The sequence below is a fragment of the Pseudomonas allokribbensis genome, from assembly GCF_014863605.1.
In the GTDB taxonomy this organism is placed as follows: Bacteria; Pseudomonadota; Gammaproteobacteria; order Pseudomonadales; family Pseudomonadaceae; genus Aquipseudomonas; species Aquipseudomonas allokribbensis.
The window spans coordinates 169,042-226,712 of sequence record NZ_CP062252.1; the positions used below are offsets into that span (position 1 = coordinate 169,042).

The 57,671-nt window shown below is 62.3% G+C and carries 47 protein-coding genes and 1 tRNA gene (2 of these 48 only partly in view); 36 read left to right on the forward strand and 12 right to left on the reverse strand.

Translation table 11 applies throughout. The features are described from left to right. The 7 genes from IF199_RS00725 to IF199_RS00755 all read left to right on the forward strand — a co-directional run. A protein-coding gene (locus IF199_RS00725; RefSeq protein WP_096823032.1) for an MFS transporter crosses the window boundary here: on the forward strand, window positions 1–218 show its 3' end. 1,318 nt of this gene lie to the left of the window's left edge; the window shows 218 of its 1,536 coding nt (coding positions 1,319–1,536); its start codon lies off the left edge, out of view; its stop codon occupies window positions 216–218. 18 nt (window positions 219–236) lie between these two features. Next, window positions 237–1,307 carry an HlyD family secretion protein gene (locus tag IF199_RS00730; protein ID WP_192559439.1) on the forward strand — a complete coding sequence of 357 codons (1,071 nt, stop codon included), beginning with the start codon at window positions 237–239 and terminating at the stop codon, window positions 1,305–1,307. Further along, a complete protein-coding gene (locus IF199_RS00735; RefSeq protein ID WP_192559440.1) occupies window positions 1,304–2,755 on the forward strand; it encodes an efflux transporter outer membrane subunit in 1,452 nt (483 codons plus the stop codon). The genes IF199_RS00730 and IF199_RS00735 overlap by 4 nt, the downstream gene beginning before the upstream one ends. Before the next feature lie 83 nt (window positions 2,756–2,838). Continuing rightward, a complete protein-coding gene (locus IF199_RS00740; protein ID WP_096823029.1) occupies window positions 2,839–3,618 on the forward strand; it encodes an efflux RND transporter periplasmic adaptor subunit in 780 nt (259 codons plus the stop codon). Then, window positions 3,615–4,934 carry an efflux RND transporter periplasmic adaptor subunit gene (locus tag IF199_RS00745; RefSeq protein WP_192559441.1) on the forward strand — a complete coding sequence of 440 codons (1,320 nt, stop codon included), beginning with the start codon at window positions 3,615–3,617 and terminating at the stop codon, window positions 4,932–4,934. Before IF199_RS00740 ends, IF199_RS00745 begins: the two co-directional genes overlap by 4 nt. Further along, complete coding sequence (locus tag IF199_RS00750; RefSeq protein ID WP_192559442.1) at window positions 4,935–7,031, forward strand: site-2 protease family protein; 2,097 nt, start codon at window positions 4,935–4,937, stop codon at window positions 7,029–7,031. It begins immediately after the preceding gene. An 11-nt stretch (window positions 7,032–7,042) separates the two neighbouring features. Then, a complete protein-coding gene (locus tag IF199_RS00755; RefSeq protein ID WP_096823026.1) occupies window positions 7,043–7,540 on the forward strand; it encodes a GNAT family N-acetyltransferase in 498 nt (165 codons plus the stop codon). Window position 7,541: 1 nt separating this feature from the next. On the opposite strand, the gene IF199_RS00760 is transcribed toward IF199_RS00755, so the two are convergent. From IF199_RS00760 to IF199_RS00785, 6 genes are all read right to left on the reverse strand, one after another. After that, complete coding sequence (locus tag IF199_RS00760; RefSeq protein ID WP_192559443.1) at window positions 7,542–9,725, reverse strand: lipase family protein; 2,184 nt, start codon at window positions 9,723–9,725, stop codon at window positions 7,542–7,544. Further along, window positions 9,722–10,510: a hypothetical protein gene (locus tag IF199_RS00765; RefSeq protein WP_192559444.1), complete on the reverse strand. Its 789-nt coding sequence runs from the start codon at window positions 10,508–10,510 to the stop codon at window positions 9,722–9,724. Before IF199_RS00765 ends, IF199_RS00760 begins: the two co-directional genes overlap by 4 nt. Next, a complete protein-coding gene (locus tag IF199_RS00770; RefSeq protein WP_192559445.1) occupies window positions 10,507–11,355 on the reverse strand; it encodes a DUF4123 domain-containing protein in 849 nt (282 codons plus the stop codon). Before IF199_RS00770 ends, IF199_RS00765 begins: the two co-directional genes overlap by 4 nt. Beyond that, a complete protein-coding gene (locus tag IF199_RS00775; protein WP_192559446.1) occupies window positions 11,352–13,421 on the reverse strand; it encodes a type VI secretion system Vgr family protein in 2,070 nt (689 codons plus the stop codon). Before IF199_RS00775 ends, IF199_RS00770 begins: the two co-directional genes overlap by 4 nt. A 178-nt stretch (window positions 13,422–13,599) precedes the next feature. Beyond that, complete coding sequence (locus IF199_RS00780; protein WP_096823021.1) at window positions 13,600–13,911, reverse strand: DUF6916 family protein; 312 nt, start codon at window positions 13,909–13,911, stop codon at window positions 13,600–13,602. 56 nt (window positions 13,912–13,967) lie between these two features. Further along, window positions 13,968–14,555, reverse strand: coding sequence for a phage tail protein (locus IF199_RS00785; protein WP_192559447.1), 588 nt, complete (start codon window positions 14,553–14,555; stop codon window positions 13,968–13,970). Between the two features lie 241 nt (window positions 14,556–14,796). On the opposite strand from IF199_RS00785, the gene IF199_RS00790 reads away from it, so the two are divergent. The 7 genes from IF199_RS00790 (at window position 14,797) to IF199_RS00820 (ending at window position 28,620) form a co-directional block, all read left to right on the forward strand. Then, window positions 14,797–16,392, forward strand: coding sequence for a glycosyltransferase family 39 protein (locus tag IF199_RS00790; protein WP_192559448.1), 1,596 nt, complete (start codon window positions 14,797–14,799; stop codon window positions 16,390–16,392). 145 nt (window positions 16,393–16,537) lie between these two features. Continuing rightward, complete coding sequence (locus tag IF199_RS00795; RefSeq protein WP_192559449.1) at window positions 16,538–17,374, forward strand: sulfotransferase family protein; 837 nt, start codon at window positions 16,538–16,540, stop codon at window positions 17,372–17,374. A gap of 52 nt (window positions 17,375–17,426) precedes the next feature. Further along, window positions 17,427–24,725, forward strand: a complete 7,299-nt coding sequence (locus IF199_RS00800; RefSeq protein WP_192559450.1) for an Ig-like domain-containing protein — start codon at window positions 17,427–17,429, stop codon at window positions 24,723–24,725. A 47-nt stretch (window positions 24,726–24,772) separates the two neighbouring features. Beyond that, the gene (locus IF199_RS00805; protein WP_096821835.1) at window positions 24,773–26,287 is read left to right on the forward strand and encodes a TolC family protein; all 1,515 of its coding nucleotides are present in this window, start codon (window positions 24,773–24,775) and stop codon (window positions 26,285–26,287) included. Beyond that, the gene (gene cysC, locus IF199_RS00810; RefSeq protein WP_192559451.1) at window positions 26,271–26,876 is read left to right on the forward strand and encodes an adenylyl-sulfate kinase; all 606 of its coding nucleotides are present in this window, start codon (window positions 26,271–26,273) and stop codon (window positions 26,874–26,876) included. Before IF199_RS00805 ends, cysC begins: the two co-directional genes overlap by 17 nt. Beyond that, window positions 26,873–27,658, forward strand: a complete 786-nt coding sequence (locus IF199_RS00815; RefSeq protein ID WP_192559452.1) for an aspartyl/asparaginyl beta-hydroxylase domain-containing protein — start codon at window positions 26,873–26,875, stop codon at window positions 27,656–27,658. Before cysC ends, IF199_RS00815 begins: the two co-directional genes overlap by 4 nt. Continuing rightward, entirely contained in the window at window positions 27,646–28,620 is a 975-nt protein-coding gene (locus tag IF199_RS00820; RefSeq protein WP_192560897.1) for a sulfotransferase family protein, read from the forward strand. The genes IF199_RS00815 and IF199_RS00820 overlap by 13 nt, the downstream gene beginning before the upstream one ends. Here the strand turns inward: IF199_RS00820 and IF199_RS00825 are convergent. Both IF199_RS00825 and IF199_RS00830 read right to left on the reverse strand, forming a co-directional pair. Next, on the reverse strand, window positions 28,586–29,344 hold the full coding sequence (locus IF199_RS00825) for a slipin family protein (protein WP_007957673.1): 759 nt from the start codon (window positions 29,342–29,344) through the stop codon (window positions 28,586–28,588). The two genes, IF199_RS00820 and IF199_RS00825, sit on opposite strands and share 35 nt — an antisense overlap. Window positions 29,345–29,346: 2 nt before the next feature. After that, complete coding sequence (locus IF199_RS00830; protein WP_096821839.1) at window positions 29,347–29,877, reverse strand: NfeD family protein; 531 nt, start codon at window positions 29,875–29,877, stop codon at window positions 29,347–29,349. A 195-nt stretch (window positions 29,878–30,072) separates the two neighbouring features. On the opposite strand from IF199_RS00830, the gene IF199_RS00835 reads away from it, so the two are divergent. Further along, entirely contained in the window at window positions 30,073–30,534 is a 462-nt protein-coding gene (locus tag IF199_RS00835; protein WP_096821840.1) for an aminoacyl-tRNA deacylase, read from the forward strand. Window positions 30,535–30,664: 130 nt separating this feature from the next. Beyond that, on the forward strand, window positions 30,665–30,910 hold the full coding sequence (locus IF199_RS00840) for a DUF2789 domain-containing protein (protein ID WP_085712632.1): 246 nt from the start codon (window positions 30,665–30,667) through the stop codon (window positions 30,908–30,910). A gap of 9 nt (window positions 30,911–30,919) precedes the next feature. On the opposite strand, the gene IF199_RS00845 is transcribed toward IF199_RS00840, so the two are convergent. Continuing rightward, window positions 30,920–31,120, reverse strand: a complete 201-nt coding sequence (locus IF199_RS00845; RefSeq protein WP_192559453.1) for a hypothetical protein — start codon at window positions 31,118–31,120, stop codon at window positions 30,920–30,922. A 172-nt stretch (window positions 31,121–31,292) separates the two neighbouring features. Between IF199_RS00845 and IF199_RS00850 the strand changes: the two genes are divergently transcribed. The 16 genes from IF199_RS00850 (at window position 31,293) to IF199_RS00925 (ending at window position 49,340) form a co-directional block, all read left to right on the forward strand. Then, entirely contained in the window at window positions 31,293–31,721 is a 429-nt protein-coding gene (locus IF199_RS00850) for a MarR family winged helix-turn-helix transcriptional regulator (RefSeq protein ID WP_173861332.1), read from the forward strand. Beyond that, complete coding sequence (locus IF199_RS00855) at window positions 31,718–33,781, forward strand: FUSC family protein (RefSeq protein ID WP_192559454.1); 2,064 nt, start codon at window positions 31,718–31,720, stop codon at window positions 33,779–33,781. Before IF199_RS00850 ends, IF199_RS00855 begins: the two co-directional genes overlap by 4 nt. Continuing rightward, window positions 33,778–33,987, forward strand: coding sequence for a DUF1656 domain-containing protein (locus tag IF199_RS00860; RefSeq protein WP_007957657.1), 210 nt, complete (start codon window positions 33,778–33,780; stop codon window positions 33,985–33,987). Before IF199_RS00855 ends, IF199_RS00860 begins: the two co-directional genes overlap by 4 nt. Next, entirely contained in the window at window positions 33,984–34,871 is an 888-nt protein-coding gene (locus IF199_RS00865) for an efflux RND transporter periplasmic adaptor subunit (RefSeq protein WP_102620551.1), read from the forward strand. The genes IF199_RS00860 and IF199_RS00865 overlap by 4 nt, the downstream gene beginning before the upstream one ends. Then, entirely contained in the window at window positions 34,868–36,310 is a 1,443-nt protein-coding gene (locus IF199_RS00870) for an efflux transporter outer membrane subunit (RefSeq protein ID WP_096821846.1), read from the forward strand. Before IF199_RS00865 ends, IF199_RS00870 begins: the two co-directional genes overlap by 4 nt. A gap of 93 nt (window positions 36,311–36,403) precedes the next feature. Continuing rightward, window positions 36,404–37,039 carry an NADH:ubiquinone oxidoreductase subunit N gene (locus IF199_RS00875; protein WP_096821847.1) on the forward strand — a complete coding sequence of 212 codons (636 nt, stop codon included), beginning with the start codon at window positions 36,404–36,406 and terminating at the stop codon, window positions 37,037–37,039. 200 nt (window positions 37,040–37,239) lie between these two features. Further along, window positions 37,240–38,751 (forward strand): YdgA family protein, encoded by a 1,512-nt coding sequence (locus IF199_RS00880; RefSeq protein ID WP_192559455.1) that lies wholly within the window; start codon window positions 37,240–37,242, stop codon window positions 38,749–38,751. A 258-nt stretch (window positions 38,752–39,009) separates the two neighbouring features. Beyond that, window positions 39,010–41,493 carry a poly-beta-1,6 N-acetyl-D-glucosamine export porin PgaA gene (pgaA, locus tag IF199_RS00885; protein WP_192559456.1) on the forward strand — a complete coding sequence of 828 codons (2,484 nt, stop codon included), beginning with the start codon at window positions 39,010–39,012 and terminating at the stop codon, window positions 41,491–41,493. Window positions 41,494–41,505: 12 nt separating this feature from the next. After that, window positions 41,506–43,503 (forward strand): poly-beta-1,6-N-acetyl-D-glucosamine N-deacetylase PgaB, encoded by a 1,998-nt coding sequence (gene pgaB / locus IF199_RS00890; protein ID WP_192559457.1) that lies wholly within the window; start codon window positions 41,506–41,508, stop codon window positions 43,501–43,503. A gap of 1 nt (window position 43,504) precedes the next feature. Continuing rightward, window positions 43,505–44,860, forward strand: coding sequence for a poly-beta-1,6-N-acetyl-D-glucosamine synthase (gene pgaC / locus IF199_RS00895; RefSeq protein WP_192559458.1), 1,356 nt, complete (start codon window positions 43,505–43,507; stop codon window positions 44,858–44,860). Continuing rightward, window positions 44,857–45,387: a poly-beta-1,6-N-acetyl-D-glucosamine biosynthesis protein PgaD gene (gene pgaD / locus IF199_RS00900; protein ID WP_096821852.1), complete on the forward strand. Its 531-nt coding sequence runs from the start codon at window positions 44,857–44,859 to the stop codon at window positions 45,385–45,387. The genes pgaC and pgaD overlap by 4 nt, the downstream gene beginning before the upstream one ends. 103 nt (window positions 45,388–45,490) lie before the next feature. After that, entirely contained in the window at window positions 45,491–46,051 is a 561-nt protein-coding gene (locus tag IF199_RS00905) for a YbhB/YbcL family Raf kinase inhibitor-like protein (protein ID WP_192559459.1), read from the forward strand. An 88-nt stretch (window positions 46,052–46,139) separates the two neighbouring features. After that, window positions 46,140–47,831 (forward strand): vWA domain-containing protein, encoded by a 1,692-nt coding sequence (locus IF199_RS00910; RefSeq protein ID WP_192559460.1) that lies wholly within the window; start codon window positions 46,140–46,142, stop codon window positions 47,829–47,831. 29 nt (window positions 47,832–47,860) lie between these two features. After that, entirely contained in the window at window positions 47,861–48,442 is a 582-nt protein-coding gene (locus IF199_RS00915) for an RNA polymerase sigma factor (protein WP_244142474.1), read from the forward strand. After that, entirely contained in the window at window positions 48,439–49,050 is a 612-nt protein-coding gene (locus IF199_RS00920) for a hypothetical protein (RefSeq protein WP_192559462.1), read from the forward strand. The genes IF199_RS00915 and IF199_RS00920 overlap by 4 nt, the downstream gene beginning before the upstream one ends. 20 nt (window positions 49,051–49,070) lie before the next feature. Further along, on the forward strand, window positions 49,071–49,340 hold the full coding sequence (locus IF199_RS00925; RefSeq protein ID WP_219737388.1) for a hypothetical protein: 270 nt from the start codon (window positions 49,071–49,073) through the stop codon (window positions 49,338–49,340). Between the two features lie 66 nt (window positions 49,341–49,406). On the opposite strand, the gene IF199_RS00930 is transcribed toward IF199_RS00925, so the two are convergent. Beyond that, window positions 49,407–49,483, reverse strand: a tRNA-Arg gene (locus tag IF199_RS00930). Between the two features lie 445 nt (window positions 49,484–49,928). Here IF199_RS00930 and gabD point away from each other — a divergent pair. The 3 genes from gabD (at window position 49,929) to IF199_RS00945 (ending at window position 54,187) form a co-directional block, all read left to right on the forward strand. After that, window positions 49,929–51,371, forward strand: coding sequence for an NADP-dependent succinate-semialdehyde dehydrogenase (gene gabD / locus IF199_RS00935; RefSeq protein WP_085712649.1), 1,443 nt, complete (start codon window positions 49,929–49,931; stop codon window positions 51,369–51,371). 185 nt (window positions 51,372–51,556) lie between these two features. Then, on the forward strand, window positions 51,557–52,834 hold the full coding sequence (gabT, locus tag IF199_RS00940; protein WP_192559463.1) for a 4-aminobutyrate--2-oxoglutarate transaminase: 1,278 nt from the start codon (window positions 51,557–51,559) through the stop codon (window positions 52,832–52,834). 141 nt (window positions 52,835–52,975) lie between these two features. Continuing rightward, window positions 52,976–54,187 (forward strand): response regulator, encoded by a 1,212-nt coding sequence (locus tag IF199_RS00945; RefSeq protein WP_096821856.1) that lies wholly within the window; start codon window positions 52,976–52,978, stop codon window positions 54,185–54,187. 25 nt (window positions 54,188–54,212) lie between these two features. On the opposite strand, the gene IF199_RS00950 is transcribed toward IF199_RS00945, so the two are convergent. Together IF199_RS00950 and desA are read right to left on the reverse strand one after the other, a co-directional pair. Next, window positions 54,213–55,202, reverse strand: coding sequence for a GGDEF domain-containing protein (locus IF199_RS00950; RefSeq protein WP_096821857.1), 990 nt, complete (start codon window positions 55,200–55,202; stop codon window positions 54,213–54,215). Between the two features lie 145 nt (window positions 55,203–55,347). Further along, window positions 55,348–56,532, reverse strand: a complete 1,185-nt coding sequence (gene desA / locus IF199_RS00955; RefSeq protein ID WP_096821858.1) for a delta-9 fatty acid desaturase DesA — start codon at window positions 56,530–56,532, stop codon at window positions 55,348–55,350. A gap of 146 nt (window positions 56,533–56,678) precedes the next feature. Here desA and dibA point away from each other — a divergent pair, with 146 nt between their 5' ends. Then, window positions 56,679–57,671, forward strand: the 5' portion of a protein-coding gene (gene dibA, locus IF199_RS00960) for a phosphodiesterase DibA (protein ID WP_192559464.1). The gene runs 927 nt beyond the window's last position; only the first 993 of its 1,920 coding nucleotides appear in the window; the start codon lies at window positions 56,679–56,681; its stop codon lies beyond the right edge, outside the window.

The window sequence follows — 57,671 nt, forward strand, 5'->3', positions numbered from 1 at the left end:
CGCGCCTGCATTTTCACTCGACGATGCTGGTGGATCGCCTCGGCAACTCGCCGCTGGCCGCGAGCAACGACCCGGGCCTCGCCCATCGCCTGCACGAACAGGCCGTGGTGCTGACTTCTTCGGATCTTTATCTGTGCATGGCTGGCGTCGCAGTGACGCTGATCCTGCTGATTTTCTGGCTGCCGACGCGGATCTTTCCGCCGCGCGCGCCGACTTGACTGGAACAGAAGGTTTTTATGACGACTCAAGCAAAGCAAAAACTCGCGGTGGCCGTGGCCGCCGCTCTGGCGGTCGGTGTGCTGGTGTATCTGGCGATGCCCGGCCTGTTCGGCAAGCGCACCCAGCAGAGCACCAACGACGCGTTCGTTTCTGCCGACTTCACCCTGGTGGTGCCGCGTGTAGCGGGGTTCATCAAGGAAGTGCTGGTGGAAGACAACCAGCAGGTCAAGGCCGGGCAGTTGCTGGCGCTGATCGATGACCGCGACCTGCGCGCCGCCGCCGAAGCCGCCGATGCGCACACCGTGGTCGCCCGCGCTCAATTGCAAAACGCCAAGGCCACGCTGGAGCGGCAGACGTCGGTGATCGCTCAGGCGCAGGCGTCGGTGGTCTCGGCCAAGGCTGAAATGGCCTTCGCCCAGCAGGAATTGAACCGCTACAACCACTTGGCCGGCGTAGGTGCCGGCACCGTGCAGAACGCGCAGCAGGCGCGCACCCGGATCGATCAGGCTTCTGCGCGGCTGGACACCGCCACGGCAAAACTGGCCGCGGAACGCAAACAGGTCGAGATTCTGACGGCGCAGCGCGATGCCGCCGAAGGCAGTCTGAAACAGGCGCAGGCGGCACTGGAAATCGCCAGCTTCGAGCTGTCCTACACGCGCATCACTGCGCCCCAGGACGGCATGATCGGCGAGCGCGCCGTACGGGTCGGCGCCTATGTGACGCCGGGCAGCAAACTGCTGGCGGTGGTGCCGTTAAAGCAGGCTTATGTGGTCGCCAACTTCCAGGAAACCCAGCTCACCGACGTGCAGCCGGGGCAGGACGTGCAAGTGCGGGTCGACAGTCTCGGCGGCGAAGCCCTGAGCGGTCGCGTCGAAAGCATCGCCCCGGCCACCGGCGTGACCTTCGCCGCTGTCAAACCGGACAACGCCACCGGCAACTTCACCAAAGTCGTGCAGCGGATTCCGGTGAAGATCCTGCTGGAGCCGGGCCAGCCATTGGCCGAGCGCCTGCGCGTGGGGATGTCGGTGGAGGCGAGCATTGATACCAAAAGCTCGGCGACGTCGGTGCGTGAGGTGACGCAGCGATGAAGCGCTTTCAATCTCTGACGGTTGTTCTCAGTCTGTCGGCTCTGGCGGCGTGCACCGTCGGCCCGGACTTTCAGAAGCCCGAAGCCACGCAGATTGCCGACTGGGCAAGACCGTCCAGGTCCGCCCCCAGCCAGGCCGTCAGCGAACCCCTGAACGAGCGTTGGTGGGAGGTTTTTCACGACGCGCAACTCTCAGCCCTGACCCAGCGCGCCGTGAGCAGCAACCTCGACCTGCAACTGGCCAGCAGTCGCCTGCAACAGAGCCGAGCTGCTCGCCAAGTCGTCACCGCCGACCGCTATCCGACCACCGCTGCCACTGGCAGTTATGCTCGCAAACGCAACAGCGGCGAAGGCTTGAACGACCCATCCGGACACAACGGCGATTCCGCCTTCAATCTGTGGGATGCCGGTTTCTCCGCCTCCTGGGAACTGGACTTCTGGGGTCGTGTGCGCCGGGAGACCGAAGCCGCCGATGCCAACCTCGAAGTCGCGGAAAACGACCGTCGCGGCGTGCTGCTGGCGGTACTCGCGGACACCGCGCAGAACTACATTCAGTTGCGCGGCGTGCAGAACACCCGCGCCGTCACCGAGCAGAACCTCGATGTCGCGCGGCACAGCCTGAAACTCTCGCAACTGCGCCTCAACGACGGCGTGGCCACCGATCTAGACGTGGCCGAAGCGGCCGCGCAAGTGGCGGCCATCGAATCGCGGCTGCCGGCGCTGGAGCAACGTCAGGCGCAACTGATCAACGCCATCAGCCTGTTGATGGGCGAACCACCGCAAGCCCTGAGTAAAGAGTTATCCACAGACGCGCCGGTGCCGCAGTCACCACCGCAAGTCGCCATCGGCCTGCCGTCGCAACTCGCCGAGCGCCGACCGGACATCCGCCAGGCCGAAGCCCGGTTGCATGCCGCCACCGCCAATATCGGCGTGGCCAAGGGGGATTTCTATCCGCGCATCACCCTGTCCGGCAATCTCGGCTCGCAGGCCATGCAACTCAGCGATTTCGGCTCCTGGGGCTCACGGGCCTTCGGCATCGGTCCGCAATTCAGCTTGCCGCTGTTCGACGGCGGCCGCTTGCGCGGCGTGCTGCAACTGCGCGAAGCCCAGCAGCAGGAAGCCGCCATCGGTTATCAACAGACCGTTCTGCGCGCCTGGCACGAAATCGACGACCAGTTGACCGCCTACAACGCCAGCCAGCGCCGCCGCGACAGCCTCGCCGAAGCCGTGCGCCAGAACCAGATCGCCCTGCGCACCGCACAACAGCAATACGTCGAAGGCGTGGTCGACTTCGTCAACGTCCTGACCGTGCAAGGCGCACTGCTCGCGACCCAGGAACAATGGGTGGAAAGCTCCACCGGTGTTTCACTGGCGATGGTCGGGTTGTACCGGGCGTTGGGCGGGGGATGGGAGTCGGTGTATCCGGTGGGGGAGATGGCGCAGCGTTGATTCTCGCACTTGAATGATGGCCTTTCGCTTGACGCTAACCCCCGCTGTCGTAGACTCCGAGCATCCGTCAGGGAGTAACGGTTATGCGGCGTTTTCGTGGTTGGGTTGTCGGATTGACCTTAGTAACGTGTGCAGTTCAGGCTCAAACGCCCGCGCCAGACGATCCGCTGCAGGATAGTGGCGGGGCGGCCAATGCGTCGGCCAGCAGCGAAGCACGGGGTGTTTTGCGGGCTCGGGATCAGGCGACGCTCGCCAGTGAGTTGTCCGGGCGGATTGTCGAGTTGCCGTTCAGCGAGGGCGAGTCGTTCAAGAAGGGCGATACCCTGGCGCGGTTCGACTGTTCGGCCTATCAGGCCCAGTTGAATGCCGCGCAAGCCGCCAGCCGTGGCGCCGGTGAAGAACTGGCGCACAACCGGCAACTGGCGGCGCTCAATTCCGTCGGGCGTTTCGAGGTGGCCCGGGCCGAGGCCAAGGTCAGCGAGACCCAGGCGCAATCTCAGGTTTATCAAGTCCAGGTCAAACGCTGCAGCGTGGTGGCGCCATTCGACGGGCAAGTGGTCGAGCGCAAGGTGCAACGCTACGAAAGCGTGTCGGCCGGAGCTCCGCTGCTCGATGTGGTCGACAACCGCACGCTGGAAATCCATCTGCTGGTGCCCTCGCGCTGGATGGCCAGGCTAAAGCCCGGCCAGACGTTCAGCTTCGTCCCCGATGAGACCGGCCAGCCAATCGACGCCACGGTCAAACGCCTTGGCGCGCGGATCGATGAAGGCAGTCAGACCCTGTTGCTGGTCGCCACACTTCCCGAAGCCAAAGGCCTGCTCGCCGGCATGAGCGGCACCGCGCGTTTTCCGGAGCTTAAGTGAACGCCCCGGTGAGCGGAGCCGCCGAGCAGGTGTTCGCGCGGTTTCTCGATCTCGAACGGCAGACCCGCGCCGCCCGCGATGCGTCGCAACTGGCCTACAGCCTGGTCAATGACGGGCAGTCGCTGTTCGGTTATCGCCATGCGGCATTGCTGATCGCCGGCAAGGTACAGGCCGTGACCGGCGTCAGCGCGGTGGAGCCGAACGCGCCGTTCGTGGCGTTCGTCGAGCAGGCGGTGGCGCAGTTGTTCAAGCAGGATGTGTTGAAGGTTGCGCGGGTGATTGCGCCTGAGCTTGTGGGCGAATCGATCCAGGCCGACTGGCGCAGCCTGTCCGCCGCTCAGGTGTTCTGGCTGCCGTTGATCGACCGCGAGGGCGAGGTGTTCGGCGGTTTGTGGCTGGCCCGCGACGTGCCGTGGAACCCTTCCGAACAAGTGTTGCTGTCGCAACTGGGCGACACCTACAGCCACGCCTGGCTGGCGCTGCAACCGCGCAAGCCGTGGCGGCTGCGCTGGACCCGCAAACGCCAGGTGGCGCTGGTCGCGGTGTTGTTGCTTGGCTTGTTGATCCCGGTACGCCAGTCGGTGCTGGCCCCGGCCGAAGTGGTGCCACAGGGCGGTCGTGTGGTCGCGGCGCCGGTGGACGGGGTGATCGCCGAGTTTCTGGTCAAACCCAATCAAACCGTGAAAAGCGGCGATCTGTTGCTGCGCTTCGAAAGCACCACCCTCAAGGCCCAGGCCGATGTCGCGGAACGCGCGCTCGGGGTGGCCGAAGCCGAATTGAAAGCCAACTCCCAACGTTCGTTCGCCGACGCCGAATCCAGTTCACGGGTGGATCTGCTGGCCGCCCGCGTCGAACAGAAACGCGCCGAACGTGACTACGCCCGCGAACTGCTCAACCGCAGCGAAGTGCGTGCCGAGCGCGACGGTATTGCGGTGTTCGCCGACGCCGAGCGCTGGACCGGCAAACCGGTGCAGACCGGCGAGCGCTTGATGGAAATCGCCGACCCGAACCAGGCCGAACTGCGCATCGAACTGGCGGTAGGCGACGCGATTTCGCTGGAGCCGGGCGCCGACATTGCGCTGTTCCTCGACAGCGATCCGCTGCAACGCCATGTCGCCAGACTTGAGCGTTCGGCTTATGAGGCGCAGCCCACCGCCGGCGGCCAACTGGCCTATCGGCTGGATGCGAATTTCACCGGCGCACCACCGCGTATCGGCCTGCGCGGCACGGCAAAGATATTCGGCGACCGCGCGCCGCTGGCGCTGTATCTGCTGCGCCGCCCGCTGGCCGGTCTACGCCAGAGCGTAGGCCTGTAAATGAACCTGCCGAGCCTGCGTGCCGACCTGCAACTGTCGCCCGCGGCGCCGGCACTGGACGGCTCGCCGCGCTGGACCCTGGCCGACCCGGTGCGCGGGCGCTATTTCAAACTCGGCACCGCGGCGATGCGCCTGTTGCGTCACTGGTCGCTGGGCGATCCCGAGCAAGTGCTGCGCGCCGCCAACCGCGAACCCGGCTTGCCGCTGGACGGCGTCGAGCTGGAGCAATTGCTGACGTTTCTGCGCGGGCATGACCTGATCAGCGCCCTCGACGATCAGCAACGCGCCAGTTACCAGCTCAAGGCCCTCGCGCAACGCCAGAGCCTGTGGAAAATCCTGCTGCATCAATACCTGTTTTTCCGCATTCCACTGTGGCGACCGGATGCGTTTCTCAATCGGGCGTGGCCGTGGCTGGAGCGCTTCGGGCCAAGGGTGCTGCGCTTCGGCTTGCCGGCGACGCTGGCGCTCGGGGTGTTTCTGGTCTCGCGGGACTGGCAGCGATTTGTCGGCACCTTTCCGCACCTGTTCAGCCTCGGCGGGGCGATTTCATTCGGTGTGGCGCTGTTCTTCGCCAAGCTCTGCCATGAGTTCGGCCACGCGTTCATGGCCAAGCGCGCCGGGTGTCGGGTGCAGAGCATGGGCGTGGCGTTCATGGTCTTGCTGCCGATGTTCTACACCGACGTCAGCGATGCCTGGCGGGTCAATGACCGACGTGCGCGGCTGCTGATCGGCGCTGGCGGGGTGATGGCGGAATTGCTGCTGGCGTGCATCGCGTTGCTGGTCTGGTCACTACTGCCCGACGGCCCGGCGCGCACGGCGGCGTTCATGCTCGCCAGTGCAACCTGGATCACCACGCTGGTGGTCAATCTCAACCCGTTCATGCGCTTCGATGGCTACTTTCTGCTCAGCGATTTGTGGGAGGTCGACAACCTTCAGGGCCGGGCCTTTGCCTTTTGCCGCTGGCGTCTGCGTGAATTCTTGTTCGGCTATGGCGCACCGGCGCCGGAGCCTTGGTCGCCGGCGATGCAACGGCGTTTGCTGATCTGGGGGTATGGCTCATGGTTATGGCGTGCGGCGTTGTTTTTCGGGATCGCTCTGGCGGTCTATCACCTGTTCTTCAAGGTGTTGGGGATCTTCCTGATGCTGGTGGAACTGGTGTGGTTCATCTTTCTGCCGATCATGAGTGAGTGGCGCCAGTGGTGGAGCCGCCGCGAACAGGCTCATGGCCCCCGTGTGCTGCTCAGCAGCCTGGCGGTGCTGGGTCTGCTGCTGGTGCTGATCGTGCCGTGGCGCAGCGCGGTCGAACTGCCGACGATGCTTGAGGGCGGTCGAGCCAGTGCGTTGCACGCGCCGGTGGCGGCGCGGGTCAAAGCGGTGAAGGTCACGGACGGCCAGAAGATCGCTCAGGGCGACGTGCTGATCGAACTGGAGTCACCGGATCTTGATTCGCGGCAGGCCATCGTCCGCCGGGAAATCCAGATTCAACAGTTGCTGATGCGCCGTCAGGCCGGTCGCAGCGAAACGGCTGCCGACGCCGGCATCGTCGAGCAACGCCTCGCCGAAGCCGTGGCGGAATACCGTGGCCTGTCTGCCCGCCGAGAACGCCTGCTGCTGCGTGCGCCCCATGCCGGCACCGTGCGTGACTTGTTGCCGAACCTGACGCCGGGTCGCTGGCTGTCGAGCAAGGATGCGCTGGCGCGGGTGGTCGAGGACGGTTCACGCCTGCGTGGTTATGTCGCCGAAGCTGAACTGTGGCGGGTCAAACCGGGCGCAACCGGGCGCTTTATCGCCGATGATCCGATGCACCCGGCGATCACAGTGAAACTCGATGAAATCGATACCAATGGCGTGGCCTATGTCGATCAGGAAGCGCTGACGTCCGATCACCACGGGCCGATTGCCGTGCGCCGCGATCAACAGCAACGGGCGGAACCGGTGCAGGCGCAATATGGCGCGCGATTGACTACGCTGGATCAGCCACCGACGCCGGTGCAACCGTTGCGCGGCGTGGTGGTGCTGCAGGGCAGCGGCGAGTCGGTGCTCGGCGTGGCCTGGCGTCGGTTGGCGGCGCTGGGGGTCAGGGAAAGCGGTTTCTAGGGAGCGTGAACATGGCGGACAACGCAGCAGTGTCGGCAGACGGATTGGTGGTGCGGCCTTCACGAGCCACCGACGGACCGTTTTTGCAAAGCCTCTATCAGTCGGCGCGCCCGGATCTGCAATGGATCGACGGCGAGCAGGAAGTGGTGCAGCACGTGGTCGCGCAGCAATTTCAGGTGCAGGAGCAGGGTGTGGGTGAAAACCATCCCAATGCCATGCACTACGTCGTGGAAAAGCTCGGCACGGCTATCGGCGCGTTGAGCACTGACTTCGGCCCCAACGAAATCCGCGTGTTGTACATCGCCTTCATCCCCCAGGCCCGGGGCAAGGGTTATGGCCGCGCGGTGTTGCAAGGCGTGCAAAAGGCCGCGCAGCAAGTTCGCTGCCCGGTGACGACGGTGGTCTGGGCCAACAATCCTCATGCGCGCCAGCATTACCTGGCGCTGGGGTTCGCGGTGGAAGAACGCAATCCGGCAGCGGAGCGGTTGGTGTGGTATCCACAGGGTTGAGTCAGATGACCGAGTCGATATCAAAGGTGTGCGGCGCGCCGATCTTGTGGCCGTAGAGCGTCGCCAGCAGCGGATCCTCTTCGGCGGCGTCCGGCGCCATGGCCAGTTGATGTGCGACGAGATTCTCCGGGTGGGCCTTCCAGCGCGGCAGGCTTTCGGCGAGTCGTTCCGGTTGTTCTGCCAGTCGCCCGTAAACGTCCTGGGCGACGACACGTTGATGCCGGAATATTTCCAGACGTTTGCGGGTGGCCTCCACTTTATCGACCTCTCGACTCAAGGCTTCGATAGCTTTTTCACTCGCGCGGACGTAGGCGTCCGGACGGCTCGACAAATCATTTCGCTTGTCCCGTAGTTGTAAAGTGATGCGTTGCAGCGCTTTCTCGACCAAGACGTATTCCTGATCGGTGACCAGTGAGCGCCCTGCCTCCAGCGCCTCCTGCCAACGGCGCAACGCCGCCCAGCACGCCGGAATGTACGCCCCGGTCATCGAGTGGTGCCCGGCGTCGAAGATCTGTTTGAGCAACGTCGGCCGATCCGGCAGACCGTGCCGCTGTCGAATCGCTACATCGCATGCGGCGTGCTGGGTGATGGTGTCGCAACCTGGTTTCCACAGGATCGATGACACTTGCCCACGCCCGAACTCGACCGGCATGGCGTGCCGCAGGCTGCCGTGATGGTCGTAGGCTTCTCCGGTCCAATTGGTGATACCGGCGACGAACACCGACAGACCCACCGGTACATTGACGAACGTCAGCGCCGCCCCGGTGCCGTAGATGTCGGCCTTGGTGTTCATCCAGCTGCCGGGCACGCTGGGCACCGGATCGTTGTGATTGACCATGCGGTGATGCACGAGATCGGCTGCGGCCTTCACGAAATCCGCGTCGCCGGCGCGGGGAGCGCCGTAGGTGTAGAGCTGGATGTTGTAGCCCTCGGGCCGGCGCCGAAGCATTTCGGACAGCAGCAATGTGATAGCGCCGCCGAGGCTGTGGCCGCAGATCAGGAGGTTCTGGCCGGTGTAGAACTTTTCGAGGTAACTGACGGCGAAAGTCGCGGCTTTCCTGGCAGCTTCATAGAAACCCCGATGTACCTTGCCTTCACCTTCGGCAAATGGGACTTGCAAGGCATCGGCATCACGTAATCCATCGGCGATTATCTCGGCGGTGCCGCGAACGGCGATCAGGATCAGTTCGTCGTTGTGAGTGATGAAGGCTTGGGTGTCGGTACTGTCTTTATTACCGATGTCGTCGAGGAAGTGGACGCTGGCCGGGTGTTCCGGATCCCGTTCAGGGCTGTGCCTGTTAACTGCATAGAGGTTCGGGTCAAACGGAATGATCTCTAGCCTTCTTGAGTACGGAACATCCTCGTATAGCGGGTAATAGGCTTTGGTCTGAGCGTTGTCGACTTTCCACAGTTCCTCTCCCTTGGCCAGTGCATCGCCGAACCAGTTGCCGAGGCTGGGTTGCAGCGGAAATTTAACAGATCTGGTTTCGGCGGAAGGGACTTTGGGGTTCTGGCCGAAAGGGCAGTAACTCAGGGTTGCCATCAATGCGAGCTGGTACAGGTTGAGTGCACAGAATGCCGGAACTGTGGATAACATCGGCCGCAACGCGCGTAGCGGGCGCACTTCAAGAACGGTGTGACGTTGCGGCATCAGCGCTACGCCAAGTTTTCCGTGTTCGCGCATAATTGCAGCGCACCCGGAATCGAGGGGGTAATCGCGATAAACCTCGGGTGGCAGGTGCGAGGCATGCCTGACAAGATGACGGACTTCGACTTGAAAGTAATCCCCACCGTCTGCGATTTCCGGGCGTTCGCGTCTGCGGGTGGCATTTTGGTTCAGGTAGCGGGTTGCCTCGGCTCGGACCTGAAGTTCGGTGATTTTCAGGGGGTAATGTGGCCTGCCTTGCAAATATGAGTAGAGCTTTTCCTTTCCTTCGTACGCTTGATCAAACAGCAGCGAAATTGGCCCCGCAAAGTGGTTGTCTACTCTGCCCTTGCCCGCAGCGTCCAAGCGGCCCGTGTATTTATGGCCTTCCGAGTCGGTGACGATATAAGCCAACCCGGCGTAGGGCTCACCCGAGCAGAACTCGTCGATGAGTTGGAAACTTGTCCATTTGCCACCCTCGGGACATTTCAGCATGCGGCTACTCAACGGAGATTGCAGATCCTTGTCCAGTACTGTCATGGCGAAACCTTCTTTTCCGTACATCCGGGATATATGGTGCATTGCTGCCCGTCCGGCATTTGAAAGCCGCTGAAATCCGTGTAGTTGCCGTAACAAAAAGCGTACTGATCCTCAAAATTGTCGCCCATACAGCGTTTCCAGCCGTTGGGGACCTTGACCCAGGTGTCCTTGATGGCCGGCCGCTCTTCCGCTGCCAAGGTGATCTTCATCCTCACTGTTTTGCCCGGCAGTTGATCAGGGCTAAAAGCCCCGAACGTCTTGCCGTAGGCGCGTGCTCCCTGGGCATCGACTGTTCTGCAATCAAGGATCTTTCTGAGAATTCGCGGTTTACCCGAGGTGCGAAACCACCACTCACACTGACCATGGAAAGTGCTTTCACCAGCTTCGTTGAATACACCTTTGAACTGCTCCTCCAGATCATCACGGATGAAAACCATGGCTTCGTCACGACTGAAGTCGCTCCAGTCTTTGCCGTATGCCGAGTTGATCTCCAATACGATTCGCCTCACGACCAACGGGCACCCTTTAACCGTCTTGCGAATCGTGATTTCGGCATCCGGCTTGTAGTCCGTGCGCCACTTGCTGTTGAACACCGGGGCAAGGTTGTCGCGTCTGTCGAGGGTGCAGGTCTGGCCTTTCTCGGGTACGTAGTAAACCGCCGCGACGTAGGCAAATCCCGGCGGTAGATCGGCTGTAAATTTGAAAGTGTTTGGCGGTTCGGTCTTGCAGCCTCCCAGTGCCGCGAAACAGCCGATCAGACCGAGGCTTTTGAGCTGAATCTTCATGAGGGCACCTCCGCGTTCCAGTGCTTCGAGAGCTGGTAAACCCGATCAAAGTGTTCATCCGGCGTTTCGTCCGGTCGGGCTTGCCAATGGGGCGCGAGATTCGGAGTTTGCAGGCTGTGGATCAGCAGAAACTCCAGCCGCTCCGGCGCCAGCCAGCCCCAGGCTTCGGCCAGTTCCAGTCGTTCACGCAGCCAGACATGCGGATCTTGAGCGCACGCCAACGCGGAATAAGCCTGCACATGCCCGGCCAGCAGAAAGCGGTGGGCATTGGCCAGGCGAATCGCCATGGCTTGCTCATCAGGCATCGGCAGTTGCAGCCACGGTGGCGCGGCCGGCACGGGGTAGCTGCCCGGCGCGGGGTTATCGGTTATCTGCCAGTGCGAACCCTGCCAATGGCAAACGCTGATCGCCGGCCCCAGATACGCCGGCAAAGCATCCACCGGTAGATGCTCCAGCGCCCGGGCCAGCACCCGGTTGTCGTGAAAGCGATACAGCACCTGATGCGGGCGGGCGCCGACGATCAGCCGGTCCTGCCAGTGCCGGACCCAGGTCTTCAACTCGCTTTGGCCCAGGCTGGCCAACCATCCCCAATGGCTGTCCGGCCTGTCGAGCAGGGCGTCGAGACGACGGTCGTCGGGCTGGTCGAAGGTGAAGAGGAATGGGCCGGTGTCTGCCAGTTCGGCGACTGCGGTTTCGCTGTAGAGGCTGGCGTATTGCTCGTAACGGCTGCTTTTCAGCCAGCGCTGGCGCATGTCGCGCTCGTTCTGCGAGTCGAGGACCAGGCACAGGAGGCGATCGGCACGGTGTTGCTCGACCAGCCAGCGTCGTACAAGGGAGTCGCTCATGCTGCGGCCTCCGGGATCGTGCACATGCCCGCACGGCAGGCTTCGCAGATCGGGCAGAAATCCGCGCCCAGGGTTTTGCTGGCGGTCATCAATGCCTGTTGCGAGGGTGCGACCAATGGCGGCAAAGGTGCGGGAGCCGACAGGTCTTCAATACCGTCGGGCTGCAACAGCGGGGCTCGTAGCAAGGGCACCGGTGCGCCGCCGATCAGCAGATCGCTGCTGCCGAAAAGGCCGCTGTGGTCGAGGACAAAATGCTCGCCACCGACCTTCAGGCTGATGCTTTTTCCGGCTTCCAGCACCAGATGTTCGCCGGCGCTGAAGCACATCTGCCCGGCGGCTTCGGCCGTCAGCGATTGACCGGTCTTGATGTGGCTGCTTCCGCCGACATGCAGGTAGTCGCTGGCCTTGAGCCGGGTCTTGCGATCACCGGCGACGGTGCGGTGTTCCTCGGCATGCAGCACGCTGAAGCTGTTGCCCCGGACGGTTTCCCGCCGTTGGTTGCCGATTTCCAGATGACTGTCGTTCTCGACCTTCAGCTGAAGATCGCGCTGGGCGCGCAGGTAAATCTGTTCCTGGCCTGCGCGGTCTTCGATCATCAACTCGTTGAAGCCCGTGCTGTCCGGCGAGCTGCGGGAGCGAAACACGCTGCGGGTCTTGTGCATCGGTAACTCGTAAGGCACCGGGTTGGCGCTGTTGGTCAGGCAGCCACTGATCACCGGATAGTCGGGATCGCCGTGGAGAAAGGTCACCAGCACTTCCATGCCTACGCGCGGGATGATCACGCTGCCATGGGCGTTGCCGGCCCAGCCCGAGGCCACCCGCAGCCAGCAACTGCTTTTGTCGTTATGGCGACCCTCGCGATCCCAGAAAAACTGCACCTTGACCCGGCCATACCGGTCGCAATGGATGTCCTCGCCTTCCGGGCCGGTGACCACAGCGGTCTGGGTCGAGCCGATGCGGGGTTTGCGAAAGCGCAACGGCGGGCGGTAGATCGCCTCCCAGGGTGTTGCCTTGAAGTGGTTGCGATAGCCCTGAATGAAGTCCTTCTCCGGGCTGAGTGGCGTGTGGCTGCCGGTTTCCTCCAGCACTTGCGGTTGCTTGCCCTCGTGCCGGATTTCAGTCAGCAGCCACAAGTCGTTCAATGCCGGATCGGGATGTTCGGTCAGTGACAGAAAATGTCCCGACACCAGCGCCGGTTCGTTGCTGTCGCCTTCGCCCAGGCAGTCATCGGCGCGCTGGCGCTCCAGGGCCCGCCGGGCCAATCGCTTGCCGTGCTCGCGAACGAGGTAGCGTCCCGGATACTCGTATACCTCAAGCTCTGGCTGAAGGTGTTGATCAGGTTTTCGGGCATCCGCTTCCAGCGCCATCCGCGCCTTTTTAAAGTCATAGGCGCGGCTGGAGGCATGGTTGGGCCGGGTTTCGAGACGGTAGTTGAAACGCTGGATCACCGGCCTGTCGGCGACCATGGCGTTGTGGGGTTTGAAGCGTGTTGGCCGAGAGAGGCGGGGAAACACGGTCTGATCGTCGCCAAATACCAGCAGGTGCCTGTCGCGGCTGTGCCGGAAGTGGTAGTGCAGGCCGTCTTCCTGACACAGGCGCTGGATGAAGTGCAGGTCCGATTCGTTGTACTGCACGCAATATTCACGATCCGGCAACGGCTCGCCGAGCTTGAACTGGTAGAGGTCAGCGTGAATGCCATGTTCTTCGAGAATCTGCGCGAGGATTCGTGGCACGCTCAGGTTCTGGAAAATCCGTTGATTGATGCGATGACGCAGATTGGCCAGCCGAGGGGCCAGGGTCAGGCTGTATCGCGTCAATCGCTTGCCGATGTTTCCCCGAGCGATGTGCTGGACCTGTCCGTGGATGCCGTGGCCCTGGTCATCGAAAGCAAGAAAGGCCTGTTGGTGCATCAGGCCTGGAAGATCGGCATCCGGTCTGGTGCTGACCAGCTCGACCTTGAAGGCAAAGGGTTCGCTGACGGCTTCGGTGCCGGTGAAGGAAAGCACCTGAAAATCGTGTTTAAAATCGTCGGTCGTGAGGCGAAAACGAGCATTGGCATTGAACATCCGTTGTTCCTTGTCCTGTGACGGATTCGGAACAACGCTATCAAGGTGAACCGCGAAATGATGTCGGATATTTCCCAATAAAATGGGTTGAAGTGCCCGGACTACAAGGGGCCGGCCTTGTTCCTACATCTTTTTCCTACATGGCTTCGCGCAGACTTTGTAGGGCGCCGGTAGCGCATCAGTTGAAGGAAATGCAGAAGTAGCCCAATTGCGGATCTCGCCCCATCGCCGGCACCCGTGACACGAAGATGTCCTCCACTCGCCCGAGTTCCGGCAGTTCCAATGCGCACAAACCGTCGACAAACTCGGTCGGCACCAGGCTGTTGAATTCGAGGCAGAAGGGCATGCGTTCGCTGAAGCGGGTTTTCGCCGCAGGGACTTCTTCGAGGTATTCGATCTGAATCGGCAGCGCTGTGCCGTCCGGCAGGTGCAGCGTGTGTTGTTGTCCCAGCAATGCCTGGGCGTGTTGGATCTGAACCGCTTGCAGCATGGTCTGACTCCAGTGACGAGAGAAACGGCCGGGGGCCCGAGGCCCCCGGCGGTTGTTCAGTTGCGCGAAGGGAAGAGGCCGTTCAGGGCAACGCTGAAGTTGAGGACCAGGAAGGGGTTCATGATGCCCAGCGGCTGACTGCCGCCGGTGGAGGAAATGTCCCCGGTGACGGTTGTGGTCAGGCCTTTGATCGGAATCGGCGTGGCGCCTTGGGCGTCGGAGTAGATATTCGCCGAGCCTGGGCCGCCACCGGAGGCGCCGATGTAGGAGTTGGTGGCGGTTGGCGTGGTCGCCGGATTGCTCGCGGGTACGGCCAGTTTCAAGGCCGTATTGGCGGTGAGACCGGTCATGGCGTGCGTATGATTGGGCATGTTGGCAATGGTGGCGGTGACACTCTCGGTGCCGGACACTTCACCGATGACACGCGGCGTCAGCCCCAGCCCGGCCCCCTGAGCGACCATCGTGCGCCCTTGCAGATTGGGCAACTGAAAGTTGGTCGTGCCATTACCGCCGTAGTAGGTACCCAGCAAGGCAAACAACGCCTGGTATTGCGAGATGCCCAGGATTTGTCCATTACACAAGGCCCAGCCGCTGGGAGCGAAGTTGAAGGCGAACGGTTGAATCGTACCCATAAAGACTTCCATGGTTCCTCATCCTTCTGTTATGTGGTCGGCGCGCCGCGCGGTAGCCTCTACTGCCGGGCAGGTCGAAACGCTTTACTGACTCCTTCCATTTGCGCGGGCAGGTCACGCCAAGCCGTAGCGTAGACCCGGATCGACGGACTTGCCGGACGTCGTCGTGGCCGCGCGTCGGCTTCAGCTCTGGCCTACAGTGTGCGCAATGAATGGCGCTGTTTTTTACTCGGAATACCGTAAGGGAAGGTTGATGGAAGCGCGTCGCGAGACTCCGCTGGGGGATACCCAGGACCCGTTTGCCGCACCGAATGCCGGTGTCCGGCGTTTGCTGCGCTGGGCTCGCCAGCAGTGGCTGATACCGATTTTGCTGTTGGCGACGGTCGTGCGTTTTTATGACCTGACCGCTGCCGCGATCTGGGGCGACGAAGGTTCCAGCCTGCTGCTGGCGAACTATTCGCTGGGCGGCATCTGGGAGCATGCGGCGTTCGATGTGCATCCGCCGTTTTACTTCATGCTGCTGCATGGCTGGATCGGGTTGTTCGGCGACGGCATCCTGTCGATCCGCAGCCTCAGCGCCCTGGCCGGCATCGCCACGGTCGGGCTGGGTGTTTGCCTGGTCGACCGTCTGGCCACCCGCCGCGCCGCGATCATCGCCGGGGTGCTGCTGGCGCTGCTGCCGACGGCGGTGCGCTACAGCCAGGAAGTGCGCATGTACTCGCTGCTCGGCCTGCTGCTGATCGGCACCACCCTGGCGTTGATCTGCTGGATCAGGCGCCCGCAGCGTCGCCGGTATCTGCTGATCTATGCGCTGCTGATGACCGCCGCGTTGTACACCCATTATTTCGCCGTGCTGGCTGCGTTGAGCCACTGGCTGTATCTGGGGCTGATCCGCTTGCTGCCGGGTTATCGCCTGCGGCATCTCCAGCGCAAGGACTGGTGGCTGGCCAACCTGGCCATTGTCGTGCTCTACCTGCCGTGGCTGCCGAACCTGCTCGGTCTCATGCAACACATGGAAGAGCTCAAGGCCGGTGGCGATGTCGGCTGGGAAGATCCGGTGACCCTGTCTTCCCTGCCGTCGATGATCTGGCTGTGGCTGATCCAGAACGATGGTGACCATCTTCCGCTGTTGCTGTTCGGCGGTGTGCCGCTGGCCTTGCTGATGCTGGCGGGCGTGGCCGTTGCCCGCGACCGCAGCGTGAATCATGGCAGTGTGCTGCTGGCGCTCTATACCGGTGTGCCGTTGCTGCTGGTGTTCGCGGTGTCTTTCATCAGCCCGGTGTTTATCGAGCGTTATCTGACAGCCTATGCGCTGGGATTGCCGATGCTGGCGGGGCTGGCCATCGATCGTTTGTACAGCCGTGTTCGTGTGCTCGCGATAGCGGTGCTGGTATCGCTGATCGGGGTCGAGATGATCGGGGTGAACACCAACGCCACGGTCGATCCGAACGACCAGTTCAATGTCATGGTCGATCACATCAACCGCCACTTCGTCAGCGGCGACCGGATCGTCACCAGCGACATGCTCTGGTACTTGAGCTACGTCTACTACAACCGCACGGATGCCCAGATCCGCTTGTATACACCGCCCGCCGCCGATGGCCGTTCGACGCGTCCGAACCACTATGGTTTCGGCACGCTGGTGTCCGATGAGGTCTATCTGGATCGGCTGGGGGATCTGCCGAAGGACAGCGCTCGAGTCTGGCTGATCGGTGATCTGGACGTGGATGTACCCGATCCATTCGTACCCTTGCCGCCGACCTGGGAATTGCATGATCAGACCCACGCCGGTGGAGCGAAAGCGCGACTTTTTTCGCTGAAAACAGCGCAAGGAACAGAAGCCAGATGACTTAAACGCTTCACCTTTTTATTCGCGATAAAAACGCATTTTAATAATCCGTTTTGCTCTATTTTGATATCAAAACACTACTAGTCGAAAGGGTATTGTTGGACTACGCTCGTCGGACAAAGGGACTTACAAATACGGTGAAGGGATGCAGCAGTTCCACTTTATCTCCGGCTTGCCGCGCTCGGGCTCGACCCTGCTTTCTGCGATCCTTCTGCAGAACCCGCGCTTTCATGCCGGCATGACCAGCCCGGTCGGCGCACTGTTCTCCGGTGTCCTTGAACAATGCAGCGCCGGCAGCGAATTCGGCGCGGTGATCGGCACCGAGATGCGCCGTCGCCTGCTGCGCGGGCTCTTCGACTCCTACTACGCCGACAAGGCCGACAAACCGGTGGTGTTCGACACCAATCGGCAGTGGAGCTCACGCCTGCCGGCCATCAGCGATCTGTTTCCCCAAGCCAAAGTCATTGCCTGCGTGCGCAACGTCGCCTGGGTGATGGACAGCCTGGAACGGCTGTACCGCGCCAATCCCTATGAAAACACCAAGCTGTTCGGCGATGCCGTCGAGCGCAACACGGTCTACAGTCGCTGCGAAACCCTGGCCCAGCGCAACCGCCTGGTGGGATTCGCCTGGGCGGCGCTCAAGGAAGCCTATTACGGCGAGCACGCCGATTCGCTGTTGATCGTCGATTACGACTTGTTGACCCAGGCCCCGGAGCGCGTGCTGCGGCTGGTCTACGACTTCATTGGCGAACCCTGGTTCGAACACGATTTCGAACACCTGGCCTATGACGCGCCAGAGTTCGACCAGGCCCTTGGCGTGGCCGGCCTGCACAAAGTCAAACCCAAGGTCGCCCTGCAGTCCCGGCGCACGATTCTGCCGCCGGACCTGTTCAAGCAATACGCCGATTTGTCCTTTTGGCTCGATGGCTCAGCCAGCGCTGCCAATGTCATTCGTATGAAGTCCGACGCCGCGATCAGCTGATCGCGGCGTTTTTCATTGATGCGTTACAACTGTTCGAGTCCGGGTGAGCAACATGTGGTGGAGCAAGCAAAAGTCGCGGGTAACCGAAGGCCAACGGACGCTGGCTGCGCCGCTGATCATGTCGCTGGAACCGCGCATGCTGTTCGACGGTGCCGTCGCGGCCACTGTCGCTGATACAGCCGCCCAGGCCGACAGCCATCCCACCGCCGATGCAGCCAAGGCGCCGACGGCCGATCATCCGGTGGCCAGCAAGGACACCCACGGCCAGGCCGATGCCACGCCTGCCGCCAGCCCTGTCGCGGTACCGGGCCAGAGCGTGGTGTTCGTCGATGCCCGGGTCAAGGATGCCGACAGCCTGCTCAAAGGCGTCGCTCCCGGCACGCAAGTGGTCAAGCTCGATGCCAGCAAGGATGGTTTGCAGCAGATCGCCGATTACCTCGACCAGCACTCGGGCGTCAGCTCGGTGCAGATCATCGCCCACGGCAACGCCGGTGACCTTTGGCTTGGCAACAGCTACCTGTCGGCGGACAACGTTGCGCAGCGCAGCGCAGTGCTGGCGGAAATCGGCAAGGACATGAACGTCGGCGGCGACATCCTCATTTACGGCTGCTACACCGCCGAGGGTGACCGAGGCCTGAGCTTCGTCGACTCGCTGGCGCAATTGACCGGCCGCGACGTGGCGGCATCGAACAACCGCACCGGTGTGGGCGGCGACTGGGATCTGGAAATCGCCACGGGCAAGATCGAGAGCGCCAACGTGCTGTCGACCCTGTCGATGAGCGAGTACCAGTGGGGCCTCGCCACCTGGACCGCCACCAACAACGCGAACACCGGGGTCGGCTCGCTGCGAGCAGCTTTGGCCTCGGCGCAGAACGGCGACATCGTGACCTTCGGCACCAGCATGACGGTGCAGCTCACTTCGGAGTTGTTGATCAACAAGAACATCACGGTCGATGGCGACCTGAACAACGACGGTGTCGCCGACGTCACGCTCGATGGCCAGTACAAGACCCGGGTGGTGGAAATCACCTCCGGCAGTACGGTAACGCTCGATGGCCTGGTCATTACCCGGGGCCTGGTCTCGGGTAACGGCGGCAATGGCGGCTACGGCGCAACCGGCGCCATGGGCGGCGGGATTTTCAACGCCGGTATCCTGACCCTGAATAACGTTTCGGTCACGGGTAACGCGGCGGCCGGCGGTGGTGGCGGCGGCGGTGTCACGGGCGCCAACTACGGCGGCGGTGGCGGCGGTGGCGGTGGCCTTGGTGGTCAGGGCGGCGGCCATGGCGGCACGGCCGGGCCAGGTACAGGTACGCTGGGCGGCCAGGCCGGCAGCGGGGGTGTCGGCGGCTACGGCGGTGGCTATGACGCAACGCACATGGGCGGACGCGGCGGCTCGACCACCGGCGGCGCCGGCGGTGTGGGCGTGTCCTATTACAGTAACGGCGGCAACGGCGGCACGGCCAACAACGGCACCATTTCCATTGGCGGCGGCGGTGGCGGCTCCGGTTGGGACAAGGTCGGCGGCGTCGGCGGCAACGCGGCCGGCGGCATTTACAACGCCTCGACCGGCACCCTGAAAATCGTCGGCACCTCAGTCATCAGCAACAACATCGGTGCAGGCGGCGGGGGTGGCGGCGGCAGCGGCCAGGGCAGCAACAACCTGAACGGCGGCGACGGCGGTCGGGGTGTCGGTGCGATCTGGAACCAGGGCGGCACGGTACTGATCACCGCCGCCAACTTCAGCGCCATCAGCGGCAACGCGGCCGGCAGCGGCGCCGGCGGTACGGAACTGGGCGGCGGCGTGACGGGCTCTGTACCGTTGGCCTTCGCGGCGATCTACAACAATGGCGGCACGCTCAATACCGCCTATGTGGAACCACCGACCGCGACCATCGTGATGTCGGACACAGCCCTGAAAATCGGCGAAACCTCGCTGGTGACCATCACCTTCAGCCGGGCAGTCACCGGGTTTACCAACGCCGACCTGACCATCGCCAACGGCACGCTGACATCGGTCAGCAGCAGCGACGGCGGCCTGACCTGGACCGCGACCTTCACGCCAACCAACAACATTACCGACAGCACCAACCTGATTACCCTCGACAACACCGGGGTGACCGCGATCAGCGACGGCGTGGCGGGCGTCGGCACGACTAATTCCGTCAACTACGCGATCGATACCGCACGGCCGACCGTGACCATCGTGATGTCCGATACGGCATTGAAGATCGGCGATACGTCGCTGGTGACCTTCACTTTCAGCGAAGCGGTGACCGGTTTCACCAACGCCGACCTGACCATCGCCAACGGCACATTGACGGCGGTGAGCAGCAGCGACGGTGGCATCACCTGGACCGGAACATTTACCCCGAGCGGCAGCATCACCGACACCACCAACCTTATCTCCCTGGACAACACCGGTATCGCCGACCTTGCCGGCAACGCCGGCAGCGGCACGACGGATTCGGCCAATTACGTGATCGATACCGTGCGGCCGACAGCGACCATTGTCGTTGCCGACACCAATCTGGCGGCGGGTGAAACCTCGCTGGTGACCATTACCTTCAGCGAAGCGGTCAGCGGCTTCACCACCGCCGACATGACGGTGGCCAATGGCACCCTGAGCGGACTGAGCAGCAGTGACGGCGGCATTACCTGGACTGCTACGCTGACGCCGACCGGCAGCATCACGGACACCACCAACCTGATCACCCTGGATAACACCGGGGTCGTCGATCTGGCCGGCAACGCCGGCAGCGGCTCCACCAACTCGAACAACTACGCCATCGACACCGCGCGGCCGACCGCGACCATCGTGGTGGCTGACAACGCTCTGAAAATCGGCGAAACCTCGCTGGTGACCATCACTTTCAGTGAAGCGGTGACCGGTTTCACCAACGCTGATCTGACCATCGCCAATGGCACGTTGACGGCGGTCAGCAGCAGCGACGGCGGCATCACCTGGACGGCAACGTTCACACCCACCGCCAGCATCACTGACGCGACCAACCTGATCACCCTGAACAACACCGGCATCGCTGACCTGAACGGCAACGCCGGCAGCGGCACGACCGATTCAAACAATTACGCGATCGACACCCAGCGTCCGACCGCGACCATCGTGGTGGCTGACAACGCTCTGAAAATCGGCGAAACCTCGCTGGTAACCATCACCTTCAGCGAAGCGGTGACCGGTTTCACCAACGCCGACCTGACCATCGCCAACGGCACGTTGTCGGCCGTCAGCAGCAGCGACGGCGGCATTACCTGGACCGCGACGTTCACCCCGAGCGCCAACATCACCGATGCCACCAACCTGATTACGCTGGATAACACCGGCATCGCTGACCTGGCCGGTAACGCCGGCAGCGGCACCGTCGATTCCAACAACTACGCCATCGATACCCAGCGTCCGACCGCGACCATCGTGGTCGCTGACAGCAACCTCACGGCCGGTGAAACGACTCTGGTGACTTTCACCTTCAGCGAAGCGGTGACCGGTTTCAGCAATGCCGACATTGTGGTTGCCAACGGCACCCTGACGGCGGTCAGCAGCAGCGACGGGGGCATCACCTGGACGGCAACGTTCACGCCGAACGTGGGCGTCAACGACGCGACCAACGTGATCGGCCTGGCCAACACCGGCATCGCCGACCTGGCGGGCAACGCCGGCAGCGGCACGACCAACTCCAACAACTACACCATCGACACCGTACTGCCGACCGCTACCATCATCATTTCCGACAACTCACTGAAAATCGGCGAGACCTCGCTGGTGACCATCACGTTCAGCGAGGCGGTCACCGGTTTCACCAACGCCGACCTGACCATCGCCAACGGTACGTTGACGGCGGTCAGCAGCAGCGACGGCGGCATCACCTGGACGGCAACGTTCACGCCGACCAGCAACATCAACGACGCCACCAACCTGATCGTTCTGGACAATACCGGCGTACAGAACCTGTCGGGCAACGCGGGTAGCGGCACCACCGATTCGAACAATTACGCGATCGATACCGTGCGTCCGACCGCCACCATTGTGGTCGCCGACAGCGCGCTCGGCATCGGCCAGACCAGCCTGGTGACCATCACCTTCAGCGAAGCAGTGACCGGTTTCACCAACGCCGACCTGACCATCGCCAACGGCACGCTGAGTGCGGTGAGCAGCAGCGATGGCGGCATTACCTGGACGGCAACGTTCACGCCGGCGGCCGGTATCACCGACACCACGAACATCATCACACTCGACAACACCGGCATCGCTGACCTTGCGGGCAACGCCGGCAGCGGAACCACCGATTCCAACAACTATGCGATCGACAGCCAGCGCCCGACCGCGACCATCGTGCTTTCCGACAGCAACCTCAGCGCCGGTGAAACCTCGCTGGTGACCATCACGTTCAGCGAAGCGGTGAGCGGTTTCACCAACGCCGACCTGACGATTGCCAACGGTACGCTGACGGCCGTGAGCAGTAGCGACGGCGGCATCACCTGGACGGCGACGTTCACCCCGAACGTGGGCGTCAACGACGCTACCAACGTGATCGCCCTGGCCAACGCCGGGGTCGCCGACCTGGCCGGCAACGCCGGCAGCGGAACCACCAGCTCGGCCAATTACACCATCGATACCGTGCTGCCGACCGCGACCATCATCGTGGCCGACCCCAGTCTGAAGATCGGCGAGACCTCGCTGGTGACCATTACCTTCAGCGAGGCGGTGACCGGTTTCACCAACGCCGACCTGACGATTGCCAACGGCACGTTGTCGGCCGTCAGCAGCAGCGACGGCGGCATCACCTGGACGGCCACCTTCACGCCGACCACCAACATCACCGATGCCACCAACCTGATTACGCTGGACAACTCCGGTGTTCAAAACCTGTCGGGCAATGCCGGCAGCGGCACCACCGATTCGAACAATTATTCGATCGATACGGTGCGCCCGACCGCCACTATCGTAGTGGCTGACACCGCACTCGGCGTCGGCCAGACCAGTCTGGTGACCATTACCTTCAGCGAAGCGGTGACCGGTTTCACCAATGCCGACCTGACCATCGACAACGGCACGCTGAGTGCGGTGAGCAGCAGCGATGGCGGCATCACCTGGACGGCCACCTTTACCCCGGCGGCCGGTATCACCGACACCACCAACATCATCACGCTGGACAACACCGGCATCGCCGACCTTGCGGGCAACGCCGGCAGTGGCACCACCGACTCCAACAACTACGCGGTCGACAGTCAGCGCCCGACCGCGACCATTGTCATGAGCGACTCCAGCCTGCGGCCGGGTGAAACGTCGCTGGTGACCATCACGTTCAGCGAGGCGGTGACCGGATTCGACAATTCCGACCTGAGCGTCGCCAACGGCACGTTGAGCAACGTCAGCAGCAGCGACGGCGGCATCACCTGGACGGCCACGTTCACGCCAAACATCGGTGTGACCGACCTCACCAACCTGATTGTCCTGAACAACACCGGCATCACCGACCTGGCCGGCAACACCGGCACTGGCACCACCAGTTCGGCCAACTACCAGGTGCAGACCCTGGTGCCGACCGCCACCATCGTGGTTGCCGACACTTCGCTCAAGGCCGGGGAAACCTCGTTGGTGACCATCACCTTCAGCGAAGCGGTGAGCGGTTTCGACAACAGTGACCTGACCATCGCCAACGGCACATTGAGCAATGTCAGCAGCAGCGACGGCGGTATTACCTGGACCGCGACCTTCACGCCGACGGCCAATATCTCTGACGCCACCAACCTGATCACCCTGAACAACGCCGGGGTGGCCAACCTGTCGGGCAACAGTGGCATCGGCAACACCGATTCCAACAACTTCGCCATCGACACCGCGCTGCCGACCGCCACCATCGTGGTCGCCGACAACCGGCTGGGCATCGGTGAAACCACCACCGTGACCATCACCTTCAGCGAAGCGGTGAGCGGCTTCGACCTGTCCGACATCAGCGTCGCCAACGGTGCGCTGTCGAACCTGACCAGCAGCGACGGCGGCGTGACCTGGACGGCGACCTTCACGCCAACAGCCGGTGTCAACGACGCGACCAACCTGATTCTGATCGACACCGCAGGTGTCCAGGATCTGGCCGGCAACCTTGGCGCGAGCATCGCCATCTCCAACAACTACATCCTCGATGCGACCCGGCCGACGGTGAACATCGTGGTCGCCAACCCGCATCTGGGCATCGGTCAGAGCACCACGGTGACCTTCACCTTCAGCGAGGCGGTGAGCAATTTCGACCTGTCCGACCTGAGCGTGACCAACGGTGACCTGAGCAACCTGACCAGCAGCGATGGCGGCAAGACCTGGACCGCGACCTTCACGCCGACCGCGAATGTCACCGACCCAAGCAATTTCATTGCCCTGGACACCAGCAACGTCACCGACCTGGCGGGCAACGTCGGCAGCACGGTGTCGGTGTCGAACAACTATGCCCTCGACAGTGAGCGGCCGACCGCCACGGTAGTGGTCGCCAACCCGAACCTGGGCGTCGGCCAGACGTCGCAGGTGATCATCACCTTCAACGAAGCGGTGACCGGTTTCGATCTGTCGGACCTCAGCGTGGCCAATGGCACCTTGTCCAACCTGAGCAGCAGCGACGGCGGCAAGACCTGGACCGCTACCCTGACGCCGAACGCCAACGTCAACAGCGCCAGCAATGCGATCAGCATCAACAGTGCCGGGGTCAGCGATCTGTCCGGAAACAGCGGCAGTGGTGTCAGCAGTTCCGGCAACTACGTGATCAATACAGTGCCGGCAGTGTCACCGACTTCACCGTCAGTCGTGGTGACGCCGGATCCGGAGTTCCGCAGCAGCGATCCGGTCGTGCAGCCGCCACCGCCGAACGTCCCGCTGCAACCGATCGTCTTCATGCCGCCCACCGGCAACCTCGGTTCACCGCTGACTTTCGCACCGTTGTTCGAACAGCGGGTGATCGGCGACGGCATCCGTCCGCTGGGCGATATTTTCATCAACCAAGGTGCGTTGAGCCCGAGTTTCATTGCCCAGGTCTTCACCAGCAGCGACAGCGGCGGTGACGGTTCCGGCCATGGCTTCCTCGGATTCGGCGGCGGCGATGGCGGGGTATTTGGCAGCAGCACGCTGTCGAGTCTGTTCAATCAGGACAGCGCCGCCGAGCGGGGTTCGCTGAACGCTTTCGACAGCCACTCGATCCGGGGCGGCGACGTGTCCCAAGGCCTGCGCGGTGTGTTCGGCGCGCCGACCCTGGGCCAGCAACTGCAACAGATCAAGGACAGCGAGCAGCACCGGGTCGACAACCTGGCGGCGGCTCTGCAACAGGTCGGCATCAGCGAAATGCCGGCCTGACAACACACAACAACTCAATATGTGCGGGACCTAGGGGCGATCCAGGGATGAAGAAAAGTCAGAAGTTGTTCGGCGCCAGCCTGCTGGCGCTGGCGATCAGCGGATGTGCAGTCACCAGTGAACCGATCGAACGCAGTGTCAGTGAGCAACGGGCCCGAGCCGACCTGCAAACCATGTACAAGGGCCAGGAACCGCTGCGCGGTCCGCTGACCCTGCATCAGGCCATGGCCCGTGCCGTGAAGTACAACCTTGAAGGGCGCTTGAAAATCATGGAGGAAGCGCTGGCCAAACGGCAGCTCGACCTCGCCAGTTTCGACATGCTGCCGCGCATGGCGCTGGACGCCGGTTACGTCGGACGCAACAACGTCAGCGCTTCCAGCAGCCAGAGCGTACGCACCGGCACCCAGTCTCTGGAACCGTCGACCTCCCAGGACCGCGACCGCAACGTCGCGGACCTGACCATGGTCTGGAACGTTCTCGATTTTGGTGTCAGCTACATCAACGCCAAACAACAGGGCGACCAGCGTCTGATCGTTCAGGAACGTCGGCGCAAGGTGATCAACACCATTGTTCAGGATGTGCGCTCGGCCTATTGGCGGGCGATGGCGGCCGAACGTCTGCTCAAGCAGATCGACAGCCTGATGGCGCGGGTCGACGCTGCCCGGCGCAACAGCGAAAGCATGAGCGAGCAGCGCATCGGCGATCCGGTGCAGTCCCTCGGTTATCAACGTTCGCTGATCGAAGCCACCCGACAGCTGGAAGAGCAGCGCCGTGCGCTGTCGCTGGCGAAAACCGAGCTGGCGACCCTGATCAACCTGCCGATGGGCACCAACCTGACGCTGGCCACCGACGACGGTTATCAGATCCCGGAACTCAAAGTCGATATCTCCAAACTGGAACAGGAAGCCCTGACCAGCCGTCCGGAACTGCGTGAGCAGGATTACCAGACCCGAATCAGCGCCGCCGAAACCCGCAAGGCGATGTTGCGCATGCTGCCGGGCCTGGAGTTTTCTGCTGGCGGGCACTACGACAGCAACTCGTTCCTGGTAAACGACCGCTGGGCCGACTATGGCGTGAAAGTGACCTGGAACCTGTTCAACGTGATCTCCGCCCCGGCGGCCATCGACGTGGCCAAGGCCGGCGAAGAGGTCGCCACCGCACGTCGCCAGGCGATGTCGATTGCGGTGCTGGCGCAGTTGTACGTGGCCAACGCCAACTATCAGGAGGCGCTTCGCCAGTTCAAGACCAACCAGCAACTGTCGGACATCGACGGGCAAATCGTCGGTCAGCTGCGCAATCGTCATCAGGCGGCGGGCATCGGTGAGCTGGACCTGATTCAGGGCGAACTGAACAACCTGCAAGCGGACTTGCGTCGCGACCTGTCCTACGCCGATCTGCGCAATGCCTATGGCCAGATCTTCGCCAGTGCCGGGCTCGATCCGTTGCCGGATCAGGTGCAGTCGACCGAAGTGCAGTCGATCGCCACGGCGCTGGCCAACCGCGAAGCGGCGTGGGCGTCGGGGGATATTTCGGTGCCGGTGGCCCATGCCTCCGCGAAGTGATGTGCTGGCGCCGACCGCCAGCATCAGCCGTGCACAGCGTGAGGCCCGCAATGGCCATCGCGGCACGGCCGTGTTGCTGACCGGTTTGCCGGCGGCGGGCAAATCGACCCTGGCTCAGGCGCTGCATGCCGAACTCTTCGAGCGAGGTCTGCAAAGTGTGGTGCTCGACGGCGATGGTTTGCGCGTCGGGCTCAACCGCGATCTGGGATTCACCGATGCCGACCGACTGGAAAACATCCGTCGGGCCAGTGAACTGGCGGCGCTGCTGGTGGAGAACGGGCAGATCGTGATTCTGGCGATGATCGCGCCACTGGTGGAGTTGCGTGAAGTGTTCGCTCAACGCCTGGGCGATGACTATCGCGAAGTCTGGTGCAGCGCCGCGCTGGCGGTGTGCGAACAGCGCGATCCGAAAGGGCATTACGCCCGGGCGCGACGTGGAGAGCTGGCTGGGTTTACCGGCGTGTCGGCACCTTACGAGCCACCGGCCCAGGCGTCGCTGGTACTCGATACCGGAACACTGACGGTCGAGGCCTGCCTTGACCGCTTGCTGACCTGGCTCGGCGAATCCGCGGTGTTGCCCAGGACATGAGCCGGCCGGCGTTCTCGCGGCTGCCGCTGGCGGTGGATCTGCCGTTGCTGTTGCAGGCGCTGGCGGCGATTGAAAACGATGCCTGGCGCGGGCATTTCAACACGGCCTATTTCGCGGGCGACTGGAGCGGCGTGGCGCTGATTTCCGCTGCCGATGCGCTGACTGAACTGTCCCCAGGAACCGCCGAACCTGTACAGCGTGTGCCTTGGCTGAAGGACCGCCGCTGGCAGCAGGCGTTGCGTGATCTGCCGCTGGATATCGTCAGTGCCCGGCTGCTGCGGCTGGGGCCGGGCGGGCAGATTCACGAGCATCGCGACTATGACCTCGAGGGGCCGGACGCGGATTTTCGACTGCATATTCCGCTGCTCAGCCCACCCGCCGTGGACTTCTGGCTCGACGGTCTGCGCATGCCGATGTCGGCGGGCGAGTGCTGGTTTCTCGACCTTGCGCGGCCGCATCGGGTCGATAATCGCGACAGTACGGCGCGCATTCATCTGGTACTCGATTGCCGTCCCGGCGTCTGGCTGGAGCAGATGATTGCCGAGGGTTTATCGAACACGCCGCAGCCTGATGCCGAAGACTCGGCGTTGCAGCGGTTTCATCGTCTGCTGGCCGTGGATCCTTCGTTGTCGGCGACCTTGCAGGCACTGCACGACCCCGAAGTGTTCATCAGCCAGACACTGGCATTGGCCGCCGAGCGCGGCTTGTCATTCTCCCGGGAAGAGCTGGAGGCGGCGATGCGCAAGGGGCGCCGGTCATGGAACGAACAATGGCGAGCCTGAATTTCGACGGCTGGCTACCGATTCGCATCTGGAAAGACGCCAGCCAATGGCAGGTGGACTGGTGCTGGTTTGGCGATACGCCGCTGCATCAGCCGTTTTTTCGCGATGCGGTGGAAGAAGCGCTGCGGCTGCCGTTCAATCAGGCGTTTCGCCGGCAAACACCCTTGTCGGCACTCACGGATTGGCAGGCGCTCAGTCCTGGCCTGGCGCCGAGCGCCTTCATCCTGCACGCCTCGCGTTGCGGATCGACGCTGATCAGCCAGATGCTCGCCCGACTCGACGATCACATCGTGATCTCGGAACCGCCGCCCCTCGATGCCTTGCTGCGCAGTGATCTGCCGGCCGTCGAACGCCGTGCGGCCATCGCCGGGTTGCTCTCGGCCTACGGTCAGCGCCGGCGCGGTGTGGAGCAACGGCTGGTGATCAAGCTCGACGCCTGGAACATCGGTGAATGGCCTCTGCTTCACGAATGCTTCTCCGATACGCCTTGGTTGTTCGTCTATCGCGATCCGCTGGAAATCGCCGTTTCGCATCTGCGTCGCCCGGGCATGCACATGGTGCCCGGCATGCTCGGCGAGTGCGTGCTGGACGACAACTTGCCATTCGAAGGGCGTGAGGATTTCATCGCCCGGAGGCTGGGACGTCTGCTGGAGGCGGGGCGCTTGCACTGCACTGATTTCGGCGGGCTGACGGTCAATTACAGCGAGTTGCCCGAGGCGATAACGGGACGTTTGGCGGGGTTTTTCAGGTTGAACGTCACGCAACGTGAACAGGCTCTGGCAGGCTCGGCACAACATGCGAAACAGCCGTCACAGGCGTTTGTCGCCGATGGCGAAAGCAAACGCCGTGAGGCTTCCACGCTGTTGCAGGCGCAAGTGGAACGTTGTGCGCGGGCGCCCTACGAAGCGCTTGAACGCCTGCGCGCGTTCACGATTTCGCCGACAGATCCGCCATCCCCTTGAGCAATTCGATCGGCAACGGAAAGACGATGGTCGAGCTCTTGTCGCCGGCAATCGAACTCAGGGTCTGCATGTAACGCAACTGCATGGCGCCTGGCTGGCGCCCGAGCATTTCGGCGGCCTGCATGAGTTTTTCAGAGGCCTGCAATTCACCTTCGGCGTGGATCACCTTGGCTCGCCGTTCCCGTTCGGCTTCGGCCTGTTTGGCGATGGCGCGGACCATCGATTCGTTGAGGTCGACGTGTTTGATCTCGACATTGGCGACCTTGATACCCCAGGCGTCGGTCTGGGCGTCGAGCACTTGCTGGATGTCGATGTTCAGGCGTTCGCGTTCGGCCAGCAGTTCGTCCAGTTCATGTTTGCCGAGCACCGCACGCAGGGTGGTCTGGGCCAGTTGGCTGGTGGCCATGAGGAAGTCCTCGACCTGGATGATCGCTTTCTGTGGGTCGAGCACCCGGAAATACAGCACCGCGTTGACCTTGACCGAGACGTTGTCGCGGGTGATCACATCCTGCGGCGGCACGTCGAGAACAATGGTGCGCAGATCCACCCGGACCATTTGCTGCACCACCGGAATCAACAGGATCAGCCCCGGTCCCTTGACCTGCCAGAAGCGCCCGAGCTGGAACACCACGCCACGTTCGTATTCACGCAGGATGCGGAACGTCGAGCCGGCCAGGGCAATGAGCAACAGCAGCAGCGCGACAAAACCGATTTGCAGACCCATGATCACTCTCCGAGCGGTGCCGCGTCAGCCGCGGCCACTTGCAGCAACAAGCCCTTGCGTCCGACCACCCGCACCGGTTGCCCGGTGTGCAGCGGTGTGGCGCTCAAAACTTGCCAGCGTTCTCCCTGTAATTGCACCCAGCCGTTGCGAGCGTCCTGCGGCTGCACGACCGTCACGGCCGTTACGCTGCCAAGCAGGCCCGCGTCGCCGCTGACCGGATGGCGCGGTCGAGTCTTCAAAGCGCGGATCAGTAGCGCAATCAGCAGCAGGGCGCTGACCAGCCCGAGGCCGATCATCATCGGCACCGGCAGTTCGGCGTTGCCCAGGATCAGCGCGCCGATCACGAACATGACGATGCCGCCCAGGCCGATCACGCCGTAGTTGGGCAGCGCGGCTTCGGCGATCAGGAACGCGATGCCCAAGGTGATCAGCCACAGGCCGATGGGGTCGACAGCGTGCAGCGGGGTGTCCACAGCCAGGGCCGATCCGCTCAGCAGCATCAACAGGACAAACGCACAGCGACGGGTGTTCACGTGACCCTCCGGGAGAGTCAGGGGTTCTCTTTACAGTCTAGTTGAGCCTGGAGCTGGATGAATTTTGATCAAATTACCCGTGTCGCCAGTGGGCGGAATTCCCTTCACTCGCAGCGTGCCCGACTAGACTTTCAAGGACAGGAACAATGTTCATCACCGCCCGCCGCGCAGCGTCGGCGGGCACCGAGGTGCATCATGCGTATGGCAAGAAAAGTGCAAAGCAGCCTGACCCGGGCGCAATGCGAATATGACGTCCTCTCCCATCCGCACTCGAGCAGCAGCCTTGAAACGGCGCGGGTTTCGGGGATTCCGGCGGATAGAGTGGCCAAATCGGTGATCCTCGACGACCACCACGGGCATTACCTGATGGCCGTGCTGCCCGCCAGCCGCCATCTGGACCTGAGCAAGGTGCGCACCAGCGGCGAGTGGCAGATCACCCGCGAAAGCACCCTGGCGCACCTGTTCGACGACTGCGAACGCGGCGCGGTGCCGCCGCTGGGCGACTCCTACGGGCTGGACATGGTCATCGACCCGTTGGTGACCCGGCAAAAAGACATTTACCTGGAGGCCGGCAACCACAACAACCTGCTGCACATGAGCATGCCCGAGTTCCTGAAAATGGTGCCGCATGCGCAGGTGCGGGAGTTGAGTCAGTAGGTTTTTGTTAGCGTCTGCGCCGACGCCAATCGCGAGCAGGCCCGCTCCCACAGGTTCTGCAATGAATCTGTGGCAATGTGGCTTGCTCGCGAAATGTTTGCATCCACTGAATCTTCGAAGGAGTAGAACAATGGAAAATCCGACGCACAGCCTCCCATCCCTGTTCAAACAGCTCGGACTGCCCAACGACCCGGTCAGCATCGACCAGTTCATCGCCACCCATTCCCCGCTCAAACCTGAATTGCACCTGTGCGATGCGTTTTTCTGGACCAAGAGCCAGGCGGATTTTTTGCGGGACGAGATTCTCGATGATGCGGATTGGGCGGAGGTGGTGGATCAGTTGGATGTGATGTTGAGGAAGGGGCGGGCGGGGTAATCATCGAACCTATTCCTTGGTAGTCATAGCTCTCAGGGAAGAGAACTTCGCTTCAACTTCAAGATTGGATAAACCAATTCCGGAGGCCATTGATTCACGGGCGATGCTGACTTTTTGCTCTAAAAATGCCGCGTACGCAGATGAGTCGGGCAGACGTTCAATCGGATGTTGTTCGGAGTTCGGGTTCTCGGTCGTGAATTTCATCGTCATGGTCAGTGCTCTCAGGTGTCGGTGTCGGCGCAGTTTCAACGAGGGGCATTTCTTGTGCTCAAAGCAATTTGTTTCAAAACTTGACTGAATTTCCCCTCCAATGCCATATTGATAGTTAGCAAACTAACAGTGTGTGCATTCCCTCGTGCCGAATACCCTCGACGCCCTCCAGATGAACATCAGCAGCGCCATGGTGGTGGCCGCCAGGCATTGGCGGAAGATCTGCCAGACCACGCTGGTCAACTATGGAATTTCCGAAGCCTGCGCCGTCCCGCTCTTGATGATCGGGCGTCTGGGGGAGCGCGTGCATCAGGTGCAGGTGGCGCAGGCGGCGGGGATCGAGAGTCCTTCGCTGGTGCGGCTGCTCGATCAGTTGTGTCACGCCGGCTACGTCTGCCGCACTGAAGACCCGCAGGATCGCCGGGCCAAATGCCTGAGCCTGACCGACACCGGTCGCGAGCTGGTGCAAGCGGTGGAAGTCGAGCTGGTGCGTCTGCGCAATGAGGTGCTCGAAGGCATCGACCGGAGTGATCTGGAGGCTACGCTTCGTGTACTGAGAGCTTTTGAGGCGGCCAGTCCGCCAGCGGTGATCTATCCGTGAACGGCTTCTTTTCCGGCATTCCTCCGGCCCGGGACTGGTTCTACGGGATCCGTACGTTTGCAGCCTCGATGATCGCGTTGTACATCGCCTTGCTGATGCAGATGCCGCGTCCTTACTGGGCGATGGCCACGGTGTACATCGTTTCCAGCCCGTTCCTCGGGCCGACCAGTTCCAAGGCGTTGTACCGGGCGATCGGGACCTTTCTCGGCGCTGCGGCGGCGGTGCTGTTCGTGCCGATGTTCGTCCAGAGCCCGTATGTGCTGGTGGTGGTCATCGCGTTGTGGACCGGGATTCTGCTGTTCCTGTCGCTGCACCTGCGCACCGCCAACAACTACGCGCTGATGCTCGCGGGCTACACCTTGCCGCTGATCGCCTTGCCGACGGTGGATAACCCGCTGGCGGTCTGGGATGTGGCTGAGGCGCGTACCGAAGAGATCTTCCTTGGCATCGCGGTGGCGGCGGTGGTCGGCGCGATGTTTTGGCCACGACGCCTGGCGCCTGTGTTCAACGATGCGGTGGGCAAGTGGTTCGCCGATGCGACGACCTACAGCCTGAAATTCCTTAGCCGCGACGTGCAGCCCGAAGAAGTCACCGCCCTGCGCATGGCCATGGTCGGCAGTTTCAACAGCCTGGAATTGATGATCGGCCAGTTGCCGCACGAAGGCGCGCGGCCGCAGACGGTGCGTAACACCAAGGAACTGCGCGGGCGGATGATCCACCTGCTGCCGGTGATCGACGCCCTGGAAGACTCGCTTTACGCCCTCGAACGGCGCACGCCGGAACTGGTGGAAAAATTCGCGCCGCTGCTCGCTGCCACCCGCGAATGGCTCGGCCACAAAGATGCCGATCTCGACCGCTGGCAAGCCCTGCGCGATCAGCTCGAAGCCCTGCAACCCAGCGCCGAAGCCCTCGAAGATCGCAAACAGTTGCTGTTTTCCAACGCGCTGTACCGCCTCGGCGAATTCATCGATCTGTGGCAGGACTGCCGCAGTCTGCAGGACGCGATCCTGTGTGAACGCCAGGACAGCTGGCGCGCGGTCTATCGTCACTGGCGCCTTGGTCGCCTGACGCCGTTTCTCGACCGTGGGCTGATGCTGTATTCGGTGGCCTCGACCATTCTGGCAATCATCGTCGCCTCGACACTGTGGATTCTGCTGGGCTGGACCGACGGCGGCAGCGCGGTGATTCTGGCAGCGGTGTCGTGCAGTTTCTTTGCCTCGATGGACGACCCGGCGCCGCAGATTTACCGGTTCTTTTTCTGGACCGGGATGTCGGTGCTGTTCGCCAGTCTGTACCTGTTTCTGGTGCTGCCGAACCTGCATGACTTCCCGATGCTGGTGCTGGCGTTTGCCATCCCGTTCATCTGCGTCGGCACCCTGACGGTTCAGCCACGGTTCTACCTCGGCATGCTGCTGACGCTGGTGAACACCTCGTCGTTCATCAGTATCTCGGGCGCTTACGATGCGGACTTCTTCGCCTTCGTGAACTCCAACCTGGCGGGCCCGATGGGGTTGTTGTTTGCGTTTATCTGGACGCTGATCGCCCGGCCGTTCGGCGCCGAGCTCGCCGCCAAGCGCCTGACCCGTTTCAGCTGGAAAGACATCGTCAGCATGACCGAGCCGGCGAACCTCGCCGAGCACCGGCAATTGGGCGTGCAACTGCTCGACCGCCTGATGCAGCACTTGCCGCGTCTGGCGCTGACCGGCCAGGACACCGGCATCGCCATGCGCGAAGTGCGCGTGGGTCTGAACCTGCTCGATCTGCTGGCCTACACCCCGCGCGTGACCGGCGTGCCGAACGCGTTGTTGCAGCAAGTGGTGGCCGAGGTCGGCGATTACTTCCGGGCCTGTCTCAAGGCCGGTGAACGCTTGCCGGCTCCGAGCCCGTTGCTGATGACCATGGACCGCACTCGCCGCGCGCTCAACGGCCACGGCGACGAAGAAACCCGACTACACCTGTTGCACGCTTTGAGCGGTTTGCGTCTGGCGCTGTTGCCCGGCGTCGAATTCGTTTCCAGCGCCGAGCCCGAAGAACCGCTGCCCGAAGGAGCGCCCCTATGATCGGTGACCTGGACATCAGCGGCATTTTCCTGCCGACCCTGCTGGTGCTGATGGGCATCACGTATGTGCTGTTTGTGCTGGTACATGGCGTGCTTACACGCCTGCATTTCTACCGTCTGGTCTGGCACCGGGCATTGTTCAACGTGGCTCTCTACGCCGTGATGCTGTACGGCGTGGACTCACTCAGTCGATACCTGATGACATGAAAAAACCGTTTTTGACCATCGGTCGCGTGATGCTGACCTTGCTGATCGTGACTTTCGCCGTCGTCGTGGTCTGGCGCATGGTGATGTATTACATGTTCGCGCCCTGGACCCGTGACGGCCACATCCGCGCCGATATCGTGCAGATCGCCCCGGACGTGTCCGGGCTGATCCAGCAGGTCGAGGTCAAGGACAACCAGTTGGTGAAGCGCGGCCAGGTGCTGTTCAGCATCGATCAGGACCGTTTCAAATTGGCGTTGCGTCAGGCCAAGGCAGCCGTTGCCGACCGCGAAGAAACCCTCGCCCAGGCCCAGCGTGAAGCCAAGCGTAATCGTGGTCTGGGCAATCTGGTGCCGGCCGAACAGCTGGAAGAGAGCCAGTCGAAAGTCGCCCGCGCGCAATCGGCACTGGCCGAAGCGCTGGTGACGGTGGACAGCGCCCAGCTCAACCTCGACCGTTCGGTGATCCGCAGCCCGGTGGACGGTTACGTCAACGACCGCGCGCCGCGCACCCAGGAATTCGTAACGGCCGGGCGTCCGGTGTTGTCGGTGGTGGACAGCAATTCGTTCCACATCGACGGCTATTTCGAAGAGACCAAACTCGACGGCATCCACGTCGGCCAGTCGGTGGATATCCGCGTGATCGGCGACCGCGCCCGCTTGCGCGGGCATGTCGAAAGTATCGTCGCCGGTATCGAAGACCGTGACCGTTCGAGTGGCAGCAACCTGTTGCCCAACGTCAACCCGGCCTTCAGCTGGGTACGCCTGGCGCAGCGGATTCCGGTGCGCATTGCCTTCGATGACGTGCCGGATGACTTCCGCATGATCGCCGGGCGTACCGCCACGGTGTCGATCATCGACGATAAACAGCAGGAGCCCGCGCAATGAACAGGGCCCTGATGATCGCCGGGCTGGGCGTGATGTTGTCGGCCTGTTCCATGGTCGGGCCGGACTATCACCTGCCGGGTGACGCGGCCATCCAGCGCAAGGATTTTCAGGGCGATCTGGCGGTGGCCGGCAAGCCGGTGGTCTCGTCACCGGTGCCGGCGGATTGGTGGCGGTTGTATCGCGATCCGCGACTGGATCAACTGGTGCAGCAGGCCATGGCGTCCAACACCGATCTGCGGGTGGCGGCGGCGAACCTGTCGCGGGCCCGTGCCCAGGTCGATGAGGCCGAGGCAGCCGGTGGCTGGAGCGGTGGTGTGAAAATGGGCGCCCAGCGCTTGCAGGAGTCCGGTCAGGCGTTCCTGCTGCCGGAGAAAGTCCCGGTGGCCAACGTCGCCGACATCGGCATCAGCGCTTCCTACCAGTTCGACCTGTGGGGCGTTTTGCAGCGCGGGATCGAAGCGGCGAAAGCCAACGCCGATGCAACCCAGGCCGCTGCCGACACCGCACGCATCACCCTGGTGGCCGACGTGGTTCGGGCTTATACCCAAGTCTGCGCGGCCAACGAAGAGCGGGAAATCGCCCAGCATTCCCTTGACCTGCAATCCCAGAGCACCACGCTGATCCAGCGTCTGCGCGATGCCGGGCGCGGGGACGAAACCCAAGTCACCCGCTCGCAGACCCAATTCAAGTCCTTGCGCGCCGACATGCCGCGCTATGAAGCGGCGCGTCAGGCCGGGTTGTTCCGCCTGTCGATGCTGCTGGCCAAACCGGTCGATCAATTGCCGGCCGGCACCGCGACCTGCGCCGAATTGCCGAAAATCGCCCAACTGGTGCCGGTCGGTGACGGCGCTGCACTGCTCAAGCGCCGTCCGGATATCCGCCAGGCCGAGCGTCGACTGGCAGCCGCGACTGCCGGGATCGGCATTGCCACCGGCGAGCTGTACCCGGACATCAGCATTGGCGCGACCATTGGCACCGTCGGCATTGTCTCCGACCTCGGCGACCCGTCGACCAACCGCTGGGGCTTCGGCCCGTCGCTGAGCTGGAAGGTACCGACCAACGGCGCCCGGGCGCGGATCCGTGAAGCCGAAGCCTCGACCCAGGGCGCACTGGCGCACTTCGACGGTGTGGTGCTGAACGCCATCCGCGAAACCCAGACCGGTCTGGCCCAGTACACCGCGCTGTTGCAACGCCGCGATGCGCTGGCCGATGCCGAGCAGTCGGCGAAGCTGGCGGCTGACCAGACTCACCGCTTCTTCCAGGCGGGCCGCGAGTCGTTCCTCGCCGACCTGCAAGCCACCCGCACCTACACCGACGTCACCGCGCAACTGGCCGCCGCCAATACCCAGGTTGCCATGAGCCAGATCGATTTGTTCCTCGCCCTCGGCGGCGGTTGGGAAAGCGGACGAACGCAAGCCTCGAGCGCCAGCAAACCCTGAGGCCGTTGCTATGCTTTGAAGTATTGAAGGGGCGCCCTGAGCAAGGCGCCTTTTCAGTGCACATTGCTAGCGCAGGTCTAGGGGAAACCAATAATGAAAAACCCTTACGCTCTCGGCTTCTGGTGCGCCCTGGTCGCACTGGTGCTGCTGTCGGCCACCTATTTCTACGGCATCATGCTGGCCCACCAGATCGACAAGGCGATGGTCTTCCTCGACAGCGCGACTGCGTTGATCGCCGTGATGGCGATCGTGGTGGTGGCCTGGTCGTTGGTGCAGGTGCAGAAGCTCAAAAAAAGGCAGCTTGAACAAAGCAAGACCCTGCTGCTGATCTGGGATACCAAAGTCGCGCTGCGCAAGGTCGAAACCGTGTTCGACCGCTACTTCTGGGGCAGCTACTGGCAACCGGGACGCACCTTCGCCGAGGTCATGGGCGAACTCACCGGCACCCCGCTGGAAAAAAGCCTCGAAGCCCTGAAAAAACAATGCCTGGCACTCGACAGACAAGTCGCCGATGAAGGCTGGCACTGGTTGAACAATGCGCGTGAATTGTCCGACGTCGCCACGGCCATGGCCCGTGAGCGCTATCAACTGGATTTCTGCGACCCGCGCGGCGACGGGCCGGGCGGGGCGGTGATCGACCGGGATTTCGAGGTGCTCGTGTACACCTGGACCGCACGCCTGAAAAGCTTCGATCATCAGCTCGATGAGATCGAGGTGCAGTATTCCTGATCTCCCGAAAGATCGCCGAACCCGGCGATCTTTTTGTTTGTCCATGTCCCGTGGACACTCTTTAACCTTTAAACATTGGGCCGCCCCGTGCTGCCAGTGCTAATCTCCACCGCTAAATTCAGCGGAGTCGAGCCACGGCCCGGTCACGGGTTCACGGAAGACGACCACACCTTCAGCCACGGAAATCGATCAGGTCATTCATGAATAAATCAGCAGGCGTGCTTCTCGGAATCGTTGTTGCCATCGGCGCCATCAGCGTCGGCGGGGCCTGGTACACCGGCACCAAGATCGAAGGCGTGCTCAACAACGCCGTCGTCGATGCCAACAAAGAGCTGCAAGCCGCCATGGCCGGTTCCAACGGCAGTGCGTCGCTGGAGCTGGTGTCGCTGGAACGTCACACCTTCAGCAGCACCGCGCACTATCGCCTCAAGGGCGAAGGCGAGATGTTCGGTGAAGCGCCGGTCGAGCTGCTGTTCGTCGATCACATCGAACACGGCCCGCTGCCGTTCTCCCGCCTGGTCTCGCTGAAATGGCTGCCGGTCATGGCTACCAGTCACTACGAGCTGGAAAAGACCCCGATCACCGAAAAATGGTTCGCTGCCACCAAGGGCGCCGCACCACTGAAAGGTGTGGTCAATATCGGCTACGACCAGTCCACCACCGGCAACATCGAACTGCTGCCACTGGAAACCGCACTGGACGAGCAGTCGAGCCTGAAATTCTCCGGCCTGAACATGGATATCTCCGCCAGTGCCCAGGCGCAGAAGGTCAAGGCCAACGGCTACATGGACAGCCTGCACCTGACCACCGTGGCTGAAGACCAGGCGCCGGTGCAGATCGAACTCAGCGGCCTGACCCTGGCCAGCAACCTCGCCAAGAGCAGCTACGGCTACTACACCGGCGAAAACACCCTGGAACTGACCAGCAGCAAGACCACTTTCGGCGCCAAGCAGTCCGTGCTGGGTGTGAAGAACTTCGAAATGAAGAACCTCACCGAAGAAAACGGCACCAATGCTTCCGGCCGTGCCGACTACAAAATCGGTGAAGTGACCCTCAACGACAAGAAAATCGGTTCGGCCAATCTGGCCATGAGCCTGAAAAACCTCGACATCCCGTCGGCCCTGTCGCTGATGCAGATCTACCAGACCAAGCTGCAGCCGTACGAAAAAGCCGCCGCCGAAGCCACCGCCGCCGGTCTGCCGGCGCCCGAGCTGAACCTGACCGAAGCCGAGTCCACTCAGGTCAAGGCTGACCTGCAGAAACTGCTGGCAGCCGGCCCGCAGCTGGCGCTGGAAGACCTGTCGCTGAAAACCGCCAACGGTGAAAGCCGGGCCAATCTGGTGCTCGACCTGACCAAACCGGCCTCGATGGACCTGCCGCCGGATCAACTGGGCAAACAGCTGATCGCGTTGCTCGACGTCAATGTGCAGGTGTCCAAGCCGATGCTGGTGGACCTGCTAAGCGTTCAGGCCCAGATCGATGGTCAGACCGACGCCAAAGCCATCGTTGACCAGGCCAGCGGCGCTGCCGACATGTTCTCCGGCATGGCCGTGGGTTCGCAGCTGGCAACGCTGGATGGCACCAATGTGACGACCAAGTTGCATTACGCCGCCAATCAGGTGGAGTTCAACGGCCAGAAAATGACCGTCGAGCAGTTCGTCGGTTTCCTGATGAGCAAATTCGCTGGCGTCAACGTAAGCCAGGAACAGTAAAACCCCTCGCTACACCTCAACGCCCGGCCTTTGCTTCCCGCAGACACCGGGCGTTTTGCTGTCTGGACTCTGCGTTTGCGGCGCGCGCCAGCTTTTCCGGTCACGAATCTGAACAAATATTGTGTTCTGAATATTGGTCTACGCTTGCGTGCAAGACTGCTTGGATAAGCTTGGCCAAGTGATTCTGACTTGGCCTCCGTTACGAATTGGGCAAGGGGGGGCATTGCAACCCGGCTGGCCATGTAAGGATGCTGACGAATGCCGCGTACTGATGTTCCCGTATTACATCGTGGTTTACGCCCTTTGTTTCGAGTCGCGCTGTGCAGCCAGTTGCTCTGGCCGGTGCTCGCGTTGGCCGATACGGCCTACGATCAAATGGTGCTCGACGCCCGGGCAGGGCATTACACGCCTGCGCTGACCGCTTTGCGTCAAGTGCCGCCGGCCCAGGCTTCCACCGGGCAGGTCAGCGATCACTTGCAAATCGCCAGTTGGGCCGGGCTCGACGCCGAAGTGGTGCAGGTCTACGAGACCCAGGGACGCGGCCGCGCATTGCCGATCCAGGCCCTGACCGCCACCGCCCGCGCCTATCGCAATCTCAAGCGCTGGGATCAGGCCTCCGAGGTCTACACCAAGGCCCTGGCGCTGGAACCGAACAATGCCGACCTGCAACTCGGTCTGGCGTTGACCCAGGCTGATTCCGGCAAACCCGACGAGGCTGTGACCCGTGCGAAAGCGCTGGTGGCGGCCAAGCCCGACGATCCTTCCCGCCGTCTCGCCTTGGGCTATGCCCTGACCCGCGCCGGCAAGCAATACGACGCGCTGTTCGAATACGATCAGGCCTTCTCTCGTGCCGGCAGCAAACCGGAAGTTGCCCGTGAGTACGTGGTCGCTCTGCAAAAAGCCCGTCTGCCTGAGCCTGCGCTACGCCTGGCCAACCAGCGTCCGGGGCTGATCGATCCGGTGACGCTGCGCCGTCTCGAAGGCGATCTGGCTGCCGAACGCGTGCGTCTCGCCGAATTCGCCACCCGCAGCGAAAAAGAACGTTATGTGATCGCCGACCGTGCGTTGGCCGACTACGACAAACTGCTCGCCACCTGGACCCCCGACGCCAGCGCCCACGATGATGTGACCCGCTGGCGCATCGACCGCATGGGCGCCCTCAAGGCCCGGGCGCGTACCGCCGACGTCATCACTGAATACCAGAAGCTGCAAGCGGAAGGCGTGAAGATTCCGACCTACGCTTTGCGTTGGGTCGCCGCGTCTTATCTGGATCGACGGCAACCGGAAGTCGCCACCGATCTCTATCGCCAGGTGCTCTCGGCGCCGGACGCCGATGCCGGCGATCGCCTCGAAGACACCACCGCGCTGTATTACTCGCTGCTGGAGAGCGACCGGGCCGACGAGGCACGCAAGGTCGCCGAAGACCTGGCCAAGAACGAGAAACCGCGCGTCGAACTCAAGGGCCTGCCAATCGGCAACCCAAGCGACGACTGGATGGACGCGCAATTGCTCTCGGCACAGGCTGCCGGTACCTACGGCGCGGACTTGCCCCACGGCGAGGATCGCTTGCAGACGCTGGTCGATCAGGCGCCGGGTAACATCGGCTTGCGCCTGTCCCAGGCCGATCTGTACCTGGCCCGCCAGTGGCCGCGTCGCGCAGAAAGCCAGCTCAAGGAAGTCGAGAGCGTGGTACCACGGGATATGGGTCTGGAAGTCGCTCAGGCCCGCACGGCCATGACGTTGCAGGAATGGCGGCAGATGGATGCGCTGACCGACGACGTCGTCGAGCGTTTCCCGGACAACCGCCAGGTTCAGCGCGCCGCACGCGAGCGCGAAGTGCATGACATGTCAGAGCTGCGCGTCGAAGCCTACGGCGGCAAGGCCAATGGCGGCAGCGGCGGCAATGCCGGCGCGGTCAGCGGCAGTCGAGACTTCGGCATCCAGAGCACGCTGTACAGCCCGCCGATCGATGAAGACTGGCGTGTGTTCGCCGGGGTCGGCTATGCCACCGGCGACTTCGCCGAAGGAACCGGCAACCACCGCTTCCAGCGCGTCGGCCTGGAGCGCCGCACCCGTGACATGACCCTTGAAGCCGAAGTCTCCAACCATTCCTACGGTTACGGTGACAAGCAAGGCGCTCGTCTGGCAATTGCCCGGGACATCAACGACAACTGGCAGTACGGCGGCAGCCTTGAATACCTGTCGGCCGACACCCCGTTGCGCGCGTTGAACAGCGACATAAAGGCCAACGGCGGCAGCGGTTTCATCCGTTGGCGCGCCAACGAAAGCCGCGAGTGGAAACTGTCGGTCAGCCCGTCGCATTTCAGCGACGGCAACAACCGTGTCGAAGCCTTGCTGACCGGGCGCGAAGGCGTCTACAGCACCACCCACGTGCAGGTCGACGCGGGTCTGGAAGTCGCCACCAGCCACAACTCCAATTCCGAAGACGTGCCGTACTACAACCCGAAGGCGGACCTCAGCGTGATGCCGACGGTCAACGTCAACCACGTGCTTTACCACCGCTACGAAACCTCTTGGAGCCAGCAGTTCCAGGCCGGTGCGGGTACGTACAGCCAGCGTGACCACGGCACCGGCGGCATGGCGTTGCTGGGCTACGGCCAGCGCTATGCCTGGAACGACGTGTTCGAGGTGGGCGGTTTGTTCAGTGTGATCAACCGGCCCTACGACGGTGACCGGGAAACCGATCTGCGTCTGCTCGTCGACCTCACTTTCCGCTTCTAGAAGAGTTTGAAGATGCCTTTTATTTCGCGTTTCATCCTTCTGCTGGGAGTGCTGCTGGTCAGCGCCTGTGCCCAGCAAGCTCCGGCCTTCGCACCGCCGTCCGAGCGCCCGGTGGCGGCCAATGAAAAACCATGGCCGAAAAACCACGTGCTGGGCATTGCCTACCACGACATCGAAGACCGTGATCCCGATCAGGCGGTGGTGGCGGTGCGTACCGAGCGCATGATCGAGCAACTGGCGTGGCTGCGGGAAAACAACTACAAGCCGGTGACGGTCGATCAGATCATGGCCGCGCGCAAGGGCGGGCCGGAACTGCCGCCCAAAGCGATCCTGCTCAGCTTCGACGACGGTTATGCGAGCTTCTACACCCGTGTGCTGCCGGTGCTGCGTGCCTACAACTGGCATGCGCTGCTGGCGCCGGTCGGCGTGTGGATCGACACACCGCTGAATCAACCGGTGGATTTCGCCGGCACTCCGCGTCAGCGCTCTGACTTCCTGACCTGGGATCAGGTGCGCGAAATCTCGCAATCCGGCCTCGTGGAAATCGCCGCTCACACCGATGCCAGCCACAAAGGCATCCTCGCCAACCCGCAAGGCAACCTGCAGCCGGCCGCCGCGACCCGGCGCTACGATCCGGTGACCAAACGCTATGAAACCGAGGCGGATTTCCAGGCGCGGATCCGCACCGACGTGGCCACCATTTCGGAGAAAATCCGCAAGGCCACCGGCAAGAAACCGCGTATCTGGGTCTGGCCATACGGTACGGCGGACGGCACTTCGCTGACCGTGGTGAGCGAGCAGGGTTATGAAATGGCCCTGACCCTCGACGACGGTCTCGATGCCTTAGACAACCTGATGAGCAGCCCACGATTCCTCGTCGCCTCCGACCCGGACGGCGAGCATTTCGCCAACAGTATCGTGGCGGTGCAGTCCGATTTCGCCATGCGCGTGGTGCATGTGGACCTGGACAACGTCTACGACCCGGATCCTGCGCAACAGGAAGTGAACCTCGGCAAACTGATCCAGCGCATGGCCGACATGGGCGCCAACACGGTGTTCCTGCAAGCCTTCGCCGATCCGAAAGGCGATGGCCTGGTGCATTCGCTGTACTTCCCCAACCGTCATCTGCCCATGCGTGCCGACATTTTCGACCGTGTCGCCTGGCAGTTGCGCACTCGGGCTCACGTGAAAGTGTTCGCCTGGATGCCGGTGCTGAGTTTTGCGCTGGATTCGAAGCTGCCACGAGTCACGCGCTGGGATCCGAAGACCGGTACCACGTCGGTCGACCCGGATCAGTACAAGCGGCTGTCGCCGTTCGACCCCGAAGTGCGGCGGGTCATCGGTGAAATCTACGAAGACGTGGCGCGCCTGACTTCGGTTGACGGCATCCTCTACCACGACGACGCCGTGCTGTCGGATTTCGAAGACGCCAGCCCCGAAGCGTTGAAGGCCTATGCCGCCCACGGTCTGCCGGGCTCGATTGCCGCCCTGCGCGACGATCCGGCGGCCATGCAGCGCTGGACGCGATTCAAGAGCCGCTACCTGATCGACTTCACCAACGAACTGACCGCCAAGGTCCGCGCGATTCGCGGCCCGCAAGTGCTGACCGCACGCAACATCTTTGCCGAGCCGGTGCTCAATCCGCAAAGCGAAGCGTGGTTCGCGCAGAACCTCGACGACTTCCTCGTGAGCTACGACTGGACGGCGCCGATGGCCATGCCGCTCATGGAAAAGCAGACCCATGCGCAATCCGGCCCGTGGCTGGAAGAACTGGTGGCGAAGATCAAACAGCGCCCCGGTGCGCTGGATCGCACGGTGTTCGAATTGCAGGCCCGGGACTGGACGAAAAAGGACCAGGCCGACATCGACGGTGCACAACTGGCCGACTGGATGGGCCGCCTCAAGCGTCAGGGCGCGACGAGTTTCGGCTACTACCCGGACAACTTCCTCGAGAACCTGCCGGACCTGAAAACCGTGCGGCCTGCGCTCTCCAACAAATGGAACCCATGACATGCTGGATAGACTGCTGGCCCTGCTTGTTCTGGCGATTGTCCTCGGCGTCCCGCTGGGGCTGATCTTCCTGGTCACCGGGCAATTCCTGATGGACTTCGTGTTCTTCTACCCGCTGTTCATGTCCGGGTTGTGGATTTCCGGCGGCCTGTATTTCTGGCTGCACTGGGAGCGGCACTGGCCGTGGAAGGACGACACGCTGCCGCCACCGCTGGAAGGCGAACCACTGATTTCGATCCTGATCCCTTGCTACAACGAGGGCGACAACGCCGCCGACACCATTCACGCGGCGCTGGCCCAGCATTACCCGAACATCGAAGTCATCGCGATCAACGACGGCTCCAAGGACAACACCGCGCAAGTGCTGGATGCGCTGGCCAAGGAAGATCCTCGGCTGCGGGTGCTGCACCTGGCAGAGAACCAGGGCAAGGCCGTGGCCCTGCGCATGGGCGCCATCGCTGCACGCAGCGAATATCTGGTGTGCATCGACGGTGATGCGCTGCTGGCGCCGAACACGGCGGCTTACCTCGTGGCGCCGATGCTCGACAACGCGCGACTGGGCGCGGTGACCGGTAACCCGCGGATCCGCACGCGTTCGACGCTGGTCGGGCGGGTTCAGGTCGGCGAGTTCTCGTCGATCATCGGGCTGATCAAACGCACCCAGCGAGTGTTCGGGCGGATCTTCACCGTGTCGGGTGTGATCGTCGCGTTCCGTCGCACGGCGCTGAACCGGGTCGGCTACTGGAGCCCGGATATGATCACCGAAGACATCGACATCAGCTGGAAACTGCAACTGGACCACTGGAGCATCTTCTACGAGCCCCGCGCCCTGTGCTGGATCCTGATGCCGGAAACCCTGGGCGGGCTGTGGAAGCAGCGCCTGCGATGGGCCCAGGGCGGTGCCGAAGTGCTGTTCAAGAACATTCGCGGCATCTGGCAATACCGTCACCGTTACCTGTGGCCGCTGCTGTTCGAATACTGCCTGTCGACCGGGTGGGCGTTCACTTTCCTGTTGTCGGTGATGTTCTGGGTGATGGGCAAATTCATGGTCATGCCCGAAGCGATCGCCGTGCATCACCTGATGCCGCCGGCGTTTACCGGGTTGCTGCTGGCGTTTGTCTGCCTGGTGCAGTTCGCGGTCAGCATCATCATCGACCGGCGCTACGAGCCGGGTCTGGGCAAGACCATGTTCTGGGTGGTCTGGTATCCATTGGTGTTCTGGTTCATCAGCCTGCTGACCACGCTGGTCAGTTTTCCCAAGGTGCTGTTCGGCCAGCATCAGAAGCGTGCGCGTTGGGTCAGCCCGGACCGGGGTATCAAACCGGTCGGGGACGACGAAGAGGAGGTCATCAAATGAAAATCATCCGGACCCGCCAGCGACCATTCCTGGTGGTGGTCGATGTGTTCCTCACGGTGCTGGCCTGGGTGGGCCTGCTGTATCTGTTGGTGCGCGGGCTGTGGCCGCTGATCGAAACCCATGCCGGCGGGCCGCGCATCGACAACTCGGCATTCGAAGCGCTGGGGACCTTGCAGATCTACCTGTGGGTGGCGCTGGTCAACGCCGTCATTCTGATTTCCTGGGCGCGTTATCAACAACGTAAGAGCCGCAGTTTCGCTCAGCGTCGCCTGGCGGCTCCGGTGGTCGACGATGATGGCCTGAGCAAAAGCTTCAAGCTGTGCGATGACCGCCTGCAGAAACTTCGCAGCCCGGGCGTCATCACCATCCACAACAATCAGGACGGTGACGTCAGCCATGTGGTGCCGCACCTGTGGCCGGTGGAACAGGCGGAATTGCCGCCGCCGCTGGCGCCACTGGAGCATCCGCGGGTGATCTTTCTGCATGCCGAGGACGACGATAACCGTGAGCCGGTGAACCGTCTGTAAGCGCGGTGATACCAATGGGCGTCATTTGCCACTGCCACGGCACGAACGGTACAGCTATAGTCTGCAGGCCGAAGACGGCCCAACTGCACAAGGTGCTCCCGGAATGACCCGATTGACCTCTCTCAACCCTTGGCTGGCGGCCGTTGCCGTCGCCCTTTGCGTGCAGTTTCCGGCGCAAGCCCAGGAGCGCTTCACCCTCAGCATTCCCGGTGTTTCGGACAACCGTCTGTTCACTGCGGCGGCAGCCAGTGACGCCGCCGGTTGCGGCGGCAAGAACCAGTCGCCGGCGTTGAGCTGGAACGCCGGCCCGGCCGCGACCCAGAGCTACGCCATCGTGATGCACGATCCGGACGGCCAGAAAGGCCTGGGCGTCGATCACTGGGTTCACTACGGCATCAAGGCCACGACCCGGCAGATCCCGGTCGGCATCGGTACCAAGCCGACCTTCGAAGGCCTGGGGGGCACCAACAGCAAAGGCACGACCACCTATGTCGGCCCATGCCCGCCGACCGGCGACAGCGCGCACCACTACATCATTCAGATCTACGCCCTGGACCTGGCCCCCGACGCCTTGCCGGCCGGCCTGACTCGCGCACAGCTGCTGGAGAAAATCAAAGGCCATGTGCTGCGCAACAGCAGTGCAGTGCGGCGTTATCACCGCTGAAAAAAATTTCGGCGGCGTTTAACCCGAACTGAAAGGGCTGTCCGTCTCAGAGGTTGAATGGATCAATTCTTCCTCGAGGTCAGCCCCCATGTATCTTCCTTCGATGCTTCTGCGACCCCTTGCTGCCGGTGTGCTGTTGGCCGTCGCCGGTTGCGGCATTTCCTCCAGTCCGGAATCCGCCGCCGTGCCGCCACCGGCACAGCTCCCCTCGAAACCCGTGGTACAGCAAGAAGTGGTCATGGCCGATCACTCCTTGGCCAAGCGCAGCGCGCTGGCGGTGCCGATGGCCAGTTTTGCACCGATGCCGGCCGGGGAAAGTTATCCACAGGACTATCGCGCCGAGCCGCGTGAGCAATACGAAACCCTGGCGGATAATCCGATCCACAGCGTTGCCGAAACGCCCGTTTCGACCTTCAGTGCCGATGTGGATACTGGCGCCTACGCCAATGTCCGGCGTCTGCTCAATCAGGGACGCCTGCCGCCGGAAGGCGCGGTGCGGCTGGAGGAGATGGTCAATTACTTTCCGTATGACTATGCGTTGCCCACTGACGGATCGCCGTTCGGCGTAACCACCGAACTGGCCGCTTCGCCGTGGAACCCGCACACCCGCCTGCTGCGCATCGGTATCAAGGCCTCTGATCGTGCGGTGGCGGAACTGGCCCCGGCCAACCTGGTGTTTCTGGTGGACGTATCTGGCTCGATGGATCGTCGCGAAGGGCTGCCGCTGGTCAAAAGCACCCTGAAGCTTCTGGTCGATCAACTGCGCGAACAGGATCGCGTGTCGCTGGTGGTGTATGCCGGCGAATCACGAGTCGTGCTGGAACCGACTTCCGGACGGGAAAAGGCGAAAATTCGCACAGCCATCGAGCAGTTGACGGCGGGAGGCTCGACCGCAGGCGCCTCCGGCATCGAGCTGGCCTATCAAATGGCACAACAAGCCTTCATCCCCAAAGGCATCAACCGCATCCTGCTGGCCACCGACGGTGACTTCAACGTCGGTGTCAGCGACTTCGACAGCCTCAAGCAAATGGCTGTGGATAAACGCAAGACCGGGATTTCCCTGACCACCCTGGGTTTTGGTGTGGATAACTACAATGAACATCTGATGGAACAACTGGCGGATGCCGGCGACGGTAACTACGCCTACATCGACAATCTGCGTGAAGCGCGCAAGGTGTTGGTGGATCAGCTCGGTTCGACCCTCGCCGTGGTGGCGAAAAACGTCAAATTGCAGGTGGAATTCAACCCGGCGCAGGTCAGCGAATACCGGCTGCTGGGTTACGAAAACCGCGCGCTCAAGCGTGAGGATTTCAGCAATGACAAGGTCGATGCCGGTGAGGTCGGTGCGGGACACACAGTGACGGCGTTGTATGAAATTGTCCCCGCAGGCGAGAAGGGCTGGCTGGAACCGCTGCGTTACGGAAAAACCGATGCAGGGATTTCTGAAAAGAAAGGAGAACTGGCAATGCTGCGTGTGCGATATCAAAAGCCTGAAGGTGGGAAAAGTCTGCTGATCGAGCGTCCAATTACCAATCAAGTCGCGCCGGCCAGCGAGGATCTGCGATTTGCCGCCGCCGTTGCCGCGTTTTCCCAGCAGCTCAAGGATGGCCGCTATACCGGCGATTTCAGCCTCAAGGACACCGAAGCGTTGGCCCGAGGTGCCCGTGGCGATGACCGCTTCGGCCTGCGCAACGAGTTCGTGCAACTGGTGGAACTGGCGCAGAGCCTGCGGACTTCGACCGCCTCCAACACGATGCCGACCGAGCGACGGATTGAATAGTGAGCCGCCTGAAGGGGTTTGTCAGCCAGCTGTTTGCCTCCGCAGACAGTCTTGAGGCCAGCAGCGACGAATCGCTGCTGGCCCGTTATCGCGAGGGCGACGGCAAGGCGTTCGAGATCTTGTACGCCCGCCATCGCCAGAGCCTGTACCGGTTTCTGCTCGGGTTGAGCGGCAAACCGGAACTGGCCGACGAGGTGTATCAGGACACGTGGCTGAGCCTGATCCGCAGCAGCAGTCAGCCACAAGGCCGGGCGACTTTTCGTACATGGTTGTTCCAGATTGCCCGCAATCGTCTGATCGATCACTGGCGCAAGCACGGCGCCCATCAACCGCTGCATGACAGTTACGACGAGCTGACCCATGCGGTCAGTGACGATGCGAGCGACCCCGAGCAACTGCTGAGCCTCAGCCGCGACAGTCAGCGCCTGGACAGCGCCCTGCAAACCTTGCCCGCCGACCAGCGCGAAGTATTCCTGCTGCGCGCCCACGGCGACCTCGACCTGGCGCAAATCGCCAGCCTCACCGAAACACCGCTGGAAACCGTCAAGAGCCGCTTGCGCTACGCCCAGCAAAAATTGCGTCGGCTGCTGGCCGAGGAGGTACTGACATGACGGACACCCGCCAGACACCCGAAGAGCAACTGCTCAAGCATTACCGCGAGCAACAGAACGGCGAGCCGCCGGCGAATCTAGACGCGCTGATTCTCAACGCCGCGCATCGCCAGATCCCGGCACCGAAACCGAGCCTGTGGCAGCGCTGGATCAAGGCCTGCCAGACACCGCGCTATCAGGTGGCTTTCGCCAGTCTGGTCGGCATCGCGCTGATGCTGTCGCTGGTGCATCGCGCGCCGGAACCCGTGGCTCATTACGATTTCGCCCCAGCCGCCAAACCTGCTGCGCCAATGGCTCGTAAAGAGGCCATCGAATCCCGGACATTATCAGCACCCGCTGGCGCGTTATCCGCTCCTGCGCCTGCGCCGATGGCGGAAATGGCTGCGCCGATGCAAAGCGAATCGATCAGCGCCGACAGAGCGGACGAAGCCAAAGTCAGCAAGCGCGCTGCCGCCCCGGCCAATGGCCTCGACGAGCAACTGCGCGAAGTCCTGCGCCTGCGCGAATCCGGTCAATCACTGGCTGCCGATACCCTGTACAACAATCTGCACAAGCGTTACCCGAGCGTGAATCTGGACCTGCGCCTCGAACAACTCCGCCAGAACTGACCGGGTGAACTCTCAGCCATTTGGCATTGCCCCGTAAAAACGCGCACTATCAGGCCATTGCCGATGCGCTGGAGGATGCCGTGGCCCAAAAAATCGACCGCATCGCCCAAATGCTCAACTGCCCGGTGAAGGGTGAGGAACTGCGGCGAGCAGTGACCGAGAGTCGTAAGGAGTTTCTTCTGGCGAAACAGGCAGAAGAGGATCTGGAGGAAGACGTTCTTGATGATGAGTTGATCGAGGACGACGAAGACGATGATGAATACGACGAGTTTGACTGGACGACGGAGTGAGTCGCCAATCAGCACCCACAAAAAAGCCCCAGACCTTACGGCCTGAGGCTTTTTCGTTTCTGTTCATGGCGCACCAGGCGGGATTCGAACCCACGACCCCTGCCTTCGGAGGGCAGTACTCTATCCAGCTGAGCTACTGGTGCAGCGGGCGACATCATACCTAGGTCGGCTCGGGGCGTCCATGCCGGGTTTTGGCGCTTATTGTCAGTGCGCGTGTCGGTCGAAAGCGCTGCATTCCATAAAGCTGTAACGTCCTGCAAAAGGCTCGCTTGGCGCTTTGGCGGGACTGAACTAAGGTTTCGTTGCGGCGCAGGCTGGTTTGCTCGTTGATCTGAAAAATCCGGCAAAAGCGGCGTTTTTGTTCTTTTTTTCGAACGACCTATTGTCCTTTACCCCCTTTGATCCTACGATCCGTTTGAGATTTCAAACGCTCTTTGATCGGGTGCCAAGCCGTACGTGTTTGCAACCGTGCACACTTCAGGTGCTTCAGCCCGGTGAATGATTTCCCTGACGGCAGCCTTGCGAGGCGCCTTTCTACAATCATAATTTTGCTCCGCGCTGGCCGCGGTGCTGTTAAGGAAAGCCGACATGCAGCTTAAAGACACCCAGTTGTTCCGCCAGCAAGCCTTCATCGATGGCGCTTGGGTCGACGCGGACAACGGTCAGACGATCAAGGTCAACAACCCGGCCACCGGCGAAATCCTGGGCACCGTGCCGAAGATGGGCGCTGCCGAAACCCGCCGTGCCATCGAAGCCGCCGACAAGGCGCTGCCGGCCTGGCGTGCACTGACCGCCAAGGAACGTGCAGGCAAACTGCGTCGCTGGTTCGAACTGATCATCGAGAACCAGGAAGACCTGGCTCGCCTGATGACCCTCGAGCAGGGCAAGCCATTGGCCGAAGCCAAGGGCGAGATCGTCTACGCCGCTTCGTTCATCGAGTGGTTCGCCGAAGAAGCCAAGCGCATCTACGGCGACGTGATTCCGGGCCACCAGCCTGACAAGCGCCTGATCGTGATCAAACAACCGATCGGCGTGACCGCCGCCATCACCCCGTGGAACTTCCCGGCGGCGATGATCACCCGTAAAGCAGGCCCGGCCCTGGCTGCCGGTTGCACCATGGTGCTCAAACCTGCTTCGCAAACCCCGTTCTCCGCTTTCGCCCTGGCCGAACTGGCCCAGCGCGCCGGCATCCCTAAAGGTGTGTTCAGCGTGGTGTCCGGCAGCGCCGGCGACATCGGCAGCGAGCTGACCAGCAACCCGATCGTGCGCAAACTGTCCTTCACCGGTTCGACCGAAATCGGTCGTCAGCTGATGTCGGAATGCGCCAAGGACATCAAGAAAGTTTCCCTGGAACTGGGCGGTAACGCACCGTTCATCGTGTTCGACGACGCGGACCTGGATAAGGCCGTCGAAGGCGCGATCATTTCCAAGTACCGCAACAACGGCCAGACCTGCGTCTGCGCCAACCGTCTGTACATTCAGGATTCGGTCTACGACGCCTTCGCCGAGAAGCTGAAAGCGGCCGTCGCCAAACTGAAGATCGGCAACGGTCTGGAAGACGGCACCACCACTGGCCCGCTGATCGACGAGAAAGCTGTGGCCAAGGTGCAAGAGCACATCGCTGACGCCGTTGCCAAAGGCGCAACCGTGCTGGCCGGTGGCAAGCAGATGGAAGGCAACTTCTTCGAACCGACCATCCTGACCAACGTGCCGAAAAACGCTGCGGTGGCCAAGGAAGAAACCTTCGGTCCGCTGGCGCCGCTGTTCCGCTTCAAAGACGAAGCCGAAGTGATCGCGATGTCGAACGACACCGAGTTCGGTCTGGCTTCCTACTTCTACGCTCGCGACCTGGGCCGTGTATTCCGTGTGGCTGAAGCCCTGGAGTACGGCATGGTCGGCGTCAACACCGGGCTGATCTCCAACGAAGTCGCGCCGTTCGGCGGCATCAAGGCCTCGGGCCTGGGCCGTGAAGGCTCCAAGTACGGCATCGAAGATTACCTGGAAATCAAATACCTCTGCCTGGGCATCTAAGCCGGGAAAGGGATCGCTGCAAACGCAAAGGGCACGAGAGCGCTGTCCCTTTGCGTCGTTTCAAACCGGAATTTTCTCTGCGGCCGGGAACGCCGTGGCAGTCGATCATCGCATGCTGCCACCGCCGATTCCTCCCGCTTAATCCTTGAACCACGCCGCCCGATGAGCGGTGAATGAGGACTGTAATGAGCAAGACTAACGCTGAACTGATGGCCCGTCGTACCGCAGCTGTTCCACGTGGTGTTGGCCAGATCCACCCGATTTTCGCCGAGTCCGCGAAGAACGCGACCGTGACCGACGTTGAAGGTCGTGAATTCATCGACTTCGCCGGCGGTATCGCCGTACTGAACACCGGCCACGTGCACCCGAAAATCATCGCCGCCGTGACCGAACAGCTGAACAAGCTGACCCACACCTGCTTCCAGGTGCTGGCCTACGAGCCGTATGTCGAGCTGTGCGAAAAAATCAACGCTCGCGTACCGGGCGACTTCGCCAAGAAAACCCTGCTGGTGACCACCGGTTCCGAAGCCGTTGAAAACGCCGTGAAGATCGCTCGTGCTGCCACTGGCCGTGCTGGCGTGATCGCTTTCACTGGCGCTTACCACGGTCGCACCATGATGACCCTGGGCCTGACCGGTAAAGTCGTGCCTTACTCGGCCGGCATGGGCCTGATGCCAGGCGGCATCTTCCGCGCGCTGTACCCGAACGAACTGCACGGCGTGAGCATCGATGACTCGATCGCTTCCATCGAGCGCATCTTCAAGAACGACGCCGAGCCGAAAGACATCGCCGCGATCATCATCGAGCCTGTGCAGGGTGAAGGTGGTTTCTACGTCGCGCCGAAGGAATTCATGAAGCGTCTGCGTGCCCTGTGCGACCAGCACGGCATCCTGCTGATCGCTGACGAAGTACAGACCGGCGCTGGCCGTACCGGTACTTTCTTCGCCATGGAACAGATGGGCGTTGCCGCCGACCTGACCACCTTCGCCAAATCCATCGCTGGCGGCTTCCCGCTGGCCGGTGTCTGCGGCAAGGCCGAATACATGGACGCCATCGCGCCAGGCGGCCTGGGCGGCACCTACGCCGGTAGCCCGATCGCTTGCGCCGCTGCTCTGGCAGTGATCGAAGTGTTCGAAGAAGAAAAACTGCTGGACCGCTGCAAGGCTGTCGGCGAGCGTCTGGTAACCGGCCTGAAGGCCATCCAGGCCAAGTACCCGGTAATCGGCGAAGTCCGTGCCCTGGGCGCCATGATCGCGGTCGAGCTGTTCGAAAACGGCGACAGCCACAAGCCAAACCCGACCGCAGTCGCTGCTGTCGTGGCCAAGGCGCGTGACAAAGGCCTGATCCTGCTGTCCTGCGGCACCTACGGCAACGTTCTGCGCGTCCTGGTACCGCTGACCTCGCCGGACGAGCAACTGGACAAAGGCCTGGCGATCATCGAAGAGTGCTTCTCGGAGCTGTAAGCCCGGGCACTGTGTGATCGGATCGACAAAAAACCCGCTTCGGCGGGTTTTTTTACGCTTGCTGAAACACATACCCCGCATTCGAGCTGTATCGAAACGCCAGCATTGGCTAAGGTTCAAGCATTGCAAGGGAGGGCGAGCATGCCTGCCGTCGAATTACCCGCTGTACCCCGAGTCCTGATTGCTGAGGCCGACCCCTGGTCTCGTGACCTGCTCAAACAGGTTTTGCTCAACGTGCGCTGCGATGCGCGGCTGGATCTGTGCGCCGATGGCCAGGAGGCGATGACGCTGCTCAGCGAAGTCCCCTATGACCTGGCGATCGTCGACTGGGAGCTGCCCGGTGTCGACGGTTTGAACGTGTTGCGCAGTGTCCGCCAGCGTAAACGCAATCCGCCGCTGCCGTTCATTCTGATGAGCAGCCGCAACGACAGCGCCAGTGTGCGCGAAGCCCTGCCATTGGCGCCGACGGCCTATCTGGCCAAACCCCTGAACATGGAAAGCCTGACCGAGCGTTTGCAGGGGCTGCTGCTCAATGCCGGCGAGGAAGTGTTCTGCGAAGTGCCTGCACTGGCGCCAGGCATGACCCTGTCGGTGTTCCTCGAGCGTCGCCGCGAGCAGGCCGACGGCGCACCGTTGATGACCGACGTTCAGGTGGCGGTCAAACGCAGCCTCAACCCCAACGGGCTGGATCTGAAGCTGCTGGAAGAGGAAATCCGCACCGACCCGCAGATCACCGCCGTGTTGATCGCCGCAGCCAACAGTGCCGCTCAGCATCACGGTGCGGCGGTGCAGACCCTGGCTCAGGCGCTGCATCGCCTGGGCACCGGCCAAAGCATGAACCTGATCCTCGGTCTGGCGCTCAAGCGCAGCGCCAGACTCAGCGATCCATGCCTGGCGGACTACGCGGAGCGCTATTGGGGCCTGTCGCTGCACACCGCTGAATACGCGCGTACCCTGGCGCGTCTGCTCGATCTGGATCAGGAACGCTGCTATTGCGCCGGGATGCTCCATCGTCTCGGCGATCTGGCGTTGCTGCGTTGTTTGCAGGAGTGGAAGCAGGCCGGCGGCGAGCTGGATGAACTGGAGGAAGTCGGCGATGCGCTGGCGGAATTCGGTGCGGCGTACGGCTCGGCGTTGCGTACTCGCTGGCGTTTGCCGCTGGAGTTGCGCGAGTTGATTGCATCCGTCTACCAGCTCGGTGGCGGGGTGTACTCCCGCGAAGCATTGGTGATGAACATGGCGGCGCAGATGGCGCGGCTGACCGAGCACGAGGGCGTCGAGGAGCTGGCGAAGAGCCGCACGGCGCGCCTGCTCAAGATCGGGCTGCCGGAGCTGATGCGGATGCGCAAATAGCGCTTGTTCCGCATCAGCGCTGTGTTCAGCCGGAAATGATCCGGTTCTTGCCCTGACGCTTGGCCTCGTACATCGCCGCATCGGCTCGGGCGAACAGGTCGTCGAGGCTTTCGTCTTCCGGGGTGAGGCTGGTGAGGCCCTGGCTGACGGTGATGCCGAAGGTCTGTTCACCGTGGCTGAAGCTCAGACGCTGGATTTCCTGTTGCAGGCGCTCGGCCACCTGCATCGCCATGTCCGGCGCGCAGCCCGGAAAAACCGCAGCAAATTCCTCACCGCCAATCCGTCCGAACAGATCCCCCCGACGCAACGAGGCGCGGCCACTTTCGGCGATTCGTTGCAGTACGTGGTCGCCTTCCGGGTGGCCGTAAGTATCGTTGATCACTTTGAAGTCATCGATGTCCAGTAGCAGAAACGCCAGTGGCGCACCCTGCAAACGGGCTTCTTCAAACTCGCGGTTGGCGCATTCGAAGAAGTGTCGACGGTTGCTGCTTTGGGTCAGCACGTCGGTGGTGGCCAGGCGTTGCAGCTCGGTTTCCATCTGTTTTTTTTCGGTGATGTCTTCGGCGATGCCGACGATGATCACCGGCTGCCCCGGTTCTTCCTGGCGGTTGATGAAGCACTTGTCGCTGATCCAGCGCACCTGGCCGTCGGCGTCGATGATCCGGTATTCGCGGTCTTCCACGGCGCCTTTGTGCAGCACTTCGGCGAGGCTGCGTTCGGCGTATTCCAGATCCTCGGGGTAGATGCTGTCGCGCCACTGGTTATGGTCGGCGAGCAGCAGGGCGGCCGAACGGCCGAAAATCCGTTCATAGGCGGGGCTGACGTACAGCACCTGACGGGTTTCCCAGTTGAAGGCCCAGAGCACGGCGTTGACGCTGACCAGCAGCGAGCTGAACAGCTGTTCGCGTTCGCTCAGGCGCGCCACTTCGCCCTGGGCGTGCATCAGCGCCATCAGGGTTTGTGCGGCCTCTGGCCACTGGGGAAGGGATGAGTCTTTTTGATTGTTGTTGACCATCGACACGGATCTCAAAGGGCGTGCCGATCAGTCGACAACGGCCACGGGACAGCCCGCCGGGGGTGGCGAAGTGTCTTTGAGATAGGGGATCGGGGGTGAAGTTCCGAAGGGGGCGCCCGGGAACCGGGCGCACCGATCAACGGCATCAGACGGCGGCGGGGCGCAGCGAGTAGGTTTTCAACTGGTCGGCGAATTCGCGCAGGGACTGGATACCGCTGGCCTCGGCCTCGTGTACCCATTCCTTGATGGCCGCGAGCATGTCGTGGCCATTTGCGCTGGTCTTGACCCAGATCTGCTGCAGGGCCAGACGTTTCTCGTAAATTACCTTCAGCGCCTGGCTGTGCTCGAGCATGTTCTGGATGCGCGCGTGGTGGCGATCCTCCAGCAGGCTGGTTTCACGGGAAAGCAGACGCTTGGCGCGGTGGAACTGATGGCGTACCGAATGATCGACCTTGTCCAGCTCCTGCTTGACCAGCGGCCCGATCACCAGCTTGCGGTACTGGGCCATGATCTGGAAGCGGTTGTTGAGGATCGCCATGGCGGTGTCCATGTCCAGGCTGCCCTTGCCTTCGACGCGGTGGGCGATCGGCGCAACGCGCTGCACCTTGGCCAGGCGCAGGAAGCTGAAGACCTGGATCCAGGCCCAACCGAGGTCGAATTCCCACTTCTTGACCGACAGTTTGGCCGAGTTGGGGTAGGTGTGATGGTTGTTGTGCAGCTCTTCGCCGCCGATCAGGATGCCCCATGGCACCAGATTGGTCGCGGCATCGCGGCATTCGAAGTTGCGGTAGCCGATGGCATGGCCGAGACCATTGACCACGCCGGCGGCCCAGACCGGGATCCACATCATCTGGATCGCCCAGATGGTGATGCCGATGGTGCCGAACAGCAGCAGGTCGACGACCGCCATGATTGCAATGCCCAGCAACCGGTGGCGGCTGTAGAGGTTGCGCTCGATCCAGTCTTCCGGGCAGTTCTTGCCATAGATGCGCAGGGTCTCGGCGTTCTGCGCTTCCTCGCGGTACAGCTCGGCGCCTTTGCGCAGCACTGTCGACAGACCCTTGACGACCGGGCTGTGCGGGTCATCGACGGTTTCGCATTTGGCGTGGTGTTTGCGGTGGATGGCCGTCCACTCGCGGGTGTTCTGCGCCGTGGTCAGCCACAGCCAGAAACGGAAGAAATGCTTCAGCCCGGCATTCAGCTCCAGGGAGCGATGGGCCGAGTAGCGGTGCAAGTAGACCGTGACGGCAACGATCGTCACATGGGTCATCAGCAGGGTGACGGCGACCAGTGACCAGGCCGACAAGCCAAGAAAACCTTCGTACCACATAGGCTATAGGGCCCTCGATAAAGAAAAAACAGCCGTTGCATTATCACCAAGCACACAGATAAAACCAGTCGCCCTTTCAGATAAGAGATGGCTGGATGTTTCTTGACCTATAATCCCGACATTTTTGTAGGGACATGGACGGCCGAATGTCTGCCTCATACCGCGATGCCTTGCGTGCAGCGCTGCTTTACCTGGTCCTTGCCGTTGTCTGGCTGCAAGGCATTGGCTATTTATTGAACAGTTTCTTCGATAGCTCTGATGAGTTGCTGCGTTGGCAACTGATCAACGGCTATGCCTTTGTGGTGTTCAGCGCCGGTTTGATCTTTCTTGCCCGGGCGCGCCTGTTCGAATGCCTGGGCATTGGTGCCCGGTTGCGCGAGCGCCAGGCCGATCGCGAACGCCTGCGTCAGGCGGCTGCGGTGTTCGACTGCACCCGCGAAGGCGTGCTGGTCACGGACCGGCAGGGGCTGATCGTGCACGTCAATCGCGCCTTCATGGAAATCACCGGTTATCAGCGTGAAGAAGTCATTGGCCAGCAGCCCAGCCTGTTCAAGTCCGGGCACCATCCTCCAGGGTTCTATCAGGCGATGTTCGCCACGTTGCAGGCGCAGGATGAATGGAGCGGCGAAATCTGGAACCGTCGTAAAAGCGGCGAGATTTATCCGCAATGGCAGACGATCCGCGTCATTCGGGACGAAGACGGTCGGCTCAGCCACTACGTCGCGGTGTTTTCCGATATCAGCGCGATCAAGGATTCCGAGCATGAACTCAAGCACCTGGCCCACCACGATCCGCTGACCGATCTGCCCAACCGCCTGCTGTTCAGCGACCGCGCCGAACAGGCGCTGGCGTCGGCGCAGACCCACAAGCGCGGCTGTGCGCTGCTGATGGTCGATCTGGACCACTTCAAATTGATCAACGACAGCCTCGGCCACAACATCGGTGACCGCTTGCTCAAGGCGGTTGCCGCGCGTTTGCAGGCGCTGTTCGGGTCCGGTATCACCCTGGCGCGGCTGGGTGGCGATGAATTTGCGGTGCTGGCGGAAAGTTGTCCACAGCCTGCGCAGGCCGCGGCGCTGGCCCAACGGATTCTCGATGCGCTCAAGGAGCCGTTCTGCCTCGACGGTCATGAACTGTTC

Excerpts from the sequence above, each read along its gene's own strand:
- IF199_RS00860 (WP_007957657.1), top strand. The coding sequence starts at position 33,778 with ATGATCGGTGACCTGGACATCAGCGGCATTTTCCTGCCGACCCTGCTG.
- IF199_RS00950 (WP_096821857.1), bottom strand. The coding sequence starts at position 55,202 with ATGGTCAACAACAATCAAAAAGACTCATCCCTTCCCCAGTGGCCAGAG.
- IF199_RS00805 (WP_096821835.1), top strand. The coding sequence starts at position 24,773 with ATGAAGAAAAGTCAGAAGTTGTTCGGCGCCAGCCTGCTGGCGCTGGCG.
- IF199_RS00870 (WP_096821846.1), top strand. The coding sequence starts at position 34,868 with ATGAACAGGGCCCTGATGATCGCCGGGCTGGGCGTGATGTTGTCGGCC.
- IF199_RS00875 (WP_096821847.1), top strand. The coding sequence starts at position 36,404 with ATGAAAAACCCTTACGCTCTCGGCTTCTGGTGCGCCCTGGTCGCACTG.
- IF199_RS00920 (WP_192559462.1), top strand. The coding sequence starts at position 48,439 with ATGACGGACACCCGCCAGACACCCGAAGAGCAACTGCTCAAGCATTAC.
- IF199_RS00800 (WP_192559450.1), top strand. The coding sequence starts at position 17,427 with ATGTGGTGGAGCAAGCAAAAGTCGCGGGTAACCGAAGGCCAACGGACG.
- IF199_RS00740 (WP_096823029.1), top strand. The coding sequence starts at position 2,839 with ATGCGGCGTTTTCGTGGTTGGGTTGTCGGATTGACCTTAGTAACGTGT.
- IF199_RS00815 (WP_192559452.1), top strand. The coding sequence starts at position 26,873 with ATGAGCCGGCCGGCGTTCTCGCGGCTGCCGCTGGCGGTGGATCTGCCG.
- IF199_RS00845 (WP_192559453.1), bottom strand. The coding sequence starts at position 31,120 with ATGACGATGAAATTCACGACCGAGAACCCGAACTCCGAACAACATCCG.
- pgaD (WP_096821852.1), top strand. The coding sequence starts at position 44,857 with ATGAAAATCATCCGGACCCGCCAGCGACCATTCCTGGTGGTGGTCGAT.
- IF199_RS00735 (WP_192559440.1), top strand. The coding sequence starts at position 1,304 with ATGAAGCGCTTTCAATCTCTGACGGTTGTTCTCAGTCTGTCGGCTCTG.
- IF199_RS00820 (WP_192560897.1), top strand. The coding sequence starts at position 27,646 with ATGGCGAGCCTGAATTTCGACGGCTGGCTACCGATTCGCATCTGGAAA.
- IF199_RS00790 (WP_192559448.1), top strand. The coding sequence starts at position 14,797 with ATGGAAGCGCGTCGCGAGACTCCGCTGGGGGATACCCAGGACCCGTTT.
- gabT (WP_192559463.1), top strand. The coding sequence starts at position 51,557 with ATGAGCAAGACTAACGCTGAACTGATGGCCCGTCGTACCGCAGCTGTT.
- IF199_RS00905 (WP_192559459.1), top strand. The coding sequence starts at position 45,491 with ATGACCCGATTGACCTCTCTCAACCCTTGGCTGGCGGCCGTTGCCGTC.
- IF199_RS00910 (WP_192559460.1), top strand. The coding sequence starts at position 46,140 with ATGTATCTTCCTTCGATGCTTCTGCGACCCCTTGCTGCCGGTGTGCTG.
- IF199_RS00775 (WP_192559446.1), bottom strand. The coding sequence starts at position 13,421 with ATGTTCAATGCCAATGCTCGTTTTCGCCTCACGACCGACGATTTTAAA.
- cysC (WP_192559451.1), top strand. The coding sequence starts at position 26,271 with ATGCCTCCGCGAAGTGATGTGCTGGCGCCGACCGCCAGCATCAGCCGT.
- IF199_RS00760 (WP_192559443.1), bottom strand. The coding sequence starts at position 9,725 with ATGACAGTACTGGACAAGGATCTGCAATCTCCGTTGAGTAGCCGCATG.
- IF199_RS00880 (WP_192559455.1), top strand. The coding sequence starts at position 37,240 with ATGAATAAATCAGCAGGCGTGCTTCTCGGAATCGTTGTTGCCATCGGC.
- IF199_RS00730 (WP_192559439.1), top strand. The coding sequence starts at position 237 with ATGACGACTCAAGCAAAGCAAAAACTCGCGGTGGCCGTGGCCGCCGCT.
- pgaA (WP_192559456.1), top strand. The coding sequence starts at position 39,010 with ATGCCGCGTACTGATGTTCCCGTATTACATCGTGGTTTACGCCCTTTG.
- IF199_RS00835 (WP_096821840.1), top strand. The coding sequence starts at position 30,073 with ATGCGTATGGCAAGAAAAGTGCAAAGCAGCCTGACCCGGGCGCAATGC.
- gabD (WP_085712649.1), top strand. The coding sequence starts at position 49,929 with ATGCAGCTTAAAGACACCCAGTTGTTCCGCCAGCAAGCCTTCATCGAT.
- IF199_RS00825 (WP_007957673.1), bottom strand. The coding sequence starts at position 29,344 with ATGGGTCTGCAAATCGGTTTTGTCGCGCTGCTGCTGTTGCTCATTGCC.
- IF199_RS00945 (WP_096821856.1), top strand. The coding sequence starts at position 52,976 with ATGCCTGCCGTCGAATTACCCGCTGTACCCCGAGTCCTGATTGCTGAG.
- pgaB (WP_192559457.1), top strand. The coding sequence starts at position 41,506 with ATGCCTTTTATTTCGCGTTTCATCCTTCTGCTGGGAGTGCTGCTGGTC.
- IF199_RS00770 (WP_192559445.1), bottom strand. The coding sequence starts at position 11,355 with ATGAGCGACTCCCTTGTACGACGCTGGCTGGTCGAGCAACACCGTGCC.
- IF199_RS00765 (WP_192559444.1), bottom strand. The coding sequence starts at position 10,510 with ATGAAGATTCAGCTCAAAAGCCTCGGTCTGATCGGCTGTTTCGCGGCA.
- IF199_RS00755 (WP_096823026.1), top strand. The coding sequence starts at position 7,043 with ATGGCGGACAACGCAGCAGTGTCGGCAGACGGATTGGTGGTGCGGCCT.
- IF199_RS00785 (WP_192559447.1), bottom strand. The coding sequence starts at position 14,555 with ATGGAAGTCTTTATGGGTACGATTCAACCGTTCGCCTTCAACTTCGCT.
- IF199_RS00780 (WP_096823021.1), bottom strand. The coding sequence starts at position 13,911 with ATGCTGCAAGCGGTTCAGATCCAACACGCCCAGGCATTGCTGGGACAA.
- pgaC (WP_192559458.1), top strand. The coding sequence starts at position 43,505 with ATGCTGGATAGACTGCTGGCCCTGCTTGTTCTGGCGATTGTCCTCGGC.
- IF199_RS00850 (WP_173861332.1), top strand. The coding sequence starts at position 31,293 with ATGAACATCAGCAGCGCCATGGTGGTGGCCGCCAGGCATTGGCGGAAG.
- IF199_RS00840 (WP_085712632.1), top strand. The coding sequence starts at position 30,665 with ATGGAAAATCCGACGCACAGCCTCCCATCCCTGTTCAAACAGCTCGGA.
- IF199_RS00865 (WP_102620551.1), top strand. The coding sequence starts at position 33,984 with ATGAAAAAACCGTTTTTGACCATCGGTCGCGTGATGCTGACCTTGCTG.
- IF199_RS00750 (WP_192559442.1), top strand. The coding sequence starts at position 4,935 with ATGAACCTGCCGAGCCTGCGTGCCGACCTGCAACTGTCGCCCGCGGCG.
- desA (WP_096821858.1), bottom strand. The coding sequence starts at position 56,532 with ATGTGGTACGAAGGTTTTCTTGGCTTGTCGGCCTGGTCACTGGTCGCC.
- IF199_RS00795 (WP_192559449.1), top strand. The coding sequence starts at position 16,538 with ATGCAGCAGTTCCACTTTATCTCCGGCTTGCCGCGCTCGGGCTCGACC.